Source organism: Caldimonas brevitalea (assembly GCF_001017435.1).
Classification (GTDB): Bacteria; Pseudomonadota; Gammaproteobacteria; order Burkholderiales; family Burkholderiaceae_C; genus Caldimonas; species Caldimonas brevitalea.
In genome coordinates, this window is sequence record NZ_CP011371.1 from 4181885 (window position 1) to 4237454 (window position 55570).

The following is a 55570-nucleotide window of genomic DNA, read 5'->3' on the forward strand; positions in this document are numbered from 1 at the left end:
GTGCACCCCTGGGCTCTGCTGCACGTAGGTGGAGGTCGCATAGATCGGTGGCATCACGGCGCCGGTGGACGGGTCGGGCGACTGGCCTGCATGGATGGTGCGGGTGGCGAAGCCGAGCGCAGGCGTGGACGGGTCGAGCGACGGGTCGAGATCGCGGCCGGCAACAGGGGGGATGGCGGTCATGGCAAGGCCCTTCTCAAGTGGTTCAGCAGGTCGAAGCGGGTGATCAGTCCGTAGAAGCGGTCGCGGTCGGCGACGATGGCGACCAGACCGCGCGCGAGCACGGCGCGCAAGGCGGCCAGGTCGGCTGCCGGCGACAGCGTTTCGAGCGCGGTGCTCATCACCGACGCCACCTGGTCGGCATAGCGCGCACTGTCTTCTTGCACATGCAGCAGCACGTCGGACTCGTCGATCACGCCGACCAGACGCTCGCCGTCGAGCACCGGCAATTGCGACACGTCGGCCAGCCGCATGCGTTTGAAGGCCGTCAGCAAGGTGTCGTCGCGGGCCACGCTGATGACGCTGCCTTCGTCCAGCCGGCGCGCGACCAGGTCGCGCAGGTCGCCGAACTGCGGCCGCGTCAACAGGCCTTCGTCGAGCATCCAGTTGTCGTTGTAGAGCTTGGACAGATAACGCGTGCCGGTGTCGCAGACGAAGCTCACCACGCGCTTCGGTGTGCGCTGTTCGCGGCAGTAGCGCAAGGCCGCCGCCAGCAGCGTGCCGGTGGACGAGCCGGCCAGGACACCTTCGGCCCGCAACAGTTCGCGCGCGGCCGCGAAGCTCTCGGCGTCGGCAATGGCGTAGGCCTGTTTGACGCCGCTCAGGTCGGCGATCGGTGGCACGAAGTCTTCGCCGATGCCTTCCACCCTCCATGAGCCGGCTTCGCCATGCGTGCCGGTGAGCACCTGGTCGCGCAGGATGGAGCCGACCGGGTCGGCCAGCACGAACTCGACGCGAGGCGAGACGCGCCGGAAATAACGCGTCAAGCCGGTCACGGTGCCGCCGGAGCCGACGCCCACCACGATGGTGTCCAGTTCGCCACCGGTTTGCTCCCAGATCTCGGGGCCGGTGGTCTGCTCGTGCGCGAGCGGGTTGTGAGGGTTGTTGAACTGGTCGACATAGAAGGCGCCGGGGATGTCGCGCGCCAGGCGGGCCGCCAGGTCCTGGTAGTACTCAGGGTGGCCCTTGCCGACGTCGGAACGCGTCAGGTGCACCTCGGCCCCCATGGCCTTGAGGTGCAGCACCTTTTCGTTCGACATCTTGTCGGGCACCACCAGCACCACCCGGTAGCCTTTGGCGCGCGCCACCAGGGCCAGCCCCAGTCCGGTATTGCCGGCAGTCGCCTCGACCACCGTGCCGCCGGCCTGCAGCCGGCCGTCGAGTTCGGCGGCCTCGATCATGGCCAGGCCGATGCGGTCCTTGATGGAGCCGCCCGGGTTCTGCGACTCGAGCTTGAGAAACAACTGGCAGGGCCCGGTGTCGAGCCGGGTCACGGGTAACAGCGGCGTGCGGCCGATCAGGTCCAGCACGGCGGGGCGCGCAGGGGTGGGCATGGTGTTGCCTCCATCGAACAGTGAGTGCTTGTGGCACGGGCCGGGCGACGTGTGGATCTTCGTCGTCCTGCAGAACCGCGAGGCCGCAAGGGTCGATGGGGCTGGCGCCGGTGGGTGCTGCCCGCCGACGCCGTGAGGCGGACGCGACGGAGCGCCACGATAAGCCGAAGTGGCGTGGCCTCTCCCATCGCATTTCAGATGAGCTTATGCGGCAGTCGCATGACCATTGCCATCTCCGCCGAGGGTCGGTTCCGAATGACGAACGCTGGGAGCCGCTTTTGCTTTCGATGGGGTCATGGCTCATGGCGTGCGACAACTGCATCGCTCAGCCGTTCAATCACCCCGATGATCACCACCACCAGTTGCGGCGTTCTCATCTTCGAGCCGGAGGGCGAGTTGCTGCTGTGCCACATGACCGGCACGGCGTATTGGGACATTCCCAAGGGTTTGCGCGAGGCCGACGAATCCGAGCTGGACGCGGCGGTGCGTGAAGCCGCCGAGGAGTGCGGCTTGCGACTGCTGCCGGCGGCGTTGATCGACCTGGGCCGGTTTGCCTACCGTCCTGCCAAGGACCTGCACCTGTACGCCGTGCTGCACGCGCGTGTCGAGCTCACCTTGCTGCGCTGCAGCAGCACTTTCCAGGACCGGTGGGGGCGCACGCGGCCCGAAGTCGATGCCTTCCGGTGGGCGCAGCCGGACGAGCTGGCGCGGTGGTGTGCGTCCAGCCTGGCTGCCGTGCTGACCCGCAAACTCAGCCTCGAAGAGGTGTGGGCGCGGCTGTTCTAGTGTCCTGGAAGGAACCGCGTTTGCTCGGGTACAGAGGGTGCGGCATCTGGAGGTCCCCTTCGCAGACGACCTGCTCCCACTTCACCGGAGTTCGCGATGACACATGCTTCTGTTCGTGCCACGGCGGCCGGGCTGGCTTGCTTCGCCCTCACAGCAGGCGCTGCCGAGCCGGTGGCGCCCCCCGCTTCCGCGGCCGAGCCCGCCGCAGCCGCCTCGGCCCTCCCCTCGACGCCGAGCCAGCCGCGTGTGACCTTCCCCTGGGCCCACCCGCACTCCCGGGTAGAGGACAACAACAGCCCTGGCCGCAAGCCGGCGGCCCCGGCATGGGACCGTGCTGGCAGCGAGCCCCTGATCTCGATCCCCCTGCGGCGACGCGAGCCACCTGCCGCGCCTCCCCCGCCCAGCAACCGATGAGCGAACGGTGAGCGCCACCGGTTGGGGTCGCTGAAAGCGCGCCGCACCGCCGGCCTCACCTCCCGGTTCGCCACCGCCGCGAGCCACCGCGGCCCGCCCGGCCCTCGGTCACTCCACACGCCTCCTATGCGCGACCTGCGTCCCACCGCGTCGGTGGGCAGGCACGTCGCAATGCGATTGCGACAAATGTGGCAATACACCATTGACGGATATGGGCAGCCGATGGGCACCCGTGTTGCCGAACGGGGCATGACGCGCCGCATTGCGATGTGTCGCCTTTCTCAAACCCATGCCTTACAAGGAAGCTGCATGACCGATCGCCACACCCTCCCCCATACGCCTCATGCCCTCGACGACATCAAACGTCGCGTGCAGGACACGATCGGCGACGCGCCCGAGTTGCTCAAGCTGGCCCTCGAGAACGTGCTGCGCGACCTGCGCGGCGCGGAGGAAACGCCGCTGACGACTGCCGGGCGCATCGGGCGGCAGGCCGGCACCGTTTCCGAACTGACCCTGATCGCCCCGGTGCGCCCCGGCGGCGCCGAACGCCTGCGGCGCATCCTGAAGCTGGTGAACGGCAACTTCAGCGGCGCACAGAAGGTGGGCACCTTGCACGACATGCGCTTCGTGTTCCTGGAGCACGACACCAAGCTGCTGTTCGCGACCACCTACGACGGCGACTGGGACGCCTACATCGACGACTTCTCGACGCAGATCCCCGATCTGATGGACCTCGTGTTCGCCTCGGTCGAAGGATGGCCCGGCATCAAGGACCCGGGCGTGAAAGACTTCATTGCCCAGCACCAGTTGCCGGCCGACGGCTGGTACGTGGCGCACCCGGACCTGACGGTCGCCGACGTCCGCGAGCTCAAGCGGCTGAAAGCAGCGCTCGACGAGTTCCTCGACAAGATCGCCTGAGCGGGAGGGCCGGTCAAGATGGCGCTTCTCGAACAGCTGAAACAACACGGTCTGCGCCGCCACCACGCGGTCTCGCTCGAACTCGACGACATCCAGGCCACGGTGCTGCGGCAACGACCCGAGCCCTATTTCGGCACCCACATGCTGCTGCGACTGGACACGCCCGAGGGCGGACGGTCCTTGCTGCGCCGGCTGGCCCCGCACGTCCGCTCGGCGGCCGACTGGTGGGACCACCGTGACGATGCCTGGGTGGCGGTCGCCCTGACCTACCCCGGGCTGTGCGCCTTGCAACTGCCCGAGGCGACGCTGCAGAGTTTTCCGCAAGCGTTTCGCGACGGCATGCGCGCCCGCGCAGACCGCCTGCGCGACAGCGGCGAAAACGCCCCCGAACACTGGGAAGCGCCCTACGGCACCGGCGAGGTGCACGTTGCGCTCACGATCTTCAGTGGCGATCGCGATCGCTGGCATGAGATGTTGGCGTCGGTGCGGGCGCAGCTGGCCGACACCGCGGGCGTGAGCGTGCTGGGCACACACGACTTCGGTGCACGGCCGGACAGCCGCAACCCCTTCGGTTACCGGGACAACATCAGCAACCCCGTGATCGAAGGTGCCGGGGTCGACCCGCTGCCGGGCCAGCGCGAGGCCATCAAGGCGGGCGAATTCATCCTGGGCTACCCAAGCGAGTCAGGAGCCTTGCTGGCGATGCCGCAGCCCGAGAGATTGGGCCGCAACGGGACCTTCGCCGTGTTGCGCAAGTACCGCTCACGTGTGGGGGAGTTCAACCGGTTTCTGCAGCAGCACGCCGACAGCGATGCCGAGCGCGAACAGCTGGCGGCCAAGCTGGTGGGACGGTGGCGCAGCGGTGCACCGTTGGCACTGGCCCCGCAGCACGACGACCCGGCACTGGGCCGCGACCCGCGACGCAACAACGACTTCGATTACCACGACGACCCGGACGGCCTGAAAGTGCCGCTGGGCTGCCACATGAGGCGCATGAACCCGCGCGACACCGAGCTGGCGGTGCTGACCGACGTGAAACTGCACCGCATCATCCGCCGCAGCACGTCGTTCGGCCCGCGGTGGCGGCCCGACCTGCTCGACGACGAAGCAGAAGATGAACGCGGCCTGTTTTTCATCTTCATGAGTGCCCGCGCGATGACCACCGTGGAGTTCTTGCAGCAAGAGTGGATCAACCGCGGCAACTTCATGCGCCTGGGCGATGAACGTGACCCGGTGGTGGGGCTGCAGTCACCGCAGTCCACCTTCACCCTGCCCCGCAAGCCGGTGCGGCAGCGCCTGCGCGATCTGCGCACCTTCAATGTCTTGCGCGGCGGCGAATACCTGTTCATGCCGGGGCTGTCGGCGCTGCGCTGGCTGGCCGAGGAGCAGCACGGCGGGTGACGAGGGTCACGCGGGCACCTCGTCCCGGCTGACCCCGGGCCGCCACATCTCGCGCGAGGCGCGGCGGCTGCCGGGGCCCCGGGCCCTCACGCCCCTGTTGTTGCCGCAGCCGCCGGCTGGGACGGCCGCTCGGACATGCGGCGCAGCAGATCGCCTGCGTCGAAAACGGCCAGCTCTGCCGCATCGTCGAGCCGGAACACGCCCACCACGTGTGCCAGCCGGCCGGCCTGCTCCTTGAGCGATTCCGCGGCGGCGGCCGACTGCTCGACCAGCGCGGCGTTCTGTTGCGTCATCTGGTCGAGTTGCCCGACCGACGTGTTCACCTGCGTGAGGCCTTCGTTCTGCTGGGCAGCGGCCGACGCGATCTCGCTGATGGTTTCGGTGACCCGCTGCACCGACGACATGATCTCGTTCATCGCCCGGCCCGCCTGGCCCACCAGCGTGGTGCCCGATTCGACGCTCTCGACCGACGCGCCGATCAAGGACTTGATCTCGCGCGCTGCCTGCGCGCTGCGCTGTGCGAGGCTGCGCACCTCACCAGCCACCACCGCGAAGCCGCGACCCTGCTCGCCGGCCCGCGCCGCCTCCACCGCGGCGTTCAGGGCCAGGATGTTGGTCTGGAACGCGATGCCGTCGATGACACCGATGATGTCGACCACCTTCTTGGACGCCGCGCTGATGGTGTCCATGGTCGACACCACCTGCGACACCACCGCGCTGCCTTGCTGCGCGGAGTCACGCGCTCCCGTCGCCAGCTGCGCCGCGACGTGGGCCGAGGCAGCGGTCTGTTGCACGCTGCTCGCCAGCTCTTGCATCGAACCGGCGGTCTGCTGCAGATTGGCCGCGGTGCTCTCGGTGCGCGTCGACAGGTCGTTGTTGCCGCTGGCAATCTCGCCGGAGGCGACGTTGATGCTGCCGACCGCGCGTTGCGCATGTTGCAGCGCCTCGTGGGCCCGGCCAAGCACCTTCTGCAGCTGGCGTGCGGCGGGGGTCTTGAAGGCAAGGTGTCCGACGTTGAGCTGGATCGCGTCGTCCTTGCCCAGCACGGCGATCAACATCTGCAGTTCGACCGCCGCGATCAGTTGCTCGAGCCCCTGACGCGCGAAGCGCATCTGGTACAACGCCAACGCCGTCAGGAAGGCCAGATGCACGAAGACTTCTTGCAGGTCGGGCGTGGGCAGCACATAGACCCCGACGCCACTCGCTTGGAGCCGGTCGAACACCACGTGGTGGATGGCGAACAGCCCTGTGGCCAGCGCCACCAGGCGCCAGTCGCGGTACACCATCACGAGCGCCATGAACACGGCGATGCCGAGATGGTAGGGCGTGGCACCGTGGCCGAAATGGATCTGTGTCGCGACCATGCCGACGCCGGCCGCCACGGCGAGGACCCGGGTCACCGGCAGGCCGGGGGGCAGCAGGTGGTAAGCCAACAGCGGCATGGCGAACAGCGCCAGCGTCAGCCAGGCCGCCGTCCCGGTCGCGCCGTGGGCCGCGCCGATGGCGACCGTTGCAACAGCCACCAGGCCGAGCATCACGAGCATCACCTTGTCGACGATGCGAATGATCATGCGCGTGGTTTGCTCGATGGGGTCGAGACCGTCCGCGTTCAAGGAAGGAGAAAGGGCCGTCATTGGTTTGCGCCTTAGGGCAGATCGATGGCGCGTTTTCGACATCAATCGGCGAAGGCTTGAGGCACTCGTTCACGAACGGGAGGGCGCGGCTGCGCCGAATGCACGGCACGATCCCGCGTTTGACCCAGGTCAAGATCTTCGTTCGAGCCGCAACACGACGCGAGCACTCGCTCTCAGAAAGTCGCCAGCCGCACGCGGTGGCACGAACACCACAGCCCTCGACTCCCGGCCACACCCGGCCGTCGAGAACCGTCGCCGCATCCCGTGATCTCTTCCCGCTCTCCCCCCTCTAGGGGGAAGCAGACACAGCATCTGCCGCTAACATGCGCGCCTGGGTGTTCTGAACAAATCGAAGAGGGTCGAAGAAATGACTATCAATCTGAAAAAGGGCGGCTCGCTGAACCTGACCAAGGCCGAGCCCGCCCTCACGCGAGTGCGCGTCGGTCTGGGCTGGGAATTGCCGCAAACCACCCCGCCGCTCGACCTGGACGTGTCGGCCTTCGTGTGCCGTCTCAATGCGCAGCAAGAGCCCAAGCTGTTGAGCGAACAGCACTTCGTGTTCTACAACAACAAGGCCACGCCCAACGGCGCCGTCGTGCACAGCGGTGACAACCGCACCGGTGCCGGCGAGGGCGACGACGAGAACATGGTGATCGACCTCCCCAAGCTCGAGCCCGAGGTGCGCGAGATCTCTTTTGTCGTCACCCTCCACGAGGCAGCCGAACGCCGGCAGCACTTCGGCATGCTGAAGGACGCCTACATCCGCATCTACAACGAGCAAACCGGCAAGGTGCTGTGCACCTACGACCTCGACGAGCAGTTCAGCCGCGAGACCGCCGTGCAAATGGGCTCGGTGGTGCGCACCGGCGACGGTCAGTGGGAGTTCCGGGCCGTCGGCGCGGGCTACACGCTCGACCTGGGCACCTTCGTCAGCGGCTACCTGGGCTGACGCTCTCGTACCCGTCCGGTCACCACAGAGGCAGGGGCGCATGACGCGTCCACTTTTCGGTGGAGGGCGACTCGCGTCGCCCGACCCCCAGGCATCGCCTTCACCCGCAGCAGAGGCCACCACACCGAGCCGTGCCGAAGGCGCTGCTGCGCCGGTGGCACATCGCGTGCGGACCTTCGAGGCCGAGCAGCACCGCCGTGCGACACCGCCCAAGGCGTTGTTCGCGCCTGCCATCTCGGCCGAGCTGCCGGAAGATTTTCTCGCCGCGCTGGCCCGGCTCGACACGCCGCCGACCGAGCCGGCCCAACGCCGCGCCGTGTTCCGCCTGTTGAAGGATCTTGAAACGGCGCCCGACGAAGACATCCTCCAGTTCGGTGACGCGCCCGCCGCCGCGGTCGATGCCCTGTTGAAACAGGCCGTCGCCATCATCACCAACCCCGATTTGCCGCGCACCAGCCAGCTGCTGAAGCAGACGCTGGACGACCTCGACCGCGTGCGTCCTCAAACGCGAGCCGGCTGGTTCCAGCGGCTCACCCGCTCGCCGGCGGCGTGGTTTGACAGCGCCGGGGAGGCACTGGAGGCCCGTCTGGGCGAACTGGCCCGCCTCGAGCAGGAAGTGCTCGACGACGCCGCGAGCTTGGTCAAGCTGATCGAGCAGAACGAAGGCCAGCTGCAAGCCCTCTCGCAACACGAGGCCGCCTGCCGCCTGGCGGAATGGCTCGGCACCGAGCGGCCGGCATCGACGCGCGAGCGTTTGGCGCGCCGGGCCCAGCTGCTGGCGACGCTGCTCACCTCGGCCGACATGACCCGACGGCAATTGCATATCGTCCGCGAGCACCTGCTCACGGTCGCCGAGCGTGTGCAGACGCTGCGTTTCGTCACGCTGCCGCTGTGGCGCCAGCAGTTCCTCGCCCCCATCCAGTCCCATCGAGACTTCGACGCGGTCGACGCGCGCGGGCTCGACATCCATCGCGAGCTGGTGGAGCAATTGGGACAGCTTGTCCGTATCACTTCCCAGAAGGTCCATGACTAGCTTCAAGCCGAAATCCGCCCTGGCGCCTGACCTCGCGCCCGTGGTGTCCGCCCCGCCTCTCGTCCAGACCTCGTCTGGGGCCTTGTCGACGATCGCGGTAGAAACGCCGCTGGCATCGCCTGCCGCCGCCGACCCGATGGAGCAGTTGCTCGGCGAACAGCAACTGACGGCCCAGGACGCGGCACAGGTGCGCGCACTGGCCCAACGCCTCGACAGCAGCAAGCCGATGACGGTGCACGACCTCGGCAGCGAGGCCGCCCAACAGGCCACGCAGTATGCGGACCGCATCCTGGCGCAGGTGAAAAACAAGGACCTGGGCGAGATCGGCCAAAAGCTCAGCCAGATCGTGGTGACCGCCAAGTCGATCAACCTCGGGGCGTTGAGCAGCGAGCGCAGCCGTTTGCCGCTGATCGGCGGGCTGGTGGACCGTTTCAAGCTGGGCAAGGAAGCGGTGGTGCAGCAGTTCCAGTCGACCGACAAGCAGCTCGAGAAGCTGGTCGGCGAGGTCGACACGTCGCAGCAGGGCTTGCGCCAGCGCGTGTTGGACCTCGAGCAGGCTTTCACCGCCACGCAGGAAGAGTTCCGTCGCCTGAGCGTTTCGGTGGCAGCCGGCAAGCTCAAGCTGGCTGAATTGCAGGCCGACGTGGCCAGCCGGGGCGAAACCGCCGACGTGGTCGAGGCCCAGCGTGTGAACGACTTGCGCCAGTTCGGCGAACGCCTGAGCAAGCGCGTCGCCGACTTGCAGGCCTTGCGCATGTCCGCGTTGCAGACCTTGCCGATGATCCGGCTGATCCAGAGCAACAACCAGACGATCATCGAGAAGTTCCAGAACATCAAGGAACTGACCATTCCGGCCTGGCGTCGCCAGTTCATGCTCGCGCTGTCGCTGCAGGAGCAGAGCCAGGCGGTGGCCCTGGCGAAGAACATCGACGACGCAACCAACGAGTTCCTGCGCCGCAATGCGGAGCTGCTGAAGCAGAACTCGGTGGACACCGCACGCGCCAACCAGCGCTCAGTGATCGACATCGAGACGCTCGAGCATGTGCAGCAGACGCTGATCCAGACGGTCGAGGAGGTGCTCGCGATCCAGCGCGAAGGCCAGGCCCAGCGTCAGGACGCGGAGCGGCGCATCGGCGTCCTGCAGAGCGAGCTGCGAGCGACGATGAGCCGGCCCAACTGAGCGTCCGCATCGTCGACAGGACCGATTCACGACACCACAGATTCAAAAAGAGAGAGGGGTACTCCATGTCCATGATCAACCTGGTCAAGAAGACCGAAATCGTGCTGGCGAAGCGCGGCATCACGCCGGTGCCGTCGCAGGTGGCGCTGGCGATCGACATCTCGGGCTCGATGCGCGACGAGTACCAGGCCGGCATCGTGCAGGCGGTGGTCGAGCGCTGCCTGGCGGTGGCGATGAAATTCGACAGCGACCAGCTGCTGGACGTCTGGGTCTTTGACGACGGCCATGGATATGTCGGGCAGGCCAAAGGCGACACGATCGACCACTTCGTGTCGCGCGAGATCCTGAAGAACAAAAACATCAAGAAGTGGGGCGGCACCGCCTACGCCCCGGTGCTCGAGTCGATCCAGGCCCACTACTACGGCAAGGAAGGCAAGAAGGCCGGCATGCTGGGCAAGCTGTTCGGCGCCAAGGACAAGGCAGGCGAGGCCGCCAAACAAGCGGTCGGGGAAATGCCGTTGATGATCCTGCTCATCACCGACGGCGAGAACATGGACCGCGACCTCTTCGAGTCGACGCTGACGAACCTGCGCAAGCGCCGCGCGTACGTCCAGTTCGTCGGCATCGGCAACTCCGACCTCAGCTACCTCGAAGCCGTGGCCGAGAAGGAGCCGAACGCCGGCTTCGTGCAATTGCGCCAACTGCGCGGCATCGACGACGAACAGTTGCTCGGCGCCCTGATCTCGCCCGAGTTCTCGAAGTGGATCGCCAAGCAGGCCTGAGGTCTTGCGCGCGTTACGCGTAGCGGCAGCGGGCGGGGCCCATACGCCGCAGCCTCATCCCCGACGCGGGGGATGAGGGCCCCCGGGGTGCCCGAGTGGCCCCCGTTTCGCCAGCCGTCATGTGCAGACGGTTCGAGGTGAACCGTCATCCGCAGCTCAAACAACGGTTGCGGGACCCGATGCAAGGCGCCTTACGCCGCCCGCTGCGCACTGCTTCGTCGGCGTCCGCGTCGCACGGCCCTGCGCGAGTCGGTCGAATCAACCCATATCGAGCGCGTCACCCCATGGATGAGGGGGGCTGGCACGTTGCCGCGGGCGTACCGTCGAAAGACATACAGACAACTGGGTGGGTCGCAGTGGGTTCCGTCAAAGGTTCACATCGGAGATGCTCATGCGCAAACACCTTTTCGTCGCCGCAGCCCTTACGGGCCTGCAATGGTGCGTGGCAGCACCGGCCAGCGCTGCCCCGGTGGGTGAGCCGCCCGTCGCCGTCACCTACACCGTGACCGGGTCGCCCGGCCAATGGCTGCTCAACTTCTCGTTCACCCACCAGCTCCCCGGCGCACCAGACGATATGGCGATCTACTTCCTCGGTGTAGAGCGGAACGAGTTGGCGGGCACCCCCTCCGGTTTCGAACCCTATCAGGGGCCTCTGCCGTGGAGCAACGCCGAGTACGGCGGGATGGGGTCCTATGACGTCGCATGGTCCCGCACCGAGAGCGGCCAGGGCCTGCTGCCGGGCGAGACCGCCAGCGGTTTCGTGGCTCTTTCGCTTGAGCAGGTCGCCCCGACCTCCATGCCGTGGTTCGCCTGGGCCTATTCGCCCTCGGGGGCTCAGTATCACGGGGGCGGCCAGTTCAGCTACGGTATTCCGGGCAATACGCCGCCGTTCAGCAACCCGGGGTTCGAGGGGGTGGCCATCGCGGTGCCGGAACCCGAAACGATGGGCTTGCTGTTGCTCGGCCTGGCGGCGATCGCGGGACGTGCCCGGTCCAGGATGGGCCGGGACTCGGCGTGACGGCGACCATCAGCGGGTAGCGCCTTTCCGTAGTGCCGAAGACTGGCGTTGCTCGATGCCCGACAGCACACCTTCACGCGCTTGATCGACCGGCCCGGTTTCGGTGCGTCGCACGCTAGCCGGCGCGGCGGCCCCGCGCTTCGCGTCCTCGTGGCGGGAGCACAACCGCCAGCCCCGTGTGATGTTCGACAACAGCTCGAGGTCGTACACCCACCCTCACCAGCATGCGACGTTTCACTGCCGCCGCTCGCATCCAGTCCTCGAGTCCGGGATACGTTCTAGACTGTCATCCTCAGCTAAGACTGGATGCGCCCCAGTCCACACATCGACATGAGCAGTGCATTGAGGGTGACCGTCGGCCAACACTCCGACAAGGGCCGCAAGGAGGTCAACCAGGACTTTTACGGCGCCTCCCTGCCCAAGGAGCCGCTGCTGAGTTCCAAAGGCATCGCCATCGCGCTGGCCGACGGCATCGGCAGCAGCGATGTCAGCCACATCGCCAGCGAGTTCGCCGTGATGGGCTTGCTGGAAGATTACTACTGCACCTCCGACGCCTGGTCGGTCAAGAGATCGGTCGAGCGGGTGCTCACGGCGGCCAATTCCTGGCTGCATTCGCGGACCCAGCAAAGTCCCTTTCGGCATGACCAGGACCGCGGCTACGTCTGCACCCTCAGCGCGCTGGTCCTCAAGTCGACCACCGCCCATGTCTTTCACGTCGGCGACAGCCGCATCTACCGTTTGCAAGGCGGATCGCTCGAACAACTGACCGTGGACCACCGCGTCCGGGTGTCCGAAGGGCAGAGCTATTTGAGCCGCGCGGTCGGCTTCAAGCCGCAACTGGAGATCGACTACCACGCACTGCCGCTGGCGCAGGGCGACGTGTTCGTGCTCGCGTGCGACGGCGTGTACGAACACGTCGACCCCGCCTTCCTGGTTCAGACGCTGCTCGAGCGTCATCAGGGCGATCTGGATCAGACCGCACGCCGCATCGTCGATGAGGCCTTGCGGCGTGGAAGCGGCGACAACCTGACGGTGCAGATCGTCGTCGTCGACGAACTGCCCGCGCCGAGCGCGACCGAGATCTACCACCAGGTGCCCTCGCTTCCCGCGCCCCCCGTGCTCGAAGCGAGGATGACGTTCGACGGCTACCGCATCGTCCGGGAACTGCACGCGAGCCACCGCAGCCACATCTACCTGGCGGTCGACCTGGACAGCGACGACCTGGTCGTCCTCAAGACGCCCTCGGTCGATCTGCGCGACAACCCCGCCTATCTCGAGCGCTTCATGATGGAGGAGTGGGTCGCCCGGCGCCTTCACAACGCGCACGTGCTGAAGCCGTGCCGGCAGACCCGCGAGCGGCACTACCTGTACGTCGCCACCGAGTTCATCGACGGCCAGACCTTGTCGCAGTGGATGCGCGACCACCCCAAGCCCGACCTCGAAACCGTGCGCGGCATCGTCGAGCAGATCGCCAACGGGCTGCAAGCCTTCCACCGGCTCGAGATGCTGCACCAGGACCTGCGGCCGGACAACATCATGATCGACAAGACCGGCACGGTGAAGATCATCGACTTCGGCGCGACGCGCGTCGCCGGCATCGACGAGACGGCGGCGCGCAGCGGGCCCGGCCCGGTGCTGGGCACCGAACAATACTCGGCGCCCGAATATTTCCTCGGCGAGGCTGGCACCCACCGCTCCGACTTGTTCTCGCTCGCGGTGATCACCTACCAGCTGTTGTCGGGCCGACTGCCGTACGGGACCGACGTGTCCAAGGCCAGGACCGCCGCGGCCCAGCGCAACTTGCGCTATGTCTCGGTGCTCGACGACGATCGCGAGATCCCCGCCTGGATCGACGCCGTGTTGCGCAAGGCGCTCCACCCCAACCCGCTGCGGCGCCACCAGGCCCTGTCCGAGTTCACCCACGACCTGCGCCACCCGAAGCTCGAGTTCACCAGCCTCGCACGTCGGCCCCTGGTGGAACAGGACCCGGTGCGGTTCTGGAAAACCGTGTCGGCCGTGCTGGCGCTGATGGTCTTCCTGTTGTTGCTGTTCCAGTTCGGCATGCCGGGCACGCCGCCCTGATACGGCCCGCCTGCCCGGGCGGCGTCAGCGCAGCCGGGCGATGGTGCCGGCGGACGGGCCGTCCTGCAGCACCCAGCTCAGCTTGACATGCTCGCCCGGCAGGTCGGCCGGCACCGCAGCCTCCATCTTGAACGACACGCTCGAGTTCGGGCCGATCTGGCCCCCGGCGGCTGCGCAGTTGAGCCGGAAATAGAAGCAAAAACGCGCGGACGCAACGCAGCGAATGCAACGCGCCCAAGCTGCGAGGCCGGCGACGTCGACGCTCGCGGCGCTCGGGACTTCTCGGCTAAACTCGTTGCGGGTGTCGGGCGGGACTTGCTTCTTGTTGCCCCCGGCAGGTTGACGCGATGGTCGGGCCGCCACGCGGGCTCATGCATGCCTGGAACCCGATGTCTGGACACCTTATTCAGCTGATCGCCGCCGCCATCTTCGCCATCGCGCTGCTGCACACTTTCACCGCCAAGCAGTTCGAGCGCCTCTCGCACCGTTTCCCCCGTCATGCCGGGCTGTTTCACATGCTCGGCGAGGTCGAGATCGTGTTCGGCTTCTGGGCCATCGTGCTGGTGCTGGTCATGGCCCTCGTAGGCGGTGGTGACGAAGCCCTGGCCTATGCCGAGTCGCGCAACTACACCGAACCCCTGTTCGTGTTCGTCGTGATGGTGATCGCCGCGTCGCGCCCGGTGCTGCAGTCCGTGCGGTGGGTTGTCAGCACCCTGGCCCGCGTCGTGCCGGTGCCGACCCCATTGGCCAGCGCCTGGCTGGGGCTGGCGGCCGTGCCCTTGCTCGGGTCGTTCATCACCGAGCCGGCCGCGATGACGATCGCCGCGATGATGCTGGCGCCGCAGATCTTCCGTCCGCAGATGCCCGAAGGTGTGAAGTACCTGGCGCTCGGAACGCTGTTCGTCAACGTGTCGATCGGCGGCACACTGACGTCTTACGCGGCGCCACCGGTCCTGATGGTCGCCGCGACCTGGCAGTGGGACAGCGCCTTCATGCTGGCGACCTTCGGCTGGAAGGCCGCGCTCGCGGTCATTCTCAACGCGACCGTCTGCACGGCCGTCCTGCGCCGGCATCTGCAGCCCACGTCCGCGCCCTCTGTCGAAGGCGGGCAGCAAGCGGGGGTGCCGTTGACCGTCGTGGCGGTGCATCTCGTCCTGCTGGCCGGGGTGGTGCTGTTCGCCCACCACCCGGTCGTGTTTCTCGGCTTGTTCCTGATGTTCCTCGGCTTTACGCAGGCGTATGAGCGCCACCAAAGCCCGCTCATCATCAAGGAAGCCTTGCTGGTCGGGTTCTTTCTCGCCGGCCTGGTCGTGCTGGGCGGCATGCAGCAGTGGTGGCTGCAACCCATCGTGTCCAGCCTCGAACCGCTGGCGCTGTTCCTCGGTTCGTTGGGCCTCACCGCGGTCACCGACAACGCCGCCCTCACCTACCTCGGGTCGCTCATCGCCGGCATTTCGGACGAGTCCAAGTACATGCTGGTGGCCGGGGCCGTCGCCGGCGGCGGGTTGACCGTCATCGCCAACGCCCCCAACCCGGCGGGCGTCGCGCTGCTGAAGAGCGGCTTCGCCGACGAGACCGTCGGCGCCGGCGGCCTGCTGTTGGGAGCGGCCGGCCCCACGCTGATCGCGGCGGCGGCGTTCCTGCTGCTCTAGTGCCTTGTCTCGCTGCAGAAAGCGGCCGCCCGGGCGCGCGTCACCTTGGCCAGGTCCGATCCCGGCCTCGCATTCGGCAGCCTCGCCGGCGCCACACGGCGGCGGCTGCCGGCCTGGCGCGCCTCACGGTTGGATCAACGGCTTCATGCGTGTGGCAAAGGGCCAGCCCTGGCTCTCGTCGGTGTGGATCTGCCAGTCGAAGCCGCCGCGCAGCTGCGGGTACTGCGCCTTGACCCGCTGCCACGCGTCGACCGCCTGGTCGATCGTCATGTAGTTGGTCGCGGCGGCCACGCCGAAGCCGACCACCACCCGTTCGGCACCCAGCAGTTGCACCCAGGTCCTGATGTTCTCGGCGACATAGGCCGGGTCGGCCAGGCCGGGGCCGTCGTAGTACTGCGGGGCCGCATAGTCCATCGCACCGGCGCGCACCATCGCCTGGCAGAACACCTGGTCGCGGGTGCTCCAGGGGGCCGGCGGTGAGGTGATGATGAAGCCGGGGTAGCGCCGCTTGAGCTCGAGGCTGATCCAGATCATCTCCTCGGTGTCGGGTGCCTGGTCGGCCTCGAAGGTGTTCCAGTCCAGGCCGTCGAAACCGCCCAGACGGTTGTAGAGCGCCACCACGCTGTCGACGAAGGCCTGCGACTTGGTGCGGGTCGGGAAGCTCATGCCGTGGCCCGCGCCGCCCACCGACAGGATGATCTTGCGGCCCTGCACCGTGCGTGCGTGCTGGATGTCGGCAACAAAATTCGTGGCGGCGCCGCGGCCGTCACCTGGCGGGGTCCACACCACCGCCCCGGTCGTGCCGGGGGCACCGCCTTCCGGCCGCGCATGGAAGAGATAGATGACGTTGTAGTTCGGGTGGACATCGCGGATGCGCACCGGCGCGACCGGCCAATACGGCCAGTAACCCGCCACCACCTTGGCCGGCAGGCCGACGGGGGGCTGCGGCGGCGGCAGGCCGTCGGACGTCGCCACCAGGCTCAAGCTCTGGATGCCGTAGTCGACCCCGGCCTGCAAGCCGCTCAGCACCACCGATTGCAATTGGGCGAGGCTCGCCAGCTGAAACCGGTTCAGCGGCACGCTGATCTCTTGATAGCCGGTGCCCAGCTGCACCGTGACCGGCGCCGAACTGGCGGTGCTGCGCTCGCAGCCGCCGGCCCCGGTGCCGAGGCTCAGCTGCAGCGACGCCGCCTGCGAGGCCTTGGCGACGATCTTCAAGGCCGCCATCTTGGAGGCGTCCAGACAGGTCGACTTGGCCAGCACGCTGTACCAATAGCCCGAGCCGGCCGAACGCAGCTGCAGCGCGCCGCCGACCGCCATGTCGTGCTGCAGAGAGCCATCGTCGTCGGTGTAGCCGCCCAGCAGGTTCTGATGGCGCTGGTTGTAGCGCTCGGGCGAGCCGAAGCTGTCGATCACGATGTCGGCGCCCGGCGCGCCGGCAGGAGGTGAGACCGGCGGCGGTGTCACATTGCCGGAGACCGTGAACGCAGCAGAGACCCGGGTGCCCGGGGTGCCCGACGACCCGGGAAAGATCGCCCCACTGCCGTCGATGGTGCCGGCACGCGCGCGGACGCGGTAAGTGCCCGGCGTGCCGGCGCTGAAGCTGCCGGCGCAGCGGTACTGGCCACCGGTGGCCAGCTCCGGCGTGCGGCACTGCAGCGTGTGCACCGGGCTGGCGGCACCGTCGCGCAGCACCTCGAGATGCACCGTGAAGATGCCGATGGCCTGCAGGTTGCGCAGCGTGGCGAAGACGCCGACCGACTGCCCCTGCGGCAAGGTCGCCCGGTCCGCCCCCACCTCCGCGATGCCCGCGTTGTACGTTTGCGCGCCGGCCGCCTGGCCGAGCATGAGCGCGGTGGCCGCCAGCGCCCCTCGCATGAGCTTGCCCAAGATGTCGCCTCGCCTTGCACCCAGCATCCTCGTCCCCTTTTGCGTTGAACCGGTTCCAAACGGCACCAGTCGCCATTCAAATCGAAGCGGGAGCATAGGCGGGGTAAGCCGCTGTAAAGGCAGCAATCAGATGCTGGCAGGCGCAGCCGATGGAGCCGGCAAGAACGGGGGCCCGAGCCGAGGCAGGTGCCCCGGCTCGCTCACGCCTCGCCCGGCCCCTGCCGTCGCCTGTGCAGTTGGCGGCCCGCGATCAACAGGGCCAGGCCGGATGCCAGCAAGGCGTAGCTGGCAGGTTCGGGAACCGCCGCCACGGTCACGTTGTCGAGCAAGGTGTAATACCCTTTGAGGCTACGCGCATACTGGTTGTAGCCGCCGTACAGCTCGTACTCGGCCGACATCAGGCCGGTGAAGCTCAGGGTGTAGGTGCCCGGTTGCAGCAGCAGCGTCGCGCCGTGCCGCGTGTAGTCCTGCCCCTTGGCGGGCCCGAAGTCCCCCAGGTGCCGGCTACCGAGCATCACCCGATACGGCAACGCGTCTTCTTCCGGATACCCCTCGCCGAGCATGAAGGGCTCGTGATCCAGCGCGGCTGTCGCGTCGTCCCACGAAACGCGGTAACCCCCGGCCGCCGTCACCGTGAAGCTCTGCTCCATGCGCGCCCGGTGGAACATCACGACGGCTCGATCCGGCCCGCCCGTGTAGGTGCCGTACCAGTCGTTGTCGACGACGAGTGCGCCGCTTTCGAAATAAGAACCCCCGGCAATGCGCCCCTCGATCGTGAGCCCGGAGGTCGCCCAGTCGTCGGGTTCCTGGAACAGCGGAATGCCGTTGTCTCCACCGTAGGTGTGCGAGCGAGAGAAGTCGCCGTTGCGGATCAGGTTGGGCGCCGCGCGGGCATCTGCCGCGGCGCCAGCCGCTGCCACGAGCACCAGCGCGGCGATGGAACAGAGCTTGAGGGACCTGGAAGCGGACATGGAAGTACCTCCATCACATCGAAGGCGGCCAGCGCCGATGGCAGCACCGACCGAAACCGGGCACCAGGACGAGATCGGCGCCGTGAGACCGTGAGCCGAGGACGTTCAGGCGCCGGCTGCGCACGGCACGCCGAGACACCTTGCATCGGCTCCGGCCACGCGTGTGCGGCGGGCCCGACCGAGCTGCAGGACGAGCATGCCCAGCCCGAGGGCGCCCAACGCCACCGTCGACGGCTCCGGCACGCAGGGGATCGAGAAGTCGCCGCCGCCACCGCCCACCGACAAGGCGAAGGTGGCCGAGGCCTTCGAGCCCCCGTTGGCGCCGGACGGAACGAAGGCATTTGCCGTGGCCCCGGCGCTGAAGTTGTAGGTCCCCTCGCCCAATTCGACGGTCGAGGTGTAGCTCTGCTCGAACGGAGCCGAATCGTTCTGTGTGATGGCCAAGGTCTCGAGGTTGTCGAACGAGGTCGGCCCGCTGAACGAGGGGGTGGCCTGCGCGAGCGCGTCCTGGCCCCCGGGGGCGGGCTGGAGCGCAGCGGTCAAGGTCCCCGAGAACACCCCCGAGAACGTCACGCTGGTCTTGGTCGGCAAGTCGGCGGTGGCCTTGCAGTCGTCGAGGCATTCTTGCGTGATCACCCGCGTGACCTTCACGGTGCCGTTGATCGAGCCCGATGTGTTGGCGCTACCCGGACTGTTTTGTTGGGCGTCGACGGTCACCGATTTCTTGCCCTCCTCGAAGCTCACCTCGACCTTCCAATGACCTTCGATGGAACCACAGTCGGCGGCGCTGGCACTGCTGAGGAGCGACACGTCGCAACCGTTGGCGCCCGAGGCGAAGCTGCCGTAGTGCGCAAAGGCCACTGCCGGGAGCAAACACGACACGGCCGCGAGCAGCAGCCGCCGGATGAGCAGTTTCATGCGATGTCTCCTACAGACAGCTTGCCATCCGCATGGCGGCCCGCTCTCGCCGGCTGCCGTGGTCGAGGCACCGCAAACAGACAGGGGCCCGCATGGCACGGGCTTGGGTTCGACCGTGGCAAGCCGGTTGGCGGCGCTCATTCAGCCTAGTCGACGACCGTCCCGTTGGCTCCCCCCTGACTGAGGGAAAACGCTCAAGCGGTACGGCCGCAGTGTGAAAGCAGCGGGGCAGCCTTATCCCGGCTTGCGAAACCCGTCCGCGACCCAGGCCGCTGCCGTCGTGCCGTTGAGTTTGAAGGTCGGCGCCACCCGCACCTGGGCCAGGCATTCGCCGTAGGCGTCATGGGCGCTCAGCACCCCGTGCGGATCGTCTTCGTCGGGCACGATGTCGAGTGTCACGTCGATCTTCTGGCCGTCGGCCGTGACGGTGGCCCGCTTGTGGTACATCGCGTGGAGTTGCTGCTCATGCCGGCGCAGCACCTCCGAGGCGGTTTTCACCAGAGTGTGGAAGGCGGCGACGTCGAGCGGCTTGGGGTTCTTCTTGTCGCGGCCCATCGTCCACTGGCCCACCAGCGCCGGCTCGGGCTCGCCGTCCTTGATCATCGCGACGGCCCAACCGTCGTCGTCCTCGTTCTTGATGACCTTGGCGGTCCAGCCGTTGTCGCGCCACAGGCGGGCTTCGTGGATGGTGGTGGTGTCTTCGTCACCGTGCTCGGGTGCATCTTGCATGTCGTCATGGGAGGAACTCATGGCAAGCATGTTAGCGCCGGCGTCTCCCACGCCACGCGCCCGCGCACCACCCGCCATCGCCGCCCCACGCCAGCGCCCATATTTATTTTGTGCAGCGCCGCCCGAGGCTGCATCCGCCGGCCGCATCCCTTCGTACCAGGAAGGACCTTCCACCGCAAACGCAAGGAGATGCACATGCCCTCGACTTCAGTTCACGCGCTCAGCGCTGCCGCCTGCGCGGCCGCGGTCCTCTTCAGCCCCACCGCCGGGGCCTCCAGCCACCGCGAGGCGCCTTTCATCACCACCGCACCCAAGGTGGACGCGACCGACTTCTACATGTTCCGCAGCTACGAGCCGGGCCGGCAGGACTACGTGACGCTGGTGGCCAACTACCTGCCGCTGCAGGACGGCTATGGCGGTCCCAACTACTTCGCACTCGACCCCAATGCGCTGTATGAGATCCACATCGACCGGGACGGCGACGCGCGGGAAGACCTCACCTTTCAGTTCCGCTTCAAGAACACGCTCAAGTCACTCGCGCTCGACATCGCGGGCAAACAGGTCGCGATCCCGTTGATCCAGTCGGGCGGCGTCTCTGGCATCAACCCCGCCACGCTGAACGTGCGCGAGACCTATACCGTCGACATCGTGCGCGGCGACCGCCGCCGTGGCGACCGCGCGTCGCTGACCGGGGCCTCGAGCGGCGTACACGAGTTCGACAAGCCGCTCGACTTCGTCGGCACCAAGACCTTCGGTTCGGTGGCAGCTTATGAAACCTATGTCGCGCAGCACGTGCACGCCGTGAAGCTGCCCGGCTGCGCGTTGCCGGCCCGGGTCTTCGTGGGCCAGCGCAAGGACCCGTTCGTCGTCAACCTCGGCCGCACTTTCGACCTGCTCAACCTCAACCCGCTGGCCGCCAGCGGTGGCACCGACGATCTGGACGACAAGAACGTGACGACCCTGGCGCTGGAAGTGGCAGCGAGCTGCCTCGCATCGCCGCGAGACCCCGTGATCGGCGGCTGGACCAGCGCCAGCCTGCGCCAGGGCCGATTGCTGAAAGCCCCCGCCAGCCCGGGGCACCAGGTGGGCGCCTCGCTCGAAGGCGGCCCGTGGGCACAGGTCTCGCGCCTGGGCATGCCGCTGGTCAACGAGGTGGTGGTCGGCTTGCCCGACAAGGACCGCTTCAACAGCAGCAAACCTCGCGACGACGGCCAGTTCGCGCAGTACGTGACCCACCCGACGCTGCCCGCGCTGATCGAGACGCTGTTCAAGGACGCGGGTGTCAAGGCGCCGACCAAGTTCCCGCGCAACGACCTCATGGTGGCCTTCCTGACCGGGGTCCCGGGTCTCAACCAGCCGGCCAAGGTGACCGCCGCCGAGATGCTGCGACTCAACACCTCGATCGCCGCCAAGCCCCAGGGCTCGCAGCAGCCGCTGGGCGTGCTGGCCGGCGACAACGCCGGCTTCCCCAACGGTCGGCGCCCCGGGGACGACGTGGTGGACGCCGCCTTGCGGGTGTCGATGGGGGTGCTGTGCACGCTGAACAACCCTGCGGTGTTCGGCTGCGCCAGCGCCGACGCGCCCTCGGGTGGCCTGGCCCTGACCGACGGCGGCACACAGACGAGCGACGCCAGGTTCGACGCCCGCTTCCCCTACCTGACCACCCCGCGCCCCGGCGCACAGTGAGGCCGACATGTTGACGATGATGACGATGAAAACGCGGTCGATGCAGCCTTCCCGCCGCACCGCAGCCGCCGGTCTGCTGCTTGCGCTGACCCTGGCGGCCGGCTGCGGCGGCGATCCGCACCGCGGCGACGGCGATGGCGGCAGCAATGGCGGCAGCAATGGCGGTGGCGACAACGGCAGCCTGCCTGACCGCGTTTCGACAGCGGCGGAGTTCCTGGCCTATGTGCAGCAGGTCATCGCCCGGTTCTCGGCTGACACCGAACCGCTCGACGTCGACCGCCTCGGCGCGCCCACCGCGGACCGCGATGAAGCCGCGGACGTCTAGCGGCGCCCGCGCTGTCCGCGTGCGTGCCAAGGCCAAGGCAGCCACGGTCGCCATCGCCCTGCTGGTGGCCGGCGCGGCAGCGGCGTCCGCGGAGCCGGCGCCCGACCAGGTGATCGAAGCTCGGTTGTTGCCGCTTGCGGTCAAGCGCCAGGTCGCCTTGCTCGCGGCAGTGACACGGCAACCCGCCACCAGCGACGCTGCCGGCAGCCCGGCTCCGCCGCCTGCCGCAGCCCGGCGCGCGGTCGCACACGCGCTTGGCTTGCTGCAGCAGGCGCGCGCCGAGGGCGATCCACGCCTGGTCGCCTATGCCCACTCGACGCTGCAGCCCTGGTGGGATCGCAACGACGCGCCGCTCGACATGGTCGTCGCAATCGCCACCGTCGAGCAGGCCCAGCACCAGTTCACAGCGGCCCGCCGCCGCCTCGAACAGGTGCTGCGGCCGGGAGTGACCCATCCGCAGGCCTGGCTCACGCTGTCGACCCTCGCGCTGGTGCAGGGCGATCACGCCGCCGCGGGACGGGCTTGCGAGGGTCTGGCAGCCGCAGTCGCCGAGATCGCCTTGCTCTGCCGCCTGCAGGTCGATACGCTGACCGGTGCCGCGGAGGCCGCCCTTCCTGCTCTGCGCGTCCAGGCCGGTGTTGCCGACCCTCGACGCGCCACCTGGGCCGCCTCGGTGCTCGGTGAAACACTGGCACGTTTGGGACAGTACGACGCGGCCCTGACGGCCTTGCAACAAGCGGCCGCCGGCGGGGAGCTCTACGACCTCCTGGCCCTGGCGGACACGCTGATCGTCGCCGGGCGGCCACAAGCCGCGCTTCAGGCGCTCGTCGCGGCCCCGCCCAGCGATGGCGTTTTGCTGCGGCGCTGGCGCGCTGCACAAGCCGGCGGCGAGCGGCGCGCCGCCGAGGCGTTGCGCCAGCAACTGCAAACGCGCTTAAGCGCGATGCCGGCCGACGAGGCGGCACTACATGCGCGCGAGCAGGCCTTGTTCGTGTTGTGGTCGGGCGGTGATGCCGCCGAGGCCCGACGCTGGGCCGCCCTCAATCTGGGCTTGCAGTCGGAGCCGATCGACCTGCGTATCGCCGCCGAGGCGGCGCACCGGGCGGGTGATCGAGACCTGCTGGCTGAAGTCGAGCGCCGCTGTCGCACGAGCGGCTTGCGCGATCACCGCCTGGCGGCGGCGCTGCAAGGTTTCGGCACCCCGCGATGGAAGGACATCACGCCATGAACAATTCCGCGCCAAGGCGCCTGCACACCGGGCGGGCTTCAGGCCTTGCGGCCTTCCTCGCCGGGGCCGCGGTGGCGGCCTGCTGCGCGTGGGCCCCCCCGGCGGTTGCCCACACGGCCAGCCGCGCCAGCCTGCAGGTGCAGGCGACCGCCGAAGGCAGCCGCGTGCAATGGGAGGTCGCATGGCGCGACCTCGACGCGCTGCTCGACCTCGATGCCGACGGCGACGAACGCCTGACCTGGCGCGAAGCACGGGCTGCCGTGCCGCGCATCGAGGCCCTCGCCGCCGCGTCCTTCGACGCCGCCGCCGCACCGCACTGCCGCATGGCCCTGCGGCTGGTCGACAGCCAGACGCGCGGCGAGTCCGGCATGGCGGTGCTGCGCGCCGAAGTGCCATGCCCGCCGGCCGACCTGCCGCTTGCCGCCTACCAGTTCCTGGCCGGCGTGGATGCCAGCCACCGTCTGTTGGTGGCATGGCCCGGACGCGGCCCTCGCCTGATCGCGGCCGGCGAGTCACCAGCGCCGCCTGCCGCTGCGGTCGAAGGCCTGGCAGCCGCGACCCCTCCCCTGTTCGAATTCGTCGCAGAAGGCGTCCGGCACATCCTGCGCGGCCCCGACCACGTCATCTTCGTGCTGACGCTGGTGCTGCCGCTGGCCCTGGTGACAGGACGCGAAGTGCGTTCACGCGCCGCGCGCCGGCTGCTCTGGGTCGTCAGCAGCTTCACGCTGGCGCACACGTTGACGCTCGCCGCCGCCGCGCTCGACCTGTGGCGGCCACCGGCGCAGTGGGTGGAGCCGGCCATCGCGCTCAGCATCGCGGCCGCTGCCGTGCACAACCTGCTGCGCCGCAACGCCCACATGTCGGCTGCGCTCGCATTCGCGTGCGGCCTGCTGCACGGCTTCGGCTTCGCCGAGTTGCTGGTGCCGCTGGCGCTGCCGACACCGCAACTGGCCGCGGCCTTGGCACTGTTCAACCTGGGGATCGAACTCGGGCAGCTGCTCGTGCTGGCCCCGGCCGTGCTGCTGCTGTCGTGGCTGCAGCGCCGGCCGGCGGCGGCGCGCACGCTGCACACCGCCGCGTGCTGCGGCTTCGCCGCGGTGGGCGTGCTGTGGTTCGCGCAGCGGCTGCCGTGAAGGGCCGTGCCTCAGCGCAGCCGGAGCACGCGGTCCAGGCTCCAGGCGCCGCCGCCGAAGCGCAACAGCACGGCGGCCAGCGTCGCCCACGACAAATGGGTGGGCCAGGCGTCGGGATAGACGAACACCTGGATCACCAGCGTCATGCCGAGCAGGGCCGCCGCCGCGGCACGCGTGCCCAGGCCGAGCACCAGCAGCAGCGGGAACAAATGCTCCGCATAGGCCGCGAGGTGGGCGCCGACCTCGGGCGGCAGCAGCGGCAAACGGTACTCGTCGGTGAACAGCGCGATCGCGTTGTCCGACACCGTCAGCCCGCCCTCCACCTTGGTGCGGCCCGACTGAAAGAAGATGGCGGCGAGCGCCACACGCGAGGACAACGTGAGCAGGTCGAGGTGGAACAAGCGCTCGACAGCCGAGGCGGCGCGGTTGTGCAGGCCGCGCCAGCCGGGGGCTGCAGCGGGGGCCGCAGCAGACGCCGTGGTGCTCACAACGAGCGTCGTGTTCGGATCGATCTTCATGTGGGGATCTCCAGGAGGGTTGTTGAGACGACGGCACCCGCCCGCCGCTCCAAAGCGCAAAAGGCCCCGGCCGCGAGCCAGGCCGACAGCGACGCCGGCAGGTTCCACCCGGGGTCGGCTTCGAGTGCGTCGGCTGCTGCACACGCGAGCGGCGCACCATCGGCGCAGGCGGTCAGGAATGCACAGCCGGCGGCGTCGAGCGGCAGCGACTGCACGGCACCTTCGGGCCGCGTCAACAAAACGCCTTCGCCCTGCCAGTCGAGTTCGTCGCCTGCGCTGTGGTCGGCCTCGAACCGATGGCGCCGCCACAGTGTGTAGGCCGGGACGTCGGCGAACCAGCGCCAGCGCGCCGCAGGGTGCAGCTTCAAGCGGCAGTCGAGCAGCTGCGTGCCAGGACAGGCGGCCAGCGCCGAGGCCTCCAGCACCGGCGCGTCCGCAGCCAGGTGGCAATCGCTCCACAGCACATCGATGCGGGCGACGTCGCCGAGATACGGCATCTCGGCGGTGACCGGCTCGAAGCGGTCGAGGAAGTCGGCGAACCCGCGTCCGTAGCGCAGCAACGATGGCTCGGTGGGTGGCTGCTGTTGCACGTAGAGAGCGGCGGCGGCCCGCAGCCATTCCTCGCCGACCAGGGGCAGCAGTGCCGGGTACGAGGCCTGGACGGCGTCGATGGCGCCGCGCCGCACGGTGTTGCGGTAGACGGCGAACGCGGGTTGCGCCACGAGAGCTGCCACGACGTCAGGCAAGCCGATCGTGGCCGCCACGTCTTCGCGTGCCAGCGCGGCGGCAAATGCATCTTGAAAGGCCGACAGCGAGAGCGTGCTGGTCATTCGGCAACCTCCGTGCGGCGGACGGCGGTGCGAGCGTCTTCGCGTGGCCGCGCGGCGCCTGCTGCCTCCATCACGGCCCGCGCCTGCCGGCATTCGGCACGCAAGACCTCGAAGGCAGGCAACTCGTCGTCGCGCTCGATCAGCGTGGGGCGAGCGCCGATGCGGCGCACCAGTCCTTCGTACAAGGACCACACCACCGGGGCGACCGGCGCGTCATGGCTGTCGATCAGCAAGGCTGCGCCGTGGACCGGGTCGGGCGTGTGGCCCGCCAGGTGGATCTCGGCAATCAGAGATGCGGGCACCGCCGCGAGATATTCGGCGGCGTCGAAGCCCAGGTTGCAGGCGCTGACCCAGACGTTGTTCACGTCCAGCAGCAGCCGGCAACCGGTGCGGCGGGCCAGTGCCGCCAGAAACTCCACCTCACCGAACTCGTGCGCACCTTCTGGGAAGCGCAGATAGTGCGATGGATTTTCGATCGCGATGGGACGGCGCAGGCGGTCCTGCACGATGGCCACGTTGGTCGCCAGCCGGTCGAGCGCGCGGGCGGTGCGCGGCACCGGCAGCAGGTCGGGACGATAGACGCCACCCCAGGCCGACCACGCGAGGTGCTCGGACACCAGCGCCGGCTCGAAGCGCGAGGCCAACTCCGCCAGGCGTGTCAGGTGGGTCGCGTCGGGCGGTGCATCGGCGGCGAGCGACAGGCCGACACCGTGCAGCGACAGTGGGTGGCGCGACCGCAGCCGTTCCAGCCACGCCAGCCGGGGGCCCCCGTCGGCCATGTAGTTCTCAGGATGCACCTCCACCCAGAAGCCCGGGTCGGTGCAGTCCAGGGCATCGTCATAGTGCTGGGGCTTGAGGCCCAAGCCTGCAGTGATGGCAAAGGTCATGGGAGCGCGCTGATACCGGCCGCGCGCCGGGCGGATGACCCGCGCGTGCGGCCGGACGGTGGTTCAGGACTTGATCGGCGACAGCGAGCCCATGCCGGCGGGCGTCTTGATCGACGTGCAGGTGCCCTTCGGCACGTACTTCCAGGCATTGCCCTGGTGATCGACCTTGGAGGTTCCGGCGCAGCTGGTGCCCGGGCCGGCGGCGCAATCGTTCTTGCCGGCTTCAGCCACACCGTAGCAACGCTCCTTGTCGGCCTTAGAGGAGCTGCTCTTCTCTTCAGCAGATGCGGCCACCGAGGCGAAGGCGGTCAAGGCGGCGGCGGCCAGGGCGAGGGAGTGACGACGGTTCATGGTGCTTCCTTTCCTATCGGATACATGTTGTGGTTCCCATCCATCTGTATGAACAGGGACTCGAGGGGCATCGAAACGATGCGGCCGGCAGTGCCTTCGAGGCTTGCGGCACGACCGGCCTGCCTGTAGATACGAATGCCCCGGCGCCCCGGTTACGGCGGCGCGCACAATCACGACAAATTTTTTTTTCGACCCGGCTGTAACCCGGGCCGCGCCGCCAGCGAATACACGGGTATGACGCTCTCCACGCTCGCCATCCGGGAACAGCGCGCCGACCGCCTGCGCCTGCTGCTGATCGCCGCCCTGCAGGGTGACGAGGCGGCTTACCGCAACTTCCTGACGGAGTTGGCCGGCTTCGTGCGCGCCTTCTTGCGCAAGCGCATGCGGGGCCTGCCCGACGACATCGAAGATCTGGTGCAAGAGACCTTGATCGCGGTGCACAACCACCGTCACACCTATGCGCCCGAGCAGCCGGTGACGGCCTGGCTGCATGCGATCGCCCGCTACAAGCTGATCGACCTGTTGCGCCGGCGCTCCCGACTGGACGCCCAGACCGAATCGATCGACGACGTCGACGAACTGCTGCTGGGCCGCGACGACAACGCGCACGAGGCGCAACGCGACCTGGGCGCGCTGCTGGAACACCTGCCCGACAAGCAGCGGCTGCCGATCGTCCACGTCAAGCTGGAAGGCCGTTCGGTGGTGGAGACGGCACGATTGACCGGTTTGTCCGAATCGGCCGTGAAGATCGGCGTGCACCGGGGCCTCAAGGCGCTCACGGCCCTGCTGCGCACGTCCCATTGACGTTTCGTCTACCTCATCCGCATCACGAGGCTTTCGACCATGCACACCACACAATTGATCGACACGCTGGCCCGCGGCCTGGAACCGGTCGACCCGCGCCTGCCGCGCCGCGCGCTGGCGGTCGCACTGGGCCTCGGCTGCGCCGGCGCGGTTGCACTGATGCTGCCGCTGCTGGGCTTGCACCCGGCTTTGCAGGAGGCGCTGGCCGACCCGATGTTCTGGGTTCGATGGGGCTTTACCCTGGCCTTGCTCGCCGCGTCGGTGGCAGCCGCGCGCCGGTTGGGCCGGCCTGGCATGGCGGCTGGCCACATCGCGGGATGGGCGGCCGCGCCGGTGGCACTGCTGTGGCTGTTGGCCGCAGGGGTGTTGTGGCAAGCGCCGGCCGACGAACGCGTGGCCTTGGTGCTCGGCACCACCTGGCGCGTGTGTGCGTTCAATATCGCACTGCTGTCGGTGCCGGCGTTGGTGGCCGGCATGCTGGCGATGCGCACGATGGCACCGACCCGACCGGCGGCTGCCGGCGCCGCGGTCGGGGCGGCGGCGGGCGCCTTGGGGGCGGCGGTGTATGCCTGGCATTGCCCCGAACTGGCCGCGCCTTTCATCGCCGTGTGGTACGTCGCGGGCATCGTGCTGTCCAGCGTCATCGGCGCGCTGGCGGGGCGGGTCGTGCTGCGCTGGTAGCGTCACGAACGGCCGGCGGGCAGCCCCCAACAAAAGGAAAGGGGCGACTCCTTTCGGAGCCGCCCCTGGCGGCAAGCCCGATGGGCGCACTCACTTGGCGTTGACGATGCCCTTGAAGTCGTACGGCACGACGATGGTGTGGACCTTGCCAGCCGCCACGCCTTCGGCGATCTTCAGGTTGGCCATCGCATTCATGTAGCCGATGGCGCTCGCGTTCGCGTTCAAGGCGGCGATGCGCTCGGCTTCTTTCTTTGCCGTTTGCACTTCCACTTCCTTGGTCTTCAGCTCGTTCTGGGCACGCACCAGCTCGTTGGCACTCTGAACGATGACGTCGGCTGGCGTGATGGCACGCACTTGCACTTGCGACACGCTGATCTTGTCGGCCAGCTTTTCCTCACCCAGGGTCTTGAGGATGTTCTCGCGGATCTGCTGCTCGATCTGAGGACGGTTGTCCGACATCTTCAGCGACTCATACCCGCGCGCCACCTTGTACGCCGCATTGCGGGCGCTCAAGGCAACGTAGTTCTGCATCAGCAGGATGTCGCCGCCGTGCTCCGACACGCTGTGGAAGGTGCGGTTCTTGGTCGTCCACAGTTCAGACACGGCCGTCGGGTTGACGCTGTAGACCACCGTCATGTCGAAATCCTTGACGGTGGAGTTGTCGGACGCGAGCGGCGTCATGTTGTCCACGCCCACCGCCACGTCCTGCACCTTGAAGGTCAGGATGCTGCCCACCACCGTCTGGTTGAACGAGCCGGGCAGCCGTTCGGTCGGGTCGGTGGTCTTGTCGAAGTTGATGCGCAAGCCGACCTCCCCGGTTTCGATGCGGGTGCAGGCAGACAGGGAAACAGCCAGAACGGCGCTGAGACAGACGGCGGTCGATTTCATGTGATGGTCCTTGACGACGCCGCGAGTATGGCCGGCCGCCCCATGCTTGGTCCTCATGGCCGCGCACTTTTTCCGCAAGTGTGTCGAATACTGCCCTGTCGACGCCGTGGTACGACGCAACCGGCACACACACATTGCCTCGGTCCCCGGCTGTCACCGACAATTCCCTTGTTTGCTCGACAAAGAAACACAAGAGGTGGTGAGGGATGCACGAGGGGATGTGGCTCGCGCTGGGGGTGGTGGGCGCATGGCTGTGGTTTCACCTGATCGTGGCCATCGTGGTGGCCGTGCAGGTCATGCGTTTGCGGTTGGCGTCGCCGTATCCCGAGGCCGAGGCGGCGTCGCCGCTGCCGGCAATGACGCCGGACCAAGCGGCGACGGTGGCAGAACTGCAGCAACTGGGCTTCGAGGTCGTCCAAGAGGGGCGCCAACGCGTCGGCGTGCATCTCTTCCCTGCCCTGTTCTTTCGCCACCGCACCGAACCGGCGTTCGCCGGCCTCACCTTCGCAGCGTCGCCGGCCTGCGGCTATCCCACCACGTTCTACAGTTTCGATGCCGACGGCCGCCTGCTCGCCACGCTGAACCGCTACGATTGGCTGCGTCCCCTGCTGATGCACGGTCTCGACGTGCACGATCCTTATGCTGATTCGATCGCCGGTCAGTGGGAAGCGCATCGAGGCCGCTTGACGCAGGCGCGACACGTCGAGCCCGCCGAGGCGTGCGACCGGGTGCGGCAGGCGTGGACCCTGGCCTTCGAGCACGACCGGCAGAACGGGCGGCTTGTCGGGCAGGGGAACGTCTTGCATCCGTCGGTCGGCGCCGCCCTACGGGCTGGTTGGCAATGGATTCGCGTGAAGCGCAAGCTGGCGCGGCCCTACCGGTGCGCCGCCACCACGGCAAGCCACGCCGGCGCCTTCCTGGCCATTGCCATGAGCAGATGGAGGCCAACCAACGAGAACGTGCCCCCCAGCACCAACTCAAGGCCACCGTGTTGCTTCTGTCGATGACGGTCTCGCTGGCCCTGTGGGGCCTGGCCTTCGACTGGACCTTCGCGGCCGCCCTCGTCGCCGTGCTGTTGGTGCACGAGCTCGGGCATGCGCTGGCGATGCGGGTTTTAGGGTGGAAGGACATGAGCATGTTCTTCGTACCCTTTGTCGGCGCCGTCGTGACCGGGCGAACCGGCGAGGTGCCGGCGTGGAAACAGACACTCGTGTTGCTCGCAGGCCCGCTGCCCGGCTTGCTCGCTGGCAGCGCAGCCCTCCTCTATCCGCCGGACGGCGCCGCGGCACTGCCCTGGTGGGACGAAGTCGCCTTCCTGGCGGTCACCGTCAACCTCTTCAACCTGCTGCCCATCACGCCGCTCGACGGCGGGCGGCTGGTCGAGATCGCCTTGTTCAGCCGCTGGCCCCGACTCCGCCTCGTGTTCGCCGCCATCAGTGTGGCGGGTCTCGGCGGCTTGGCGTGGTGGCTGGAAAGCATGCCTCTCGGTGCCGTGGCGCTGCTGCTCGCGCTCGCCTTGCCGCACGAGTGGCGGGCAGCCAAGCTGGAGGCGGATGCCGACGGCAGCGCGGACGGAGGACGGTCGTTGGCCCAGCTGTGCGACCAGGTGCAGCAGCGCTTTTCAGGCCTGGGCTTGCCGCGTCAACTGGCCTTGGTGCAATCGGTGCAACTGCGCCGCCGCGTTCGCCCGCCGCGGCGATGGGAGAGCGTCGCGACCTTGCTGATCCTGGCCGCGGCGTACACCGCGACGCTACCGCTGTTGAAACAGGCTTGGCCGCACCACCGCGCTGAGGACCTGGAGGCCGATGCACGGACGCCGGCCCAGGTGGCCTTCGACATCGCCTGGGATGAATACGACATGCTGTCTGACGACAACGCGCCCGCCGACGCAAAGTTGCGGGCCAGGCAAGCAGCGCTGGCGGCGGACGACCTCCGCCACGTCGACATGCAAGTGCTGCAGGCACAAGCCCTGCGTCACCCCGAGCGACGGCTCGCGATCGAAGCACTGCTCGAGGCCGGTCGCGACGGTGAGCGGTGGGAACTGGGGGACGTGCTGCAAGCGGAACTCGACACCTTGGCCCACGCCGCCGGACAGGCGAACGCAAAGGAGCGCGCCGTCGTCCTCGGCGATGCCATCGCGTGGGCCGAACGCGCAGCGCCCACCCGGTTCGCCCCCACCGTTCGGACCCGATTGCTCTGGGCGGAAGCCCTCGACCAGGCGGGTGACACGCCGCGTGCACAGGCCCTGCTTGCCGAGTTGACGCAGCGCACGCTGACAGCCGACGACTGCCAGTGCGAGCTGCGCGAGGTGGTGCGTGCGCGCGCGTGGTTCGCCTTGAGCCACCGACAAGCCGACCAAGCGATCGCGGTGCTGGAGGAGCCGAGGTTCCGGGACAACCTGCAACAGGGCGAAGGCCGGCTCGCGATCGACTATGCGTGGGCCCTGCTGCTCGCGGGCCAGACCGACCGCGGGCTGGCGGTGATGCGCTTGGCGGCTGTCGTCAAAGCCCGACCGGGCCGCCACGACGACGCCGCTCGTCGTGGCGCCGCACCGCCTGAACACGTCAGAAACCCCCTCGATCTTGCCTTCGCGCTGAGCCGGGCTGGCCGCGATGACGAGGCCCGGGCCCTGCTCGGGCAGCACCATGGAAGGTGGCATTGCACGGCTGCTGCGCGCGGCTGGCTGGGATACCCGATTCGCGAGCCGTGGCAGGGTGAACGTTGGCGGCACCTCCAGGAGACGGCGAGCCGGTTATGCCCGACCGGCCACGCCGCGCCGTCGTGAAGTGACGGCGGGACGCGCCCCGGTTCAGTCAATTGATGCTCTTGCCGACGCGCTCCAAACGAGGCATCCAGTCGCCCTGGATGTCCGCCGAAACGAGCAGCCGCACCGCGCGGCCGATCAGCAGGTGGCGCGGCACGACGCCGATGAAGCGTGAGTCTTCGCTGTTGTCGCGGTTGTCGCCCAGCATGAAGTAGCTGTCTTTCGGCACCGTCACCGGACCGAAGTCGCGCCTTGCGCGCACTGCCGGCAGCGATTGGACCTGCCGCTCGCTGCCGGCCACGCTTTCGATGGCTTGCAGCGAAGGTGTGCTGCCGAAGTAGGCCAGCGCCTCCAGCCCGGCGGCCTGTTCCCGATACTGCGCCGCGACACCGTTGAGCCACAGCACGCCGTCGCGCAGTTCGACGGTATCGCCGGGGATGGCCACGATACGCTTGATCAAGCGCGTGCCGTCGCGCGGCGACGAGAAGGTGACCACATCGCCGCGCGCGGGCTCGCCGAGCGCGAGCACCGCGATGTCCGTCAACGGCAGCTTGGCATCGTAGGCCAGCCGGTTGACGAAGACGACGTCACCTTCGAGGAGGGTGGGCCGCATCGAGCCCGACGGAATCGGGTTCCAGTCGGCCACCGCGGTCCGAAAGAACCCGAAACACAGCAAAAAGATCAAGAAGCCGCGGTTGCTTTTGAGCCAGGGACGCATGGGCACTCCAACGTGGTGATGAGAAACGTCCAGACTGTATGCCTGTTTTTTTGCCGTCGTCTCCCATCACCGCTGCCGAAAATCCGCCACGTCGTGCCAGGGGCCTAGCTTGTAGCCGACCCTGCTCAACGGCAAGACTCCCTTCCGTGTCAGACGCTGCAACGATGTCTGACGCTCCAGGACTCGCAAGGGAGAACGACCATGCCTGAACTCGTTTTGACCAGTTGGAACATCCAATGGGGCCGCGGCGTGGACGGCCGTGTCGACCTCGATCGCATCGTGCAGACGCTGATGGCCCCGGGCGCGCCGGGCGTCGTGCTGCTGCAGGAAGTGGCCGACGGCTTCGCCGACCTGGCCGGACACGACGGCAGCGACCAGTTCGAGGGCCTGCGCCAGCGACTGGCGGGCTATACGGTGGTCGAGGGTGTCGCCACCGACCTGCCCGGCACCGCAGGCCGGCGCCAGCGTTTCGGCAACCTGCTCGCGGCGCGGTTGCCGGTCGGGCAAGCGTGGCGCCACCTGTTGCCCTGGCCGGCGGAGGACGGGGTGGCCAGCATGCAACGGGTGGCGGTCGAAGCCACCTTGCAAGCGCCCTTCGGCCCACTGCGCGTGACCACCACGCACCTGGAGTACTACGCGCCACGCCAGCGAAGGGCACAAGCGCAGCGCCTGCGTGAACTGCACCGCGAGGCCGTGCAACAGTCACGCTGCGATCGCAGGCCGGCAGAAGGCGCTTTTGCACTGTCGCCGCGCGCTGCGTCGGCCGTGCTGTGCGGCGATTTCAACTGCGGCGCGGACAGCGACGAGTTGGCCCTGCTGCTGCAGCCTTTCGACGACGGCACGGCGCGCTACTGCGACGCGTGGCCGCATCTCCATCCCGGCCGCCCCCACGCCCCGACCCTGGGCCTTTACGACCACGCCCAATGGCCTCAGGGCCCGCAATGCTTCGACTTCTTCCTGGTCAGCGAAGACCTGCTGCCCCGCTTGATCGCGATCGAGGTGGATGCGCAGACACAACACTCCGACCATCAGCCGGTGCGGCTGCGACTCGACGCGGCGTGAGCGGCTCAAGCGCATACGCCGCTACTTCGACATCGCGCAAGCGCACGACGGCACGCTGACGCTCGGCAACCGTCCTGCCAGCGGGCTCCAGGCGACACTGCGCTTGCCGAGAAGGGCTTAGCGCCGCCATCGCCGGCGCAGAGGGCCGGCAGGGCGTCGGTCAACCGTGGCGGGCCGGGCGGTTGAGGGGCTGCCACACGAAGCCGTCACCCACCCGCATCAGATGCCCGAGGCCGGGGGCGGGGAGGTGCGGGCAAATCAGCAGCGCCCGCAGATGTTCGGCCAGCGAGAAGATCCGGGCCCGCGTATGCGGCGTCAACTCCGGATGCGTGTCGAAGCTGCTGACCCATTGCGGGTGTGAGAAATGGACCGCGTGGTGACACAGGTCGCCGAGGAAGAGCGCGCAGTGGCCCCCGGATTCGATCAGCACGCTGGTGTGACCCGGGGTGTGCCCGGGGGTGGGCAGCAAATGCACGCCGGGACTGATTTCGCACTCGCCGTCGAAGAAGGTGAGTTGTCCCGATCGGGCCAGCGGGACGAGGTGCGTCTCGACCTCCGGGGTGGGCGCGACCTCGGTGAACCAATGCCAGTCGGCGCGGGCGAGGTGGTAGCGGGCGTGCGTGAAGGTCGGGCGGCGACGGCCCGCGTGCAGCAGCGTGTGGCGCTGGATGTGGTCGCCGTGCGCGTGTGTCGTGACGACCTGGGTCACCTGTTCGGGCCGCAAGCCGGTGCGCTCGAAATCGTCCAGCAGGTGGCCGGTGCAGCCGCCGTGGCGGTCGTCACCGTAGCCGGTGTCGATCACGATCAGCTCGTGCGCGGTCTTGACGAGGCCATGGTTGTGGCCCACCGGGATCTTGCCTTCGGCATCGGTGTCGAGCCGGGCCTGCCACTGTGCCGCCGGCACGTTGGCAAAGAAGAAATGCGCGGGAAAGCGCCATGTGCCGTCGTCCAGCACGAACAATGTGGTCGCACCGACCTCGATTTCTTCCATCGCCGTCATCTCCGACCGTCATGATCGCAACTTCCGACGGAGGGCGCCACGCACGGCAATGACCTGTTGCCAGCTTCTCAGCTCATCCGCGCGGCGTGACGTGGATTGAAGGTCGCGAGCTGCCCGTCACGCCGACTTGCGACGGCGTGCCACCCCGGCGACTCCGGCAAGGCCGGCGAGAACCAGCGCCCACGTAGCCGGCTCGGGAACCGGCGGCAAATTCATCGTCAACGAGAAGTCCGGGTTGCCGAAGGCAGTGCCGGTGACGGCCAGGCGATAGAAGCCGTCCTGGAACGTCGGCAAGGGCTGGTCGAGGGACGCGTGGCCACGGCCGTCCGTCACACCATCGTCTTGGAACGAGAACAGCAGCGTCTCCGGCTGAGGAGGCCCACCCTGGAAATCGACCTTGTAGAGACCGATGTGGACATCCTCGAGGCGGGTGGCGTCCGCACTGTCCGTCGTGGCAGCCCAGTTTGCGGAACTCGTGATGCGCCCGACGTCGGCAGTGACGAGGAACTCGAAGGTCCACCGGATCGCTCCGACGATGGGGTCGACGGCCCCGCCCACCAGCTCCACCTCGTCACTGGGTGTCAGCGGCGTGCCGAGCCCGTAGTTCTCGATGTTGTGTGAATAGGGGAAGGTGTCGGCCGCGACAGGGGTTGAGGTGAGTACGCAAGCGAGGCCCAAGGAGGCGACCAGGTGATGCAGTTCGAGGCGCATGTCGATTCTCCTGCGGGCCATGACGGTCGGGCTGCCACTTCGCGCTTGAAGCACGGCGCGCGCTGCCTCTGGGCCGCCCCCGCCGGGCCCGCTGCTCGGCTGGGGTCCGGAGGCGATGACAGCAGCGGCGCGACGGTGTTGGTCTACCCTCGCGATGCTTGCATCGAACCGGCGTGCGGACCGCGGCACCGGCTCTTCACAGCCTGCCAAAGAAGTGGCCCTTCGTGGGGCCTAATTTACAGGTCCCCCCTCAGCCAGATGCCGTCAGTGCTAGCCCCGCTTGAAACTCCTGTTTCGGCGGCTATCGCGCGAACGTCTTGGGCGTCCCGGCCTCCGGCGCCTCTACCGCGTCGAGATGCAACTCAGCTGCCCGACCCCACCGACGGCATCGGCATGAACACGATCGAGCCGTCGTTCTGGACGGCCAGCATGAGACCGACCGCCCGGCACTCGGTGTTCCACACGGTGTCGGTCGCGTACACGCACACCGACGGATCGTCGTCCGACTGCCCCATCGCGGCCAACTGCGGGTGCGCGAAATCGGCGGCGGCGGCGATGGCGCTCGCGAAGCTTTCCGTGCTCAGGCCGTCGAGGCTCGGGGCGGCAGCGGTGTCGTCGCCTGCCGTGCCATCGGTCTTCGCATCGACGACACCGATGATGCCGTCGGACACGATCGAGTAGACGAGCCGCCAGCCGGGCGTCCAGCCCGCGGTGGTGGCGTCGTAGGCAACCTGTACCCCGCCGCTCTCCAACGCGGTCGCATACGACATGTTGGACCTGAAGATCCACGCGGCGGCCCGCTGCGTGAAGGACGTGTATTGAGTGCTGACGAGGTTGTACATGTCGGTCGCGAGGGCCGGCGACATCGTGCCGGCGCCCTCGCTTAAGACGATGGCGTTGCGCGCCGCGAAGAACTCGACGCCCGCGGCGCCGAGCGTGAACACCGTGGCCAGCACGCCGGCGACGTTCACGACGTCCTTGATCACGGTCGTGGCGCTGGTCTTGCCGCCCGAACCGAGGCTGATGTGGTCTTCGACCACGCCAGCATCGGTCTGGCTCATGCGGCTCAGGGTCCAGGCCGAGTCGGGCGGATCGCTGAGCACGTAGTGCCGACGGCTCAGCACGGTGCCCGACGCGTCGCGCAGCGTGACGTCGAAGCCGCGGCTCGAGGTGGCGTCCTTGCAGCCTTCCAACAAAGCCGCTTTGGTTTCGCCGCTGAACAGCACCGTCGCCACCTTGCTGCCCGGCACCGCCGGAGCCAGCGTGTAGGAGGTGTTGTTCATGTCGTGCATCGGCACTGCCGAGAGGTCAGGCAGGCCCCACGCGGTCTGGTACTGCGTCAGGTAGGCCTGGTAGCTCGACGGCACCGTGCTGCTGCTGTAGTACTGCAGGTATTCGTTGATGCGCTGGTCGCTGACGGTGTCGTACCAGCAGTCGCTGTTGCCGGCGGGGAAGGACACCTCGACCGCGTAGGGCGACAGGTTGGCAACGTGCACGAGGACATCGGTGCCGGCACTTGCGTTCCAGCTGAAGGCGGCCGTGGTCAGCAGGGTGACGATTTTCTTGAGGGTCATGGCAGGCACTCGGTCAGAAGGACAGCGGCACGAACGTCAGGCCGTTGGGGTGGCGCAAGGCGGCGCCGGCCTGGAACGACCGGCAGGAGGTCAAGGCACCGTCGGAGCCCAGCGCGCAGGCGGCGATGGTGTCGTTCCTGAAGTTCGTCACATAGGCCACCGCACCGTTGACGCTGATGTCGGTCGGGCCTTTGAACTGCGGGCTGCGCGTCGTGCGGCAGGCCGCCAAGGCGCCGGCGCCGCCGATGAGGCACCCCGCCACCGAGTCGTCGTTTGCATTGGTGACGAACAGCCAGCCGCCGTGGACCGTGAGGCCGACCGGGCCGTTGAAGGCGCCGCCACCCGATTGCTCGGTGCAGTTCGACAGGCTGGTGCCGGAGGTCGAGCACACCGTCACGCTGTTGGCCGACCGGTTGGCGACAAAGACGTGCTGGCCGCTGACATCGATACCGACGGGCCGCTTGAGCGTGCCGCCGGCGCTGTCGGCGCGGCAGGCCGTGGGCTTGCCCGCGACGTCGAGCGAGCAGACCGACAGCGTGTCGTTCTCATTCGTGACATACAAGGTCGAGCGGGCCGACGCCATGCCCATGGGCACCTTGAAGCTGCCGTCGCCTTGCGATGCGGTGCAATCGGCCACAGTCCCCGTCGCCGTGAGCCGGCAGGCGGTCACAGTGTTGGCCTGCAGGCCGCTGACGTAGACGTGGGTGCCCGCGACATGGAAATTTCCGGCGCCGCGGAAGGCCGTCTGCTTCTGCACCGTGCACGACGTCAGCGCGCCCTCGGCATCGACCTGGCAGAGCGTGGCGGTGTGGTTGCTGTTGGAGATGGCAAGCACCCCCTGGCGCGTGGTCTGCGACACGGCGTCGTCGTCGCCATCGCCACTGCCGCAAGCGGCCAGCAGCAGGCCCAAGCAGGCGACAAACCAGCGGGGGTGCCTGCGCGGGAAGAAGGGACTCGGTTGCGTATGGAAGTCGGTCATCGTCGTGCTGGAGGTGGCGGTCGGCAAGGTTCGCGGCGCCATCGCGGCGCCGCCCTCGTGTTTCGGCTCCCGGTGGCCGACCTTGACCGCCCCGGGACGTGGAAACGTTCGGGTTTCGTGAATTCGGGGCGATTCCTGCCGGGGAAGACGCCACGCACGGAGGCTTCGGCGCGCGGCTTGGGGAGAGCGGCATACCCGCGTCAGGGCATCGAGGCGCCCGACCGCATCGAAGCGGCGCACCCTCCCGGCTTGCGAGCGCGAGCCGACCGTAGAGGCCGGCGACGCGGCGCCGAGGTCGGGGCGGCTCATCCCTTCAGCATGTGCCCTGCTTGCTCGTAGCGCTCATGCCACGACAGCGCCTCGCCGAGCGAGTGCGGTGTGTGCATGCCGCCGCGACCGGCCCGGGCAGCCGCCTCGGCGCGCTCTACATAGTCGAGCAGGGCATCCCGATAGCTGGGGTGGGCGCAGCGTTCGATCAACAAGCGCGCACGCCGCCGCGGTGCGAGCCCCCGCAGGTCGGCCAGCCCTTGTTCGGTGACAACGACCTGCACGTCGTGCTCGGTGTGGTCGACGTGGCTGGCCATCGGCACGATGCAGGAGATGGCACCGTCCTTCGCCGTCGAGCCGGTCATGAAGATCGACAGATAGGCGTTGCGGGCGAAGTCGCCCGAGCCGCCGATGCCGTTCATGATCCGTGTCCCCATCACATGGGTCGAGTTGACGTGTCCGTAGAGGTCGGTCTCGATCATGCCGTTCATGGCAATCACCCCCAGCCGGCGGATCACCTCGGGGTGGTTGGAGATTTCCTGCGGCCGCAGCACGACACGGTCACGGTAGTGGGCCAGGTTGGCGATGAAATCCTCGGTGCCCGCCGGGCTGAGCGACAAGGCCGTGGCTGACGCGAAGCGCAGCTTGCCCGACTTCAGCATCTCCAGCATGCCGTCCTGCAGCACTTCGGTGTACGCCGCCAACCCCTCATAGGGCCCCTGGTTGAGGCCTGACAACACGGCGTTGGCGGTGTTGCCGACACCCGATTGCAGCGGCAGCAGGTTGGCCGGCAAGCGACCGCGCCGCACTTCGTGGTCGAAGAACTCGAGGATGTGCTCGGCGATGCGCCGCGACACCTCGTCGGGCGGCGCAAAGGCCGAATTGCGGTCGGGTGAACAGGTCTCGACCACCGCCACCACCTTGTCGGGGTCGACACGCAGGTAGGGCTCGCCGATCCGGTCCCCCGCGTCCAGCAGCGGGATCGGCTTGCGATGCGGCGGCAGTCGCGTGCCGTAGTAGACGTCGTGCATGCCGTCGAGCCCCTCGGGATGCCAGCTGTTGACCTCGAGGATGATCTTGTCGGCCTGATCCAGCCAGGTCTTGTTGTTGCCGATCGACGAGGAGGGAATCAACCGGCCGTCCTCGCGGATGCCGGCCACCTCGACCACCGCGGCATGAAGCTTGCCGAAGAAACCGAACCAGACGAACTGGGCCACGTGCGAAAGGTGGAGGTCGAGATACTCCATCTCACCCGCGTTGATGCGCGCCCGGCAGGCGGGATCGGACTGGTAGGGCATGCGCAGCTGCATGCCCCCGACCCGTGCCAGCGCACCGTCGAGCTCGGGCGCGGTGGACGCGCCGGTCCACACGCCGATCCGGAAGGTCTCACCCGCCTGCGTCGCCTGCTCGATCTGGCGCGCCAGCGCCAGCGGCACGGCCTTGGGATAACCGGCGCCGGTGAAGCCGCTCATGCCGACGTTGTCGCCGTGACGGATCAATGCCGCGGCCTCGTCGGCGGACATGATTTTTCGACGCAGACCGGGGTGAAGGATGCGGGAAGGAGAAGACACTGCAAATCTCCGTTTGGGGGAATCGACGGCTAGGGCGCCGTGTCGGGAACACCCGTTTCGGGCAGGGGTGGCCGTGCGTGCCAGCGGCGCCGCCGGAATCTGATGATGTTCGACAAGTCGTGCCGATGCGATGGAGTAGCGGGCACGGGTCACCGTGGTGGGCCGATGGGGGCCGCGAGTCGAACGAACAGTCGTAAGAATGCCGCATTTGCGGTGTCCATCGGGCCAATCTGGTTTTGCGTGGGGGCCGCTCAAGAGCGCGTCGGTGCAAGGTTCACCGGAAATCGCGGCTGTCGGTTTGCAGCTGGCCGAGCCACGGCGTCAGATCCTCCAGATAGTGCGCCACCAGGTGCCGTACCTCCCCGTCACGCTGCCAGACGCCATAGACCGCCAGCAGCCGCGAGTGCAGCAACTGTTTGCGCTGACTGTCGCGCAGCGAACGCCAGACGATCACGTTGACCTGTCCCGTCTCGTCTTCCAGCGTCACGAAGATCACGCCGTTGGCCGTGCTGGGCTGCTGGCGCATCGTGACGATGCCGCAGGCGCGGGCAAGCCGGCCGTTCGGGGTGTCGCGCAGCTCCTCCGCCGTCGACAGTCGCTTCTCGCGCAGTCTGGGTCGCAGCAGCGCGAGCGGGTGGCTGCGCAGCGTGAGCCCGAGCGAGGCGTAGTCGAACACCACCTCTTCGCCTTCCGGCGCCGCCGGCAGTTCCAGCACCTCTTCGTCGAACGGCGCCTCCTCCAGCAGTTCGGGCACGGCCGTCAAGGCGGTCGCGTCCCATACCTGCTGCCGCCGGTGGCCTGACAGACTCAGGAGGGCGTCGGCGCCTGCCAGCAAGCGCATCTCGTGCACATCGACCCGGGCCCGCCGCGCCAGGTCTTCCGCGCTGTCGAACGGTCGCTCGTGCCGCGCGGCCACGATACGGCGCGCCGTCTCGAGCTTCAGCCCCCGCATCAGCTGCAACCCGATGCGCACCGCCGGCTCGTGCGGCAGGTCTTCGAGCGTCGACTCGACCTCGCTGTACATCACGTCGGGCGGCCGCACTTCGACACCATGGCGGCGCGCGTCCTGCACCAGCTGGCTGGGCGCGTAGAAGCCCATCGGCTGCGAGTTGAGCAACGCCGCCAGAAAGGCGGCGGGCTCATGCCGCTTGATCCAGCAGCTGGCGTAGACGAGCAGCGCGAACGACGCGGCGTGGCTCTCGGGGAAGCCGTATTCGGCGAACCCCTGGATCTGGGCGAAGATCTGCTCGGCGAACGTGTGGTCGTAGCCGCGTTCGGTCATGCCCTGGATGATCTTGTCGTAGAAGCGCTGCACGCCGCCCTTGCGCTTCCAGGCTGCCATCGCGCGGCGCAGCTGGTCGGCCTCGCCGGCGGTGAAGCCGGCGGCATCCTGCGCGATCTGCATCACCTGCTCCTGGAAGATCGGCACGCCCAGCGTGCGGCCGAGTGCCCGCTCGAGGCCGGGCGGACAGGAGGCCTCCTCCAAGCCTTGCCGGCGCCGCAGGTACGGATGCACCATGCCGCCCTGTATAGGGCCGGGCCGCACCAGTGCCACCTCGATCACCAGATCGTAGAAGCGCTCGGGTTTCATGCGGGGCAGCATCGCCATCTGGGCCCGGCTTTCGATCTGGAACACGCCCACCGTGTCGGCCTGCTGGATCATCCGGTAGGTCTCGGCATCTTCGGGCGGCACGTCCTGCAGCTCGAACACGTGGCCGCGGCGCTCGCCGATAAAGTCGAGCGCACGCTGGATCGCACTCAACATGCCGAGCGCGAGCACGTCGACCTTGAGCAAGCCCATCGCATCCAGGTCGTCCTTGTCCCACTGGATCACGGTGCGCTCGGGCATCGCCGCGTTCTCGACCGGCACCATGCGGCTGAGCTGGCCTTGCGCGATCACGAAGCCGCCGACGTGCTGGCTCAGGTGGCGCGGAAAACCGATGATCTGCTCGAGCAGCGCCAGCAGCTGGCGCGTGGCCAGGTCGTCCAGGTCCAACCCGCATTCCTGCAGGCGCTCGGGGATGGCGCGGCGGCCGTCCCACCACTGGTGGTGCTTGGCGAGGCGGTCGACCGTCTCCAGATCGAAACCCAGCGCCTTGCCGACATCGCGGATCGCGCTCTTCGGTCGATAGCTGCTGACCACCGCGGTCAGGCCGGCACGGTCACGGCCGTATTTCTCGTAGATGTACTGGATCACCTCCTCGCGACGCTGGTGCTCGAAGTCGACGTCGATGTCGGGCGGCTCGTTGCGCTCGCGGCTGATGAAACGCTCGAACAGCATCGAGCTGCGCGCGGGGTCGACCGAGGTGATGCCGAGGCAGTAGGCCACCGCCGAATTGGCGGCCGAGCCACGGCCTTGGCACAGGATGTGGCGTGAGCGGGCAAAGGCCACCAGGTCGTAGACCGTCAGAAAGTAGGCTTCGTACTGCAGCTCGGCGATCAGCGCCAGCTCGTTCTCGATCAGCTCGCTGACCTTCTGCGGCACGGCGCCCTGGTAGCGCCGCCCGGCGCCCTCGTAGGTCAGCCGCCGCAAATAGCCGGCCGGCGTCTCGCCCGGGGGCACGATCTCCTGCGGGTACTCGTACTTCAGTTCATCCAGCGAGAAGGTGCAGCGCTCGGCCACCTTGACCGTCTCGTCCAGCAGGTCGGCCGGGTAGATCTGCGCCAGCCGCAAGCGCGAACGCAGATGCCGCTCGGCATTGGGCTGCAGCTCAAAGCCGCATTCGGTGAGCGGCTTGCCGACGCGGATGGCGGTCAGCGTGTCCTGCAGCGGCTTGCGCGAGCGCACGTGCATGTGGACGTCACCCGCGGCGACCAGGCGCAGGCCCGTGAGCCGTGACACCTCGCGCGCCTTGTGCAGCCACGCCGTATCGTCGAGGCCGTGCAGCAGTTCCACCGCCAGCCAGGCGCGCAGCTCGAAGTGGTGGGCGAACCAGCGTGCCTGGGTGTAGACCGTGTCGAACGAGGCGCCACGGCCGGGGACGTAGAGCACCACACAGTCGGCCAGTTCGTCGGCGCGCAGATCGTTCAAATGCGGGCGCTGATAGTCGCCCTTCTCCGCCGTGCGGCGCAGCCGCGTGATGAAGGCGCTCAGGTTGCCGTACCCCTGCCGGTTGCACGCCAGCACCACCAGCTTGAACGGCACGCTGCTGGCCTGGATCTCGAACTCGGCACCCACCAGCAGCTTCAGGCCCGCGTCCTTGGCCTCCAGGTGGGCGCGCACGATACCGGCCAATGAACATTCATCGGTGATCGCCAAGGCGCTGTAGCCCAGCGCCTTGGCACGCTCGACCAGCTGCTCGGCATGCGACGCGCCGCGCAGGAAGGTGAAGTTCGAGAGACAGTGCAGCTCGGCATATGCCGGCAAGAGGCCCGACATACTGCTGTCACGAACCATCAAATTCGTGAGCCCAAGGATCAAGTTTGTGGCTGGTGCGTGCCAAGTGGGCCCCGACGGCGGCCGCCCGGGCTCGGGTTCCCCAATGTTGATGAACGCTCACGCTCTTCAGCCAATCACGACAACACGGCATACAACGTCAGGCCTTGCGGCTCTTGCCCTGCTTGGAGCGTTTTGTCGAGGAGCCCCGCCCGCTCGGCGGGCCGTCATCCGGTTCTGCCAGCCTGTCGACGATCGGCGCGGATGCGGGCCACAGTTCACTTTGCAGCTGCTGCGGGGTCGGAAGTATGTCCGCGAGTTCGTCGGGCAGCCTGGGTGAGGTTCTCACCTGGTATGTTGCAACGCCGATGGGACGCGAGCTGTCGCGGAGTGCGTACTCCACCACCAGCCCGTTGCGGCCCTTGCAGAGGATCAGGCCGATCGACGAGTCGTCACGCTCGGTTTTCAGCTGGGCATCGAGCACATTCAGGTAGAACTGCATCTTCCCGGCGTACTCTGGCTTGAAGTCGTCCATCTTCAGGTCCACCGCCACGTACGAGTGCAGCCGCGTGTTGTAGAACAGCAGGTCGATGAAGTAATCTTGCCCTCCTACCTCCCGGTGATACTGACGTCCGATGAAGGCGAAGCCTTTGCCGAGCTCGAGCAGGAAGGCCTGCAAATGAACGGTCAGCGCGTTCTCAAGATCGCGCTCCTTCGACTCGACCGAGAGGTCCATGAAGTCGAAGACATAGGGGTCCTTCACCAACTGCTGCGCAAGCTCTGACTGCGGTGCCGGCAACGTGGACTGGAAGTTGGTCAAGGCAGTGCCGGTGCGATCTCGCAGACCGGTTTCGATCTGGTGCACCAAGATGCGCACGCTCCATCCGTGTTCGACAGCTGCCTGGCTGTACCACTCGCGCTCTGCGCGGTCAGCGAGCTTGTCGAGAAGGGCCACGTTGTGGGACCACGACAATTGTCCAGACACCGTCTGGACAAATTCCGTGTCTGGCCAGGCCGCTGCAAAGGCCTTCATGTACATCAAGTTGCTGCGCGAGAACCCCCTCGCCTCAGGAAATGAGCGACGGAGGTCTTCGGCGAGTTGCGCGACAACTTTCGCGCCCCACCCCAGCTCTGCCTGCCGGGCCAGGATGTCCTTCCCGATGCTCCAATAAAGCATCACGAGTTCCTGGTTCGCGGCGATCGTTGCACGGGTCTGCGCTGTGCGGATGCGTTGCTTGACCTCGGCAAGCCATTCTTCATATCCCGTGGGGAGCAATGCGTCGGACATCGATTTCGTCATCGTGGTAGTGCCTCACGGCGAGTGGCGTTTCCATGGCAGGAAGTAGATCAGCGAAACGGCGCGCCCGATGTAGAGCCGGTCGACGCGGCGGGGCTTGTTAACACGACGGAACGCTGCCACATCAAAAGTCGGGGAACGCCCCCTCACCCGAAGATGCCGTGCAGAAACCACGGGCTGTTGCGGCCCTGCGCGCCGACGTCGCGCTCCTTGTAGACCCACAGCAGTCCGGCATGGGCGCTGAACATCACGTAGTAGTCGCGCGCCACCGCCGCCGTCTCGCCGGCCTCGGATCGATCGCGGTCCCACCAGCCCGCCTCCAGCCGGCAGGGGCCGGCAACGGTCTCGAGCACACCCTGGTACATCGGGCGCTGGCCCTGCATCGCCAGGCGCAGCGGCGTGGCCAGCAGCCAGGTCGGCTGCGGCAGCAGCGCCGGCAGGGCGACAACGGGCTTGCGCAGGCCGGCCTCGCCGGCCGGCTGCCAGGTCTGCACATGCTCGGGCCGGTGGTCGGCGCGCAACACCGGGCGCAACACCTTGTCGGCGCCCAACCGCGCCGACACCCGCTCGATCAGCTGCGTCACCGACTCGCCGCCCCGAGCCGGGTCCTGCAGCAGCGAAGCGCTCACCTCCTCCAGTGGCTCGACCTCATCGGCGCACAAGCGGATGTCGTCCACTGGCGCGGCGAGCGTCGTCTTGGCCAGGTGTTCCGACAGCAAACGCTCGAAATGCGAGGTCTCGCGCGTCAGGTCGGCGGTGCGGATCTGCAGTTCGTCGCGCTCGGGGGCGTCGCGGCCCCGATGGAAGTCGTAGTGCCACACGAAGGTGAAGCGGCGCACGCCAGCGTGGCGTGCCGCGAGCCAGCCGCTCATCTGCATCAACAACCGGCGTGCGCCGAACACCAGGGCCTGAGCGTCTTCGACGCGGCTGGGCAATTGCAAACGGGTCTCGAAGCGCTCGGGCAACACCAGCCATTCGAAGGCCTGCGGGCGCAAGCCGTAGGCCTGGTCGAGGGCTTCGAGCAGGGCCTTGCCGAAACGGCGGCTGAGCCCGCCGCGCGGCAAGCGCCGCACATCGCCCAAGGTCTTGCAGCCAAGACGCACGAGCGTGGCCTGCTCGCGAGCGAGCTCCGACACGGTGTGCAGCGGCAACCGGTCGAGCCGTTGGGTGAGCGGCATCGATCCGTCGCCGTCGTGCCAGCCCGCGCGGGCAAACGCCAGCGCCGCACGCGCCGTCGGTCCCCAGGCCACGGCCTCGCAGCCCAGTACCTGTGCTTCGGCGCACAAGCGCTCACGCAAGGCCGCCTCGCCACCGAACAGGCGCCGGCTGGCGGCGACCTCCAGCAGCACGGCCTCGTCGAGCACCGCGACACGGGGCGTGAACTGCAAGGCCCACCAGCCGACCGCCTGCTGCTGCGAGGCCGTCGCCGCGGCCCCGGCGCCGGCGTCAGTGCGCGGACTCGAGTTCGCTGCTGCGGACGGCGGGCAGAGAGTCAAGGCCACCCAGTACTGCATGGGCGGGCTCCAGACGACGGTGAACCGAAGGCCGCAGACGTGCTGCGACCACCGGCGCGAGTTGAGACGGAACCGAGGGCAGCACCAGCACCCCCTCGTGGCAGGGCCCGCGGCGCTTGAGCAGCCGCACCTGCAGCGACCAGGCGTCGCCGAGTTGCACCTGCAGGCGCAGCGGCGACGCCGACGCTTCGCGCTGCACGGCCGCGGGGCGCATCAAGAACACCAGCGTGTCCGATTGCGCCGCACAGGCCTGCAGGCGGCGCACCTGCTCCGGGCGCGCCTGCGGCAGCCAGGCGAGCACGGCGCCCAGGCCTTGCGCCTTGACGCCTTGCTCGGTCGCCCACAGCCGCTGCGCCGGCGTGTCGGCGCAAACGCGGATCAGGTGCTGCTCGGTGAGGCCCGCAGCGGCCCGCAGGCCTGGCAGGTAAGGAAGATGGGGCGCGCCGACCAGCCAGATCGGGCGATGCTCGGCGGCCAATCGGCCCAGCACCGGCATCAGCAAGCGCCATTCGCCCACACAGGGCTGGGCTTGCAGCAGTTCGACGACCACGCCCGCCGGCCACCCGCCGCCCGGCAGTTCACGGTCCAGATCGTCGTAACCGCTCGGCACCGTCCGCCGGGCGCTGCCGCCCAACTCGTCGCCCCGCCAGAGGGCGGCGGCCACCGACGGCGGCAGGCGGGGCGGGGCCGGGTCGGGGTCCGACGTGGGGGTCGAGGCTGAGGGAAGGAGGTCGGGCGTCATCGCGGATACCTGTTAATTTATACAGTATCCCATCCGCGCGCCGTTGTCGAGTGGAGTCGGTCACGCTTGGCAGCGGTGTCGAAGCTTGCGGCCGTGGGGCGCGCTTGAGTCGCCTCCGAAGACGCGAGGACCCACTTTCGCAGCAAGCCTCGGCTGCGAATGAAACGCCGATCAGCGTTCTCTACGACGCGTCGAGCTTCAAAGCCGAGTGCTTCACCACGTCGCGCCAACGAGCGATTTCGGTGTGCACGAAACGCCCGAACGCGTCGCCGTACAAGTCGGGTGAGTCCGTCCCGAGCGCCGTCCAGGCACTGCGCAGTTCCTGGGTGTTCAGCGCCTGACGCAAGGCCGCTTGCATGCGTGCGACCGTGTCATCGGGAACCTCGCCTGTCCCCCACAGCCCATACCAGGTCGAGACCCGATAAGCAGGCAAGCCCGCTTCCACGGTGGTGGGCAAATCAGGAAAGGCCGCAGCCCGTCTCTCGGCCGCGACCGCCAGCGGCCGTAACCGTCCGCTCTTGATATGGGGCGCCGACGATCCCAGCCCGTCGAACATCAGGTCCAGCTGCCCCCCGACCAGGTCCTGCAGCGCGGGGCCCGCGCCGCGGTAGGGGATGTGGGTCATGAAGGTCCGCGTCTGTTGCTTGAACAACTCGCCCGCAAGATGATGGCTGGTGCCGGTACCGGCCGAGCCGAAGTTCAGCTTCCCGGGCCGCCGGCGCACGTACTCGATGAGACCCTGCAGGTCGTTGACCGGCACGCGAGCGGGGTTGACGACGATCACCTGGGGCGGATGGGACACCAGCCCGATCGGTCGAAAGTCTGTCTCGATGTCGTAGCCGAGCTTGGCATACACGCTCGGTGCGATGGCATGGTGCACGGCGCCCAGCAAATAGGTATGGCCATCGGGTGCGGCCTTCGCCGCCACGGCCGCCCCCAGCGTGCCGCCGGCCCCGCCATGGTTCACCACCAGCACCTGCTGAGCGAGCTGCCGAGACAGGACGGCCGCCAGCGGCCGCGCATAGGCGTCCGTCCCGCCGCCAGCGGGAAAGGGAACCATCAAGGTCAACGGGTGGGTCGGCCACTCGGCGGCTGGTGCGCCCACAGCGGGCCAAGCCAAGGCGGACGAAGCTGCCGCAACTTTCAGAATCTGGCGGCGGGTCCACGCGCGGTGGGTGGTGCGATGGGTGGTGCGAGGGTCGAACGTCTGCATGCTGACACCTGTCGAACAAGAGGGGCATCTGCCTCTACAGCCTTGACGCCGCTACCGCCCCTTGCCCTTCTTGTCGTACTTCCGCCAATACTGGAACTCGTCTTCATGCACCTCGATGTCGAGCTCCGTCACCCGCATCTGCAGGCGTTCCTGCGCATCGGCGACCGCCTGGTTGTAGATGGAGGGCCCGACCTCCTCGAGGAAAAAGCCCAGTAGCGCACCGGCGGCGATGTTGCCGATCCGTTGCTCCATGTTCTCCTCAAAGTAGCGCTCGATCGAGGCGATGGCCTGCTGGCGTGCTTCCTTGGGCAGTTCGATGGTCATCCACGGTTCTCCTGGCAGGGGATCAAAGAGACGGCCACTCCGACAGCCCCGACGCGCAAGTGTCGCGCGCCGTGCCCTCGCCGTCGGTGGCCAGTATGGCCGCGATCGCCCTGCCCGCGCTACCGGCCCCACAGGGCACCGCGATTGCTCACAAGGCTTGCGCGCCTTCCCATGGCCGGCCAACGGTCCCCCGCCACCCTGGCCAACAACAGGTCTCGCCGAGACGGCGGGCGCCACTCTCCTTCCGGCACGCCGTGCCGGCGGTCTTAGGCGCCGTCCGACTCGGCGATGTTGCAGCCCATGAACAGCCGCCGTGTCGAATCAACACCCCTGTGGTCCCTGCGCCCGCGCGGCGGGTGGCGGCATGCGCTGCCCGGGCTGGTGCTCGTGCTCGGCTGCGGCCTCACCGCATGGGCTGCCCAGTTCGCCGGGCGTCTGGAGGAGCGTGAGGCACGGCGCGAACTGCAGGAGCATGCCCGCATCGTCGGGTCTACCGTCGAGCGGCGCATTGGCGGCTGGGCGGAGGTGCTGCACGGTGTGCGCGGCTTGTTCGCCGCCTCGCAAGTGGTGACCCGGCGCGAGTTCAGCGAATATTTCGAACAGCTGGAGTTGCGGAGGCGCTATCCCGGCTTTTTGTCACTGCAGTTCGTCCGCTACGTTCGCCACCAGGACAAGGCGGCGTTCGAAGCCTCGCTGCGCGCCGAGATACGCGAGCCGGGTCGCTACGGCGCAAATTTCGCCATCCACCCCGAAGGCGAGCGAGCCGACTATTACGTGACGCACTTCATCGAGCCCATTGCAGGCAACGAGAGGGCCCTCGGCTTCGACGCGGCACTCACGCCGCAGCGTCGCGAGGCACTGGAGCGCGCGCGTGACCGCGGCGAGCTGACCGGCTCGGGCCGCTTGCAGCTGGTGCAGTCGGGCAACAAGGTGGGCTATGTGTTGCGTCAGCCGGTGTACCGAGCGGGCATGCCTCGGCGCACGCTCGAGCAGCGGCGTGCGGCCTTCCTCGGCCTGAGCACCGTCGTGCTGAGCGTGGAGGACTTCATCATCTCGATGATGGGCCGGGAGCTGCTCGAGCGGGTCGACTTTCGTCTGCACGACGTCGGCTGGGCCGGTGAGGCCGTCGCGCCGCCATCGCCGCACAACCTGCTGTACGACTCCGCTGCCCAGGGGCCCCACGAGGTGGCCTCAGCGGGTGCGCTGTCACACGCGGCGACCGTGGCAGTGGGTGGACGCGTATGGCGATTCGAGTTCCGGCCCCGCTCGCACGGGCCCGGCACGGCGAGCGACACCAGCACCACGCTCGTCTTGGCGTGCGGCTTGCTGGTCAGCCTGCTCGTCTGGCAGCTGTTGCGACTCCAGTTGGCCGGGCGGGAACGCCTCGAAGCGCGGGTGGCACAACGGACGCAGGAACTAGCCCTGGCCAACGAGGCGTTGCGCGACAGCGAGCAGCGCCTCGAACTGGCGCTGGCCGGCGCCGACCTGGGCGTGTGGGACTGGCACATCGAAACCGGCGTGTTGCGGTGGAACGAGCGCTGGCTGGCCCTGCGCGGCTACACGGAGCCACCTGATTCACCCGACCTGGAGTGGTGGCGCGAATTGATCCACCCCGACGATCGGCCTGCGGTCTCGGCGGCACTGCAGGACCACCTGGAAGGCCGGCTCCCGTCCTACTCCGCCGAATACCGGGTGCGCACACAACAGGGCGGCTGGCTGTGGTTGCTCGACCGCGGCCGAGTGGTGGCACGCGATGTCGACGGCCGGCCTTTGCGCATCTCGGGCACCAACCTCGACATCAGCGAACGAAAGCGCGCGGAGGATGCCCGCGTCGCCGCCGATACCGCCCAGCGACTCGCGGCGGCCAAGGACGAGTTCATGGCGCGCATGAGCCATGAACTGCGCACGCCGCTCAACGCCATCCTCGGCTTCACCCAATTGCTCCAACGAGAGGCCGAAGCCCCCTTGGCGGAACGGCAGCGCGAGCGGGTGCGGCAGATCCGGCGTGCCGGAGAGTACCTGTTGGCGATGGTCACCGACCTGTTGGACCTGTCCGCCATCGAAGGCGGACATGTTCCTATCGTTCGGCAAGCCGTGTCGATCGCGCGCGCGACCGCCGAGGCGGTGGACATGGTGCGTCAGCAGGCCGAGGCCGAGGACGTGACGCTGGAGAACAAGGCCCAGCACAGCGAGGGCATGGTGGAGGCCGATCCGCTGCGCCTGCGCCAGGTGCTCGTGAACCTGCTGACCAATGCGATCAAGTACAACCAGCCGCGCGGCCATGTCACGCTCGACGCCGTCGCCCGCGCGGGCGAGTGGGGTTTGTCGGTGGTCGACACGGGCATCGGCCTCGCAGCCGAGCAGATCGACAAGTTGTTCCAGCCGTTCGAGCGGCTGGGCGCACACCGGCTGGGCATCCCCGGCACCGGCCTCGGGCTGGCCCTGTCGCAGCGGCTGACGACGATGATGGGCGGACGCATCACCGTGACAAGCGACGTGGGGGTCGGTTCCTGCTTCACGCTGTGGTTGCCGAACGCCGGCGCGACCGCGACCCGCCCGGCCGCTTCACCGCCTCGCGGGCCCGACGTCGTCCAGCCCGCGGAGCCGGCCCCGCTGACGGTCCTCTATGCCGAAGACGACGAGGTCAACGTGCTGGTGGTCGAGGGCATGCTGGCCCTGCGGCCTGGGGTTCGGCTGCTGGTGGCACGCTCCGGGATGGAGGCGCTGGAGACCGCGCGCCGCGAGCGGCCCGATCTGATGTTGATCGACATGCAGTTGGGTGACATGCATGGCATCGAGCTGCGGGCCCGCTTGGCGGCCCTGCCGGAATGCGCCGAGGTGCCGTGCATCGGACTGTCGAGCGACGCCTTGCCCTCGCAAGTGCGCGCTGCGCGCGACGCCGGTTTTGCCGAGTACCTGACCAAACCGGTGCAGTTGCAGGACCTGCTGCGCGTGATCGACCGGCGCGCGCTCGCCGTGGCGCGCGGCATATCTTCCGTGACAAGGCCTTGATCCAACGCGGAACAAGTGCAAAGCGTGTCACGCGCTGCGTCCGCGCTTGCAAGAGACCCACGGCCTGACCAGAATGCCGCTGCCCGGACGGGCATGTTGCTAGGACACTTGCCTTCTGAGTCCATGAACGATTTCACCGTGCTCGTGCTTCCCGGGGCCTATGCATCGAGCGTCACCTTGACGCTCGACGTGCTGGCCGCCGCTGCGGCGATGGCCGTCCATGTCGGCGTCGCCCCGCCTCGCTGGCGCGTCTATGGCACGCAGGCAGGCGACATCCACCTCCCGCACGGCCTCACGCTGCGCTCGCGGCCACTGCCGCTGCGCGCGCGCCCCGATCGCTCGGTCTGGGTGGTGCCCGGACTCGGCGTCGAGCGGCCGGAGGCCGCGTTGTCACGCCTGGCAGAGCCGGACGCGCAACGTGCCATCCGTGCGTTGCGTGCCCAGGTGCGCGGCGGTGGCATGGTCGGCGCGTCCTGCTCGGCGGTCTACCTGCTGCAGGCCGCCGACCTGCTGGCCGGTCGCAAGGCCACCATCTCCTGGTGGCTGGCGCCGCAATTGCAGCGGCTCGAACCGCGCTGTCAGGTGCAAGCCGACCGGGTCGTCGTCGCCGATGGCCTGGTGGTCACGGCCGGTGCCGCACTGGCTCACAGCGATCTGATGTTGCACCTGTTGCGCGACCGCTGTGGTGCGGCCCTGGCGGACGCGGTGTCACGCGTCCTGCTGCTCGATGCACGTCAGACACAAGCGCCCTTCGTGATGCCGTCCCTGCTGGGCGGCGGCCATGAACTGGTCGCGACCTTGGTGGCTCGGATCGAGCGGTCGCTTCCGAAAACGCCGAGCGTGGCGCAGTTGGCTGCCGAGTGCGGTGTCTCAGAGCGCACGCTGTCGCGCCACGTCAGGGCCGCGACCGGGCGCAGCCCGCTGGCGCTGGTGCAAAGCGTGAGACTGAGCAAGGCGCGGCTGCTGCTCGAAGGCAGCATGCTGTCGGTCGAGCAGGTCGCCGAGCGGGTCGGCTATGCCGATGCAGGTGCACTGCGTCGGCTGATGCGCAAGCTGGTCGGTGCAACACCGCGGCAGATCCGGCCGGCAGCGAACGGGTTGTCGAAACGAAGCTGACGCCACGGCAGCAACGTCATGTCAGCCTGCCACCGGTCTGATGCCACGCACGACATCAGACCGGAGACCACCGACTGACCGGCACCACGCACCCTCCGGCGTGAGGCCGTCGGCGCGGTTCACAACCGCTTCACGCCGGGCAGGCGTCCGACGTATTTGCCGTCGACATACAGCGCACCGTCGGCGCCATCGGCGTGAAACTCGACCCGCGGCAGGGGGTGTGGCTCCTCCACCACCGCCGCGTTCGCGGCATGCGCACGAACCGGGTGCAGCCGCTCGGACAGTCGCAGCATCAAGCCACCGACCGACAGCAGCAAGGCGGCCAGGGGCCGCCGCAGCGCCCGCATGGCCAGGGTGTCGGGCCGCAGTGCGGCCGCATCTTTGGGAACAGGACTCGTCGACAACATGATCGAAAGCTCCTAGAAGGCAGCCCCGCCACCTCTGTGACGGGCCGCCGGGTTCAGCAGTTGGGCGGATGCAGGCGGTTCAACTCACGGTGCAGTTCGCGCTTCGCCTGCTGGCGTGGGGCATGGCCACGGGGCGCGTGCACGCCGGCGCGTCGTGATCGGCATGCGATCACCAGCGGGTTGCGCGGCTTCAGGCCGGAGATGACGAGGGCAGCGGGGGTACGGTTCTTTTGCATGGAGGGCTCCTGAGGGGTTCGACAACAAATTCAAGAAAAACAAACGGCCCGGCGGTTGACACCTGCCGGGCCGTCGGATGCTTCAGAAAAGCAAACGGCCCGGTGAACACCGGGCCGTCGAGAAGCGAGCGTCGCAGTGCTGCTGCGGCTCAGCCTCCTGGCGCCCCGGATGGGGTCGGTTCGTGATTCGGACGTCGCTTGGCTGTGACACACAACACCACCTTCGCAACGGCTCCACGGGCCGGACGCTGCAGGGCAGCGACGGCATAGCGCGAACCGGTCGGGGACGACACGTTCAGCGCATGAGTGGAGAGATGGAAGGAGGACACAGCGAGCTCCGAATCAAAAAGGTGGCGGGCGGGCTTCATCGTGAGAGACAACTGGCGGGACCTTTTGGTCACATCGCGGATACACACGACTTGCTTTGCATCATAAAAAGATTTCGTGAATAAGCAACACCGGGATTCCGTAGGACGAGGTGAGCCGTGCGAATTGCGCGACAGCGTGCACGACAGCGATGGGCCAGCAGCGACGGTGTTGGCACAGAGGGTCCGCGTCGATGGCATCAACCCTCAGGGGGCCGGACCACCTTCCACGTCGAAGGCATGCGCGTGCGGCCCCCATGCTGGGGATGGAACACGTCGCTGAGTCGCTCTAGGATGAAGGCTCGGGCCAGCGCATCCGCACGCGGGCCCGTTTCCCGTTTCCATCACACAAGGTTTTCAATCCACTCCTCGGGGGGGGCTTCGATGAGCAAGATTTATTTGGTCCGACATGGTCTGGTCGATTACCAGTCGCTCGGCTTGTCGGCGCAAGGTCGCGCATTCGCCGAACGGCTGCCGTCGCTGCTGCCGCCGGACGTCGACTTCCTGGCCACCGATGTCGAGCCGCGTTGCCAGGAGACCATCGGCCCACTGGCGCGCCATCTCCGCTTGACGCCGAAAACCTATGCCAAGGAAACCTTCGCCGCCGGCCTGCCGCTGATGGACGCCGCGGAGGCCAAGGTGGCGGTCATCTGCTATCGCATCGAAAGCGTCAACCCTTTGCTGCTGCGTCTGGGCTTCCCGCCCTTCACCCAGGCCGACCGCGACACTTCTTACGAGAAGATACTGGTTCACATCAACGAGAACGGTCGGCTGACCTTGCAGACCCTGGCCACGGGGCAGCGCAAGCCCGCTTGAGCTAGGGTCCGCCCGCTCACGCAGCCGGATCGGCCGGCAAAGAGCCACGCGTCGCGGGCGACTCACCTTCGGCCACGCGCAGTTCGGCCACCGTGTAGCCCTCGGTCAGCAGTGCACGCCGCAGCCACTCGGGCTGCGAGCCGTGACCATTCCACACCTCGCCGCTGAGGGGATGTCGGTAGCGCACAACGTCGTCGACCGGTGCCGGCGGGGGTGCCGCGGGCGCCGCACCGATGTCTCGCGGGGTGAGGCCCCAGAACGCCATCAGCTTGTGCACCGTGCGCAGGGCCGCGGCTTTTTCCGGGTCTTCGGGCTCGATGCCGGGGGACTCAACAACTCTTCGTTTCATGATCGCAGCTTAGGACAGATCGGCGCTCGGGGTGGGCACGTCGTGCCGCTCCGCCGGCGGCGGCAGCACATGCACGGCAAGAGCCGGCGCGGCTGGGAGCATACGCCGGAGCCGCACCGGCACGGGCAAGCATTCCCTGCCAAGCGCTACATTTCCGGTTGATATGTCGCCGGCGGTACCCGTCGCACCACCCGGGCGCCTTCCCCTCCCCCCGCCCGGTAGGCCCCGGGGGTATCCCCGGTCCATCCCTTGAACGCGCGGTGGAACGATGCGGTGCTGTCGAACCCGAGCTCGGCGGCAATGGCGGCCATCGGCTCGCGGGTGCGGGTCAGCTTCTGGACCGCGATGTCGCGGCGCAACTCGTCCTTGACGCGCTGGAAACTGGTGCCTTCGTCGCGCAGGTGGCGGTGCAGCGAACGGGTCGACACGTGCAACGCCTCGGCGGCGCTTTCGGCCGTGACCGGCAAGGGCAGCCGCCACGCGAGATGCTCGCGCAGCCGCTGGCCGAGACGCTCCTCCTGGAACGAGGCAAACAGCCAGTCCTCGGGTGCACGCCGCAAGAACTCGTTGAGTTCCTGCCGGCTGCGACGCACTGGCAGGTGCAGATAGGACGAGTCGATATGGAAGGCCGTCTGGTGCTGCTCGAACAACACCGGCCCCGGATACAGCGCCTGGTATTCGGCCGCGAACGCCGGCTTCGCGAATGAAAAATCGACCCGCTTCAAGGGAATGCGCTTGCCGATCAGCCACGACGCCACACCGTGGATCAGCTTGAGCATCAGGTCGAGCGCGACCGGCTTGCAACGACTGGCTCGCTGCGCCGGCTCCACCAGCGCCACCACGCTGGTGCCCTGCCCTTGCCACACGTCAAGCTGAAAATCGTCTTGCAGCAGGCGCAATACGTGCGACCAGCGAT

Annotated in this window: 49 protein-coding genes and 1 pseudogene (2 of these 50 cut by a window edge); 22 read left to right on the top strand and 28 right to left on the bottom strand. The window is 68.0% G+C overall.

The annotated features are described in order from the left end of the window. Both AAW51_RS17410 and AAW51_RS17415 read right to left on the bottom strand, forming a co-directional pair. Window positions 1-183: the 5' portion of a trans-sulfuration enzyme family protein gene (locus tag AAW51_RS17410; protein WP_047195610.1), read on the bottom strand. Its footprint begins 1041 nt before the window's first position; the window shows 183 of its 1224 coding nt (coding positions 1-183); its start codon is at window positions 181-183; its stop codon lies off the left edge, out of view. Beyond that, window positions 180-1553, bottom strand: a complete 1374-nt coding sequence (locus AAW51_RS17415) for a pyridoxal-phosphate dependent enzyme (RefSeq protein ID WP_047195611.1) — start codon at window positions 1551-1553, stop codon at window positions 180-182. Before AAW51_RS17415 ends, AAW51_RS17410 begins: the two co-directional genes overlap by 4 nt. A gap of 345 nt (window positions 1554-1898) precedes the next feature. Between AAW51_RS17415 and AAW51_RS17420 the strand changes: the two genes are divergently transcribed. The 3 genes from AAW51_RS17420 (at window position 1899) to AAW51_RS17430 (ending at window position 5072) form a co-directional block, all read left to right on the top strand. Further along, window positions 1899-2339: an NUDIX hydrolase gene (locus AAW51_RS17420; RefSeq protein ID WP_047195612.1), complete on the top strand. Its 441-nt coding sequence runs from the start codon at window positions 1899-1901 to the stop codon at window positions 2337-2339. A gap of 723 nt (window positions 2340-3062) precedes the next feature. Further along, entirely contained in the window at window positions 3063-3671 is a 609-nt protein-coding gene (locus tag AAW51_RS17425; RefSeq protein WP_047195613.1) for a hypothetical protein, read from the top strand. Window positions 3672-3689: 18 nt separating this feature from the next. Then, window positions 3690-5072 carry a Dyp-type peroxidase gene (locus AAW51_RS17430; protein WP_047195614.1) on the top strand — a complete coding sequence of 461 codons (1383 nt, stop codon included), beginning with the start codon at window positions 3690-3692 and terminating at the stop codon, window positions 5070-5072. Window positions 5073-5173: 101 nt separating this feature from the next. Here the strand turns inward: AAW51_RS17430 and AAW51_RS31365 are convergent. Then, window positions 5174-6013, bottom strand: a pseudogene (locus AAW51_RS31365) (methyl-accepting chemotaxis protein); the annotation flags it as partial. Window positions 6014-7073: 1060 nt separating this feature from the next. Here AAW51_RS31365 and AAW51_RS17440 point away from each other — a divergent pair. From AAW51_RS17440 to AAW51_RS17475, 7 genes are all read left to right on the top strand, one after another. Further along, on the top strand, window positions 7074-7655 hold the full coding sequence (locus tag AAW51_RS17440; RefSeq protein WP_047195615.1) for a TerD family protein: 582 nt from the start codon (window positions 7074-7076) through the stop codon (window positions 7653-7655). A gap of 40 nt (window positions 7656-7695) precedes the next feature. Further along, on the top strand, window positions 7696-8688 hold the full coding sequence (locus AAW51_RS17445; RefSeq protein WP_157359947.1) for a hypothetical protein: 993 nt from the start codon (window positions 7696-7698) through the stop codon (window positions 8686-8688). Continuing rightward, entirely contained in the window at window positions 8681-9868 is a 1188-nt protein-coding gene (locus AAW51_RS17450; RefSeq protein WP_083438381.1) for a toxic anion resistance protein, read from the top strand. The genes AAW51_RS17445 and AAW51_RS17450 overlap by 8 nt, the downstream gene beginning before the upstream one ends. A gap of 65 nt (window positions 9869-9933) precedes the next feature. Then, complete coding sequence (locus AAW51_RS17455; protein WP_047195618.1) at window positions 9934-10650, top strand: VWA domain-containing protein; 717 nt, start codon at window positions 9934-9936, stop codon at window positions 10648-10650. Window positions 10651-11041: 391 nt separating this feature from the next. Then, window positions 11042-11668, top strand: a complete 627-nt coding sequence (locus tag AAW51_RS17460; protein WP_047195619.1) for a PEP-CTERM sorting domain-containing protein — start codon at window positions 11042-11044, stop codon at window positions 11666-11668. A 330-nt stretch (window positions 11669-11998) separates the two neighbouring features. Next, complete coding sequence (locus AAW51_RS17465) at window positions 11999-13750, top strand: bifunctional protein-serine/threonine kinase/phosphatase (RefSeq protein ID WP_047195620.1); 1752 nt, start codon at window positions 11999-12001, stop codon at window positions 13748-13750. A gap of 389 nt (window positions 13751-14139) precedes the next feature. Continuing rightward, window positions 14140-15402, top strand: coding sequence for a putative Na+/H+ antiporter (locus tag AAW51_RS17475; RefSeq protein ID WP_047195622.1), 1263 nt, complete (start codon window positions 14140-14142; stop codon window positions 15400-15402). 123 nt (window positions 15403-15525) lie between these two features. On the opposite strand, the gene AAW51_RS30885 is transcribed toward AAW51_RS17475, so the two are convergent. The 4 genes from AAW51_RS30885 to AAW51_RS17495 form a co-directional block, all read right to left on the bottom strand. Then, window positions 15526-17292 (bottom strand): glycoside hydrolase family 18 protein, encoded by a 1767-nt coding sequence (locus AAW51_RS30885; protein WP_238947624.1) that lies wholly within the window; start codon window positions 17290-17292, stop codon window positions 15526-15528. Between the two features lie 200 nt (window positions 17293-17492). Next, window positions 17493-18263: a PEP-CTERM sorting domain-containing protein gene (locus AAW51_RS30890; protein ID WP_047195623.1), complete on the bottom strand. Its 771-nt coding sequence runs from the start codon at window positions 18261-18263 to the stop codon at window positions 17493-17495. 105 nt (window positions 18264-18368) lie between these two features. Further along, window positions 18369-19181: a PEP-CTERM sorting domain-containing protein gene (locus AAW51_RS17490; RefSeq protein ID WP_047195624.1), complete on the bottom strand. Its 813-nt coding sequence runs from the start codon at window positions 19179-19181 to the stop codon at window positions 18369-18371. A gap of 234 nt (window positions 19182-19415) precedes the next feature. Continuing rightward, window positions 19416-19910 carry a hypothetical protein gene (locus tag AAW51_RS17495; protein ID WP_047195625.1) on the bottom strand — a complete coding sequence of 165 codons (495 nt, stop codon included), beginning with the start codon at window positions 19908-19910 and terminating at the stop codon, window positions 19416-19418. A gap of 195 nt (window positions 19911-20105) precedes the next feature. Here AAW51_RS17495 and AAW51_RS17500 point away from each other — a divergent pair, with 195 nt between their 5' ends. The 4 genes from AAW51_RS17500 to AAW51_RS17515 are packed head-to-tail and all read left to right on the top strand — an operon-like array spanning window position 20106 to window position 24282. After that, window positions 20106-21596: a DUF4331 domain-containing protein gene (locus AAW51_RS17500; RefSeq protein WP_047195626.1), complete on the top strand. Its 1491-nt coding sequence runs from the start codon at window positions 20106-20108 to the stop codon at window positions 21594-21596. A gap of 7 nt (window positions 21597-21603) precedes the next feature. Next, window positions 21604-21921: a hypothetical protein gene (locus AAW51_RS30895; protein ID WP_047195627.1), complete on the top strand. Its 318-nt coding sequence runs from the start codon at window positions 21604-21606 to the stop codon at window positions 21919-21921. Window positions 21922-21940: 19 nt separating this feature from the next. Continuing rightward, on the top strand, window positions 21941-23149 hold the full coding sequence (locus tag AAW51_RS17510; protein WP_047195628.1) for a hypothetical protein: 1209 nt from the start codon (window positions 21941-21943) through the stop codon (window positions 23147-23149). Then, window positions 23146-24282 (top strand): HupE/UreJ family protein, encoded by a 1137-nt coding sequence (locus tag AAW51_RS17515; RefSeq protein ID WP_047195629.1) that lies wholly within the window; start codon window positions 23146-23148, stop codon window positions 24280-24282. Before AAW51_RS17510 ends, AAW51_RS17515 begins: the two co-directional genes overlap by 4 nt. Before the next feature lie 11 nt (window positions 24283-24293). Here AAW51_RS17515 and AAW51_RS17520 read toward each other — a convergent pair whose 3' ends face one another. From AAW51_RS17520 to AAW51_RS17535, 4 genes are all read right to left on the bottom strand, one after another. Then, on the bottom strand, window positions 24294-24800 hold the full coding sequence (locus AAW51_RS17520) for a DoxX family protein (protein ID WP_083438384.1): 507 nt from the start codon (window positions 24798-24800) through the stop codon (window positions 24294-24296). Next, window positions 24797-25630, bottom strand: a complete 834-nt coding sequence (locus AAW51_RS17525; RefSeq protein WP_047195630.1) for an HvfC/BufC N-terminal domain-containing protein — start codon at window positions 25628-25630, stop codon at window positions 24797-24799. The genes AAW51_RS17520 and AAW51_RS17525 overlap by 4 nt, the downstream gene beginning before the upstream one ends. Then, the gene (gene bufB, locus AAW51_RS17530; protein ID WP_047195631.1) at window positions 25627-26517 is read right to left on the bottom strand and encodes an MNIO family bufferin maturase; all 891 of its coding nucleotides are present in this window, start codon (window positions 26515-26517) and stop codon (window positions 25627-25629) included. Before bufB ends, AAW51_RS17525 begins: the two co-directional genes overlap by 4 nt. 63 nt (window positions 26518-26580) lie before the next feature. Next, window positions 26581-26868: a BufA1 family periplasmic bufferin-type metallophore gene (locus AAW51_RS17535; RefSeq protein WP_047195632.1), complete on the bottom strand. Its 288-nt coding sequence runs from the start codon at window positions 26866-26868 to the stop codon at window positions 26581-26583. Between the two features lie 234 nt (window positions 26869-27102). Here AAW51_RS17535 and AAW51_RS17540 point away from each other — a divergent pair, with 234 nt between their 5' ends. Together AAW51_RS17540 and AAW51_RS17545 are read left to right on the top strand one after the other, a co-directional pair. Further along, a complete protein-coding gene (locus AAW51_RS17540; protein WP_047197972.1) occupies window positions 27103-27672 on the top strand; it encodes a sigma-70 family RNA polymerase sigma factor in 570 nt (189 codons plus the stop codon). 39 nt (window positions 27673-27711) lie between these two features. Next, window positions 27712-28353, top strand: coding sequence for an NrsF family protein (locus AAW51_RS17545; RefSeq protein ID WP_053013681.1), 642 nt, complete (start codon window positions 27712-27714; stop codon window positions 28351-28353). A 90-nt stretch (window positions 28354-28443) separates the two neighbouring features. On the opposite strand, the gene AAW51_RS17550 is transcribed toward AAW51_RS17545, so the two are convergent. Next, entirely contained in the window at window positions 28444-29241 is a 798-nt protein-coding gene (locus AAW51_RS17550; protein WP_047195633.1) for an SPFH domain-containing protein, read from the bottom strand. A 218-nt stretch (window positions 29242-29459) separates the two neighbouring features. Here AAW51_RS17550 and AAW51_RS17555 point away from each other — a divergent pair, with 218 nt between their 5' ends. Beyond that, window positions 29460-30248, top strand: coding sequence for a hypothetical protein (locus AAW51_RS17555; protein WP_047195634.1), 789 nt, complete (start codon window positions 29460-29462; stop codon window positions 30246-30248). After that, window positions 30179-32026, top strand: coding sequence for a site-2 protease family protein (locus tag AAW51_RS28305; RefSeq protein ID WP_053013682.1), 1848 nt, complete (start codon window positions 30179-30181; stop codon window positions 32024-32026). Before AAW51_RS17555 ends, AAW51_RS28305 begins: the two co-directional genes overlap by 70 nt. 28 nt (window positions 32027-32054) lie before the next feature. Here AAW51_RS28305 and lepB read toward each other — a convergent pair whose 3' ends face one another. Further along, complete coding sequence (lepB, locus tag AAW51_RS17565; protein ID WP_047195635.1) at window positions 32055-32723, bottom strand: signal peptidase I; 669 nt, start codon at window positions 32721-32723, stop codon at window positions 32055-32057. A gap of 201 nt (window positions 32724-32924) precedes the next feature. Here lepB and AAW51_RS17570 point away from each other — a divergent pair, with 201 nt between their 5' ends. Continuing rightward, a complete protein-coding gene (locus AAW51_RS17570) occupies window positions 32925-33785 on the top strand; it encodes an endonuclease/exonuclease/phosphatase family protein (RefSeq protein ID WP_047195636.1) in 861 nt (286 codons plus the stop codon). A gap of 160 nt (window positions 33786-33945) precedes the next feature. Here the strand turns inward: AAW51_RS17570 and AAW51_RS17575 are convergent, their stop codons facing one another. The 11 genes from AAW51_RS17575 to AAW51_RS17625 all read right to left on the bottom strand — a co-directional run bounded on the left by AAW51_RS17575 (window position 33946) and on the right by AAW51_RS17625 (window position 48353). Then, window positions 33946-34776 carry an MBL fold metallo-hydrolase gene (locus tag AAW51_RS17575; protein ID WP_047195637.1) on the bottom strand — a complete coding sequence of 277 codons (831 nt, stop codon included), beginning with the start codon at window positions 34774-34776 and terminating at the stop codon, window positions 33946-33948. Window positions 34777-34902: 126 nt separating this feature from the next. Continuing rightward, complete coding sequence (locus AAW51_RS17580) at window positions 34903-35496, bottom strand: FxDxF family PEP-CTERM protein (RefSeq protein ID WP_047195638.1); 594 nt, start codon at window positions 35494-35496, stop codon at window positions 34903-34905. Between the two features lie 362 nt (window positions 35497-35858). Continuing rightward, the gene (locus AAW51_RS17585; protein WP_047195639.1) at window positions 35859-37070 is read right to left on the bottom strand and encodes a hypothetical protein; all 1212 of its coding nucleotides are present in this window, start codon (window positions 37068-37070) and stop codon (window positions 35859-35861) included. 13 nt (window positions 37071-37083) lie between these two features. After that, window positions 37084-38091 carry a beta-propeller fold lactonase family protein gene (locus tag AAW51_RS17590; protein WP_047195640.1) on the bottom strand — a complete coding sequence of 336 codons (1008 nt, stop codon included), beginning with the start codon at window positions 38089-38091 and terminating at the stop codon, window positions 37084-37086. 263 nt (window positions 38092-38354) lie between these two features. Continuing rightward, window positions 38355-39839 carry an acetyl-CoA hydrolase/transferase family protein gene (locus AAW51_RS17595; protein ID WP_047195641.1) on the bottom strand — a complete coding sequence of 495 codons (1485 nt, stop codon included), beginning with the start codon at window positions 39837-39839 and terminating at the stop codon, window positions 38355-38357. 322 nt (window positions 39840-40161) lie between these two features. After that, window positions 40162-43266, bottom strand: coding sequence for an error-prone DNA polymerase (locus AAW51_RS17600; RefSeq protein WP_047195642.1), 3105 nt, complete (start codon window positions 43264-43266; stop codon window positions 40162-40164). 157 nt (window positions 43267-43423) lie between these two features. Beyond that, window positions 43424-44563, bottom strand: a complete 1140-nt coding sequence (locus AAW51_RS17605) for a PDDEXK nuclease domain-containing protein (protein WP_238947625.1) — start codon at window positions 44561-44563, stop codon at window positions 43424-43426. 143 nt (window positions 44564-44706) lie between these two features. Then, window positions 44707-46074 carry a Y-family DNA polymerase gene (locus AAW51_RS17610; protein ID WP_083438388.1) on the bottom strand — a complete coding sequence of 456 codons (1368 nt, stop codon included), beginning with the start codon at window positions 46072-46074 and terminating at the stop codon, window positions 44707-44709. After that, a complete protein-coding gene (imuA, locus tag AAW51_RS17615; protein ID WP_047195643.1) occupies window positions 46007-46816 on the bottom strand; it encodes a translesion DNA synthesis-associated protein ImuA in 810 nt (269 codons plus the stop codon). Before imuA ends, AAW51_RS17610 begins: the two co-directional genes overlap by 68 nt. 181 nt (window positions 46817-46997) lie before the next feature. Then, window positions 46998-48029, bottom strand: coding sequence for a Bug family tripartite tricarboxylate transporter substrate binding protein (locus AAW51_RS17620; RefSeq protein WP_053013683.1), 1032 nt, complete (start codon window positions 48027-48029; stop codon window positions 46998-47000). 51 nt (window positions 48030-48080) lie between these two features. After that, a complete protein-coding gene (locus AAW51_RS17625; protein ID WP_047195644.1) occupies window positions 48081-48353 on the bottom strand; it encodes a DUF2164 domain-containing protein in 273 nt (90 codons plus the stop codon). A gap of 300 nt (window positions 48354-48653) precedes the next feature. Between AAW51_RS17625 and AAW51_RS28310 the strand changes: the two genes are divergently transcribed. Further along, on the top strand, window positions 48654-51365 hold the full coding sequence (locus AAW51_RS28310) for a CHASE domain-containing protein (protein ID WP_169788047.1): 2712 nt from the start codon (window positions 48654-48656) through the stop codon (window positions 51363-51365). Between the two features lie 123 nt (window positions 51366-51488). Beyond that, window positions 51489-52481 (top strand): GlxA family transcriptional regulator, encoded by a 993-nt coding sequence (locus AAW51_RS17635; RefSeq protein WP_047195645.1) that lies wholly within the window; start codon window positions 51489-51491, stop codon window positions 52479-52481. A 119-nt stretch (window positions 52482-52600) separates the two neighbouring features. On the opposite strand, the gene AAW51_RS17640 is transcribed toward AAW51_RS17635, so the two are convergent. Together AAW51_RS17640 and AAW51_RS17645 are read right to left on the bottom strand one after the other, a co-directional pair. Beyond that, the gene (locus AAW51_RS17640) at window positions 52601-52888 is read right to left on the bottom strand and encodes a hypothetical protein (protein ID WP_047195646.1); all 288 of its coding nucleotides are present in this window, start codon (window positions 52886-52888) and stop codon (window positions 52601-52603) included. A 53-nt stretch (window positions 52889-52941) separates the two neighbouring features. Next, window positions 52942-53124 (bottom strand): hypothetical protein, encoded by a 183-nt coding sequence (locus AAW51_RS17645; protein WP_047195647.1) that lies wholly within the window; start codon window positions 53122-53124, stop codon window positions 52942-52944. 749 nt (window positions 53125-53873) lie between these two features. Here AAW51_RS17645 and AAW51_RS17650 point away from each other — a divergent pair. After that, window positions 53874-54305 (top strand): histidine phosphatase family protein, encoded by a 432-nt coding sequence (locus AAW51_RS17650; protein ID WP_047195648.1) that lies wholly within the window; start codon window positions 53874-53876, stop codon window positions 54303-54305. 16 nt (window positions 54306-54321) lie between these two features. Here AAW51_RS17650 and AAW51_RS17655 read toward each other — a convergent pair whose 3' ends face one another. After that, window positions 54322-54654: an H-NS family nucleoid-associated regulatory protein gene (locus AAW51_RS17655; RefSeq protein ID WP_047195649.1), complete on the bottom strand. Its 333-nt coding sequence runs from the start codon at window positions 54652-54654 to the stop codon at window positions 54322-54324. Window positions 54655-54800: 146 nt separating this feature from the next. After that, a protein-coding gene (locus tag AAW51_RS17660) for an AraC family transcriptional regulator (RefSeq protein WP_047195650.1) crosses the window boundary here: on the bottom strand, window positions 54801-55570 show its 3' portion. The gene runs 268 nt beyond the window's last position; the window shows 770 of its 1038 coding nt (coding positions 269-1038); its start codon lies off the right edge, out of view; its stop codon occupies window positions 54801-54803.

What these genes read in the sequence shown, in the direction of transcription:
- AAW51_RS17545 (WP_053013681.1), top strand. Translation starts at nt 27,712, where the DNA reads ATGCACACCACACAATTGATCGACACGCTGGCCCGCGGCCTGGAACCG.
- AAW51_RS17450 (WP_083438381.1), top strand. Translation starts at nt 8,681, where the DNA reads ATGACTAGCTTCAAGCCGAAATCCGCCCTGGCGCCTGACCTCGCGCCC.
- AAW51_RS17585 (WP_047195639.1), bottom strand. Translation starts at nt 37,070, where the DNA reads ATGACCCTCAAGAAAATCGTCACCCTGCTGACCACGGCCGCCTTCAGC.
- AAW51_RS17500 (WP_047195626.1), top strand. Translation starts at nt 20,106, where the DNA reads ATGCCCTCGACTTCAGTTCACGCGCTCAGCGCTGCCGCCTGCGCGGCC.
- AAW51_RS17525 (WP_047195630.1), bottom strand. Translation starts at nt 25,630, where the DNA reads ATGACCAGCACGCTCTCGCTGTCGGCCTTTCAAGATGCATTTGCCGCC.
- AAW51_RS17420 (WP_047195612.1), top strand. Translation starts at nt 1,899, where the DNA reads ATGATCACCACCACCAGTTGCGGCGTTCTCATCTTCGAGCCGGAGGGC.
- AAW51_RS17590 (WP_047195640.1), bottom strand. Translation starts at nt 38,091, where the DNA reads ATGGCGCCGCGAACCTTGCCGACCGCCACCTCCAGCACGACGATGACC.
- bufB (WP_047195631.1), bottom strand. Translation starts at nt 26,517, where the DNA reads ATGACCTTTGCCATCACTGCAGGCTTGGGCCTCAAGCCCCAGCACTAT.
- AAW51_RS17495 (WP_047195625.1), bottom strand. Translation starts at nt 19,910, where the DNA reads ATGCAAGATGCACCCGAGCACGGTGACGAAGACACCACCACCATCCAC.
- AAW51_RS17425 (WP_047195613.1), top strand. Translation starts at nt 3,063, where the DNA reads ATGACCGATCGCCACACCCTCCCCCATACGCCTCATGCCCTCGACGAC.
- AAW51_RS17445 (WP_157359947.1), top strand. Translation starts at nt 7,696, where the DNA reads ATGACGCGTCCACTTTTCGGTGGAGGGCGACTCGCGTCGCCCGACCCC.
- AAW51_RS17490 (WP_047195624.1), bottom strand. Translation starts at nt 19,181, where the DNA reads ATGAAACTGCTCATCCGGCGGCTGCTGCTCGCGGCCGTGTCGTGTTTG.
- AAW51_RS17520 (WP_083438384.1), bottom strand. Translation starts at nt 24,800, where the DNA reads ATGAAGATCGATCCGAACACGACGCTCGTTGTGAGCACCACGGCGTCT.
- AAW51_RS17535 (WP_047195632.1), bottom strand. Translation starts at nt 26,868, where the DNA reads ATGAACCGTCGTCACTCCCTCGCCCTGGCCGCCGCCGCCTTGACCGCC.
- AAW51_RS17550 (WP_047195633.1), bottom strand. Translation starts at nt 29,241, where the DNA reads ATGAAATCGACCGCCGTCTGTCTCAGCGCCGTTCTGGCTGTTTCCCTG.
- AAW51_RS30890 (WP_047195623.1), bottom strand. Translation starts at nt 18,263, where the DNA reads ATGTCCGCTTCCAGGTCCCTCAAGCTCTGTTCCATCGCCGCGCTGGTG.
- AAW51_RS17655 (WP_047195649.1), bottom strand. Translation starts at nt 54,654, where the DNA reads ATGAAACGAAGAGTTGTTGAGTCCCCCGGCATCGAGCCCGAAGACCCG.
- lepB (WP_047195635.1), bottom strand. Translation starts at nt 32,723, where the DNA reads ATGCGTCCCTGGCTCAAAAGCAACCGCGGCTTCTTGATCTTTTTGCTG.
- AAW51_RS17475 (WP_047195622.1), top strand. Translation starts at nt 14,140, where the DNA reads ATGTCTGGACACCTTATTCAGCTGATCGCCGCCGCCATCTTCGCCATC.
- AAW51_RS17575 (WP_047195637.1), bottom strand. Translation starts at nt 34,776, where the DNA reads ATGGAAGAAATCGAGGTCGGTGCGACCACATTGTTCGTGCTGGACGAC.
- AAW51_RS17465 (WP_047195620.1), top strand. Translation starts at nt 11,999, where the DNA reads ATGAGCAGTGCATTGAGGGTGACCGTCGGCCAACACTCCGACAAGGGC.
- AAW51_RS17580 (WP_047195638.1), bottom strand. Translation starts at nt 35,496, where the DNA reads ATGCGCCTCGAACTGCATCACCTGGTCGCCTCCTTGGGCCTCGCTTGC.
- AAW51_RS17605 (WP_238947625.1), bottom strand. Translation starts at nt 44,563, where the DNA reads ATGACGAAATCGATGTCCGACGCATTGCTCCCCACGGGATATGAAGAA.
- AAW51_RS17625 (WP_047195644.1), bottom strand. Translation starts at nt 48,353, where the DNA reads ATGACCATCGAACTGCCCAAGGAAGCACGCCAGCAGGCCATCGCCTCG.
- AAW51_RS17540 (WP_047197972.1), top strand. Translation starts at nt 27,103, where the DNA reads ATGACGCTCTCCACGCTCGCCATCCGGGAACAGCGCGCCGACCGCCTG.
- AAW51_RS17650 (WP_047195648.1), top strand. Translation starts at nt 53,874, where the DNA reads ATGAGCAAGATTTATTTGGTCCGACATGGTCTGGTCGATTACCAGTCG.
- AAW51_RS17440 (WP_047195615.1), top strand. Translation starts at nt 7,074, where the DNA reads ATGACTATCAATCTGAAAAAGGGCGGCTCGCTGAACCTGACCAAGGCC.
- AAW51_RS17610 (WP_083438388.1), bottom strand. Translation starts at nt 46,074, where the DNA reads ATGCAGTACTGGGTGGCCTTGACTCTCTGCCCGCCGTCCGCAGCAGCG.
- AAW51_RS17555 (WP_047195634.1), top strand. Translation starts at nt 29,460, where the DNA reads ATGTGGCTCGCGCTGGGGGTGGTGGGCGCATGGCTGTGGTTTCACCTG.
- AAW51_RS17645 (WP_047195647.1), bottom strand. Translation starts at nt 53,124, where the DNA reads ATGCAAAAGAACCGTACCCCCGCTGCCCTCGTCATCTCCGGCCTGAAG.
- AAW51_RS17600 (WP_047195642.1), bottom strand. Translation starts at nt 43,266, where the DNA reads ATGTCGGGCCTCTTGCCGGCATATGCCGAGCTGCACTGTCTCTCGAAC.
- AAW51_RS17635 (WP_047195645.1), top strand. Translation starts at nt 51,489, where the DNA reads ATGAACGATTTCACCGTGCTCGTGCTTCCCGGGGCCTATGCATCGAGC.
- AAW51_RS17430 (WP_047195614.1), top strand. Translation starts at nt 3,690, where the DNA reads ATGGCGCTTCTCGAACAGCTGAAACAACACGGTCTGCGCCGCCACCAC.
- AAW51_RS17460 (WP_047195619.1), top strand. Translation starts at nt 11,042, where the DNA reads ATGCGCAAACACCTTTTCGTCGCCGCAGCCCTTACGGGCCTGCAATGG.
- AAW51_RS17415 (WP_047195611.1), bottom strand. Translation starts at nt 1,553, where the DNA reads ATGCCCACCCCTGCGCGCCCCGCCGTGCTGGACCTGATCGGCCGCACG.
- AAW51_RS28310 (WP_169788047.1), top strand. Translation starts at nt 48,654, where the DNA reads ATGAACAGCCGCCGTGTCGAATCAACACCCCTGTGGTCCCTGCGCCCG.
- AAW51_RS17570 (WP_047195636.1), top strand. Translation starts at nt 32,925, where the DNA reads ATGCCTGAACTCGTTTTGACCAGTTGGAACATCCAATGGGGCCGCGGC.
- AAW51_RS17640 (WP_047195646.1), bottom strand. Translation starts at nt 52,888, where the DNA reads ATGTTGTCGACGAGTCCTGTTCCCAAAGATGCGGCCGCACTGCGGCCC.
- AAW51_RS17595 (WP_047195641.1), bottom strand. Translation starts at nt 39,839, where the DNA reads ATGTCCGCCGACGAGGCCGCGGCATTGATCCGTCACGGCGACAACGTC.
- AAW51_RS28305 (WP_053013682.1), top strand. Translation starts at nt 30,179, where the DNA reads ATGGAGGCCAACCAACGAGAACGTGCCCCCCAGCACCAACTCAAGGCC.
- imuA (WP_047195643.1), bottom strand. Translation starts at nt 46,816, where the DNA reads ATGACGCCCGACCTCCTTCCCTCAGCCTCGACCCCCACGTCGGACCCC.
- AAW51_RS30895 (WP_047195627.1), top strand. Translation starts at nt 21,604, where the DNA reads ATGTTGACGATGATGACGATGAAAACGCGGTCGATGCAGCCTTCCCGC.
- AAW51_RS17515 (WP_047195629.1), top strand. Translation starts at nt 23,146, where the DNA reads ATGAACAATTCCGCGCCAAGGCGCCTGCACACCGGGCGGGCTTCAGGC.
- AAW51_RS17455 (WP_047195618.1), top strand. Translation starts at nt 9,934, where the DNA reads ATGTCCATGATCAACCTGGTCAAGAAGACCGAAATCGTGCTGGCGAAG.
- AAW51_RS17620 (WP_053013683.1), bottom strand. Translation starts at nt 48,029, where the DNA reads ATGCAGACGTTCGACCCTCGCACCACCCATCGCACCACCCACCGCGCG.